Origin of the sequence: Nonomuraea sp. N2-4H, from assembly GCF_045291505.1 — a bacterium.
GTDB lineage: Bacteria > Actinomycetota > Actinomycetes > Streptosporangiales > Streptosporangiaceae > Nonomuraea > Nonomuraea fastidiosa.
Genome location: NZ_CP147987.1, coordinates 2,796,538 through 2,850,983, shown reverse-complemented (window position 1 = coordinate 2,850,983; position 54,446 = coordinate 2,796,538). Strand labels below are relative to the sequence as shown.

Sequence of the window (54,446 nt, the reverse complement as noted above, 5' to 3'; positions counted from 1 at the left end):
GGCGAAGGTGGTGCCGGTCCGGCGGACTTCCAGGGCGCCGGGGCCGCCGAAATGAGCGGGGATGAGGAGTTCGCGTTCGTCGGCGGCCCGCTCGAGGATCCGGATGCGGCTGGCCTTGGCCTGGGCGCGGTCCAGGCAGGCGGCGCTGTTGAGGCAGGGGTCGAGGATCTGCATCGGGCTGTGCAGCACGTCCCCGGCGAACACCGCACGGTCGCCGCCGGAGGCCAGCCGCAGCACCGCCGAGCCGGGGGTGTGGCCGGGCGCGGACTCGAGCGTGAGATGGTCGTCGATGCGGTGGTGGCCGTCCCACAGCACGGCCTGTCCCGCCCGGTGGATGGGGGCGATACTGTCCTCGTAGATGAAGCGGGCCGCCTCCTGCACGCCCCCGCCGTACGCGTTGTCCGGCCCGAAGTGGAAGTCGTCGGCGGCCGGGATGAGGTAGCGGGCGTTGGGGAAGGCCGGGACCCACTGCCCGTCCGCGTCCACGGTGTTCCAGCCGACGTGATCGGCGTGCAGGTGGGTGTTGACCACGACGTCCACGTCCTGGGGGCGCACGCCGGCCCGCGCCAGGAGGTCGAGGAAATCGCTGGGGGCCCGGTGGAACATCCCCAGGCCGGGCCGCTCGCGGTCGTGCCCCACGCCGGTGTCGACCAGCACAGTACGCCCGCCGCTGCGCAGCACCCAGCTCTGCAGGGCGCACACCATGTGGCCGGTGCCGGGCTCCCAGTGGTCGGGCGCCAGCCAGTCCTGGTTGGCCTTCCATGCCTCGGTGTCGGGTCCGGCGAAGAAGTCGGAGATGGGCCGGAACGGCCCGTGATATTCGACGATCCTGAGGACCTCGACGTCCCCGAGGATCATGCGCTGTGCGTTCTCGTTCGTCATGGTCAACGACCCTAGGAAGCGGCAGGTGATCCGCTCAATGCCCGTTCAGCTCAGGAAAATACGAATTCGTATCACGGGAGATATCGTGGGCGCATGGACGTGGTCAGTGACGCGATCTCCGCCGTTCATCTCGGACACCCGCTATTCGACCGGGTGGGCATCGACGGGAGCTGGAGCGTGCGGCTGGACCCGTACGACGGCGCGGGTTTCCACGTCGTCCTCAAGGGCGCCTGCCGGCTCCGCACCGACAACGGCACCGACGTGTCCCTCAACGTGGGCGACGCGGTGCTGCTCCCCCACGGCACCGGCCACGTGCTCGCCGACTCCCTCGGTGGCCTGGAGCATGCGGTGCCGTTCGAGCAGTGGCCGGCCACGGCGGAGCCGCGCCGGCGCGGCGCGACGGAGCTGCTCTGCGGCAAATACCGGCTCGACTGCAGCCGCATGCACCCGCTGATGACCGAGCTGCCCGAGGTCGTCCACCTCCCAAGCCGGGTGGGCACCCACCTGGAGCTGCGCGCCGCGATCGACCTGCTCGCCGTCGAGCTGGACGAGGTGCGGCCCGGCTCGTCCATCGCACTGCCGCACCTGCTCGACCTGCTCCTCGTCTACATGATCCGGGCCTGGATGTCCCAGACCACCAGCGGAGCCTGGCCCAGCGCGCTGGGCGATCCAGTGACGGCCGCCGCGCTGCGGGCGATGCACGCACGACCGGCCGCACCGTGGACCATCGACCGCCTGGCCGCCGAGGCGGGCGTCTCCCGTCCGACGCTGGCACGCCGCTTCACCGCCCTGGTCGGGCGGCCGCCGATGGCGTACCTCACCTGGTGGCGGGTGATCAAAGCCGCGTCCCTGCTGCGCGACACCAAGGACACGCTGGCGGCCATCGCCGAGCGCGTCGGATACAGCAGCCCGTACGCGCTGTCGCACGCCTTCGAGCGGGAGTTCGGCACCACGCCGGGACGGTACCGGGAACTCGTGCGGTCGGGCGGCTCCCCCACGCCTGCTGAAACACGGTCCCGACCGATGCCGCGGAAAGCGGCGCCTCGACCGTGATGCACGGGCTGTCCGGCTGAAGCCGCTCCAGCCCCCGCCCGGCCGTCGGCGTACGCGACGCCGGAGATCTCATCGGGGAACTCCGCGCGCACCTTAGCGATCACGTCACCGGCACCGGAAAATTGCCTTGATCGACACTGTTGGGCAGGCCCTAGGCTTCCGTCCATGTCTGAACTGCAGCGGCTCCGTTGGCAACTGGACGTCTCCTGGTCACTGCTGACCTTTCAGCTCAACGGCCTGACCGACGAGGAAGCCCTACGGGAGCCCTCGTCGAACTGCTGGAGTGTCCGCCGGAAGCCCGACGGAACATGGGCCGCCGACTGGTCCATGCCGGAGCCCGATCCTGCGCCGGCGACGTCCATCGCCTGGGTGATGTGGCACATCGGTTTCTGGTGGACCCACGCGTATACGCGATGCTTCGACAAGCCCGATGCGGCGCCCGAGCCGGACGACTGGTCCGCGGCCGCACAGGCGACCCCCTGGCCGGGCGACGTGGCATCGGCGGTCACGTGGCTCAACGAGTGCCGTGATCGGTGGAGCCACGCGCTGGACTCTCTGAGCGGGACGGACCTGGACTCCACCGATCGGAGCGGCTGGTTCGCCGACGGAACGCTCACCCTGGGACACGTGGTCGCCTGGGTGAACATCGAGCTCGCCAAGAACGCCGCGGAGATCGGCCTGCTGCGCAGGCAGTGAACCAGTAGCGGTGAGCCGCCGTCCTCCAGCCCGCCGGGACCGGCAGCCCCACGTCGGCCGGTCGCCGGACGGTCCGGTCGCCAGGCGGCTCAAGCCCCGGCGACCAGACGCGCGCCCTCCCGGGGATCACTCACCCGTACGAGACATCAGCCGGGCCCCGATCACCTGATCCAGATCGAGGCGTACACACCGTCCTCGATGTTCACCTGCACCGGCCGCAGGCCGCGCGCCACCATGCTGTCGAACCTGCGCTGGTAGGCGGCCGGGGAGTTGTCGATGTAGTGGTACCACGGCCGGACCCCGTCCTTGCGATACACCGCGGAGAACCGCTTCCCGCCCGGCCCCACCGCAACAGTCGTCGGGCGGTACCCCTCGGCCGCGCGCTGGTCGAAGAACTTCTTGTGCCCGGCGAACGTCTTGCCGTACGAGTAGTACCAACCGCCCTGGCCCTTCCTCCAGACCGCGACGTACCGGGGATCTGACGGCGTACCGTACACATCAATCGATACCGGCACGTACCCGTCCGCGAACGCCTTCCGGTTGAGAGCGGCGAACTGGGACCCGGTGAGCCCCATGCGGGAGAAGAACCGTTCGGAGCGCTTCTCCCACAGCGCGGCGAACGTCGCGCTGCCCGCCGGCCCGTCGCCGACACCGATATCGGCTGATACCCCTGCGCCAGGTACTCGTCGAACCGCGCCTTGAACGAAGCCTCCGACAACCCGCTCCGGGAGATCCACGCCGGCCCTCCGCTCTTGACCCAGATGGCCGCGTACTTCGGCCCCCTCGAGACGCTCACCGAGATCGGCCGGTAACCCTGGCTGCGCAGGCGCTCGAAGTTCGCCTGGTGGGCGCTCGGGCTCGCGCCGGAGTACGAACGGAAGGCCACCCCCGTAGCGGCCTGCGCGGGCGCCGCGACCCCGCAACACGCCATGGCGACCGCGACCGCCGCCGCGAACATCGTCTTCACTCATGCCTCCTCAGATGGCCGACTTGTTCAGCACGGCCCATCCTTGCCACGCTTTGATTGATCACCACCGATCAACGACTTTGATCAACAAGGCAGGGTGAATGGGCAGGCCAGAGCGGAAACTCGATCCCGAGGGCGGGTTGATCGAACGCTTCGCGCACGACCTGCGTCAGCTGCGCGTGGCGGCCGGGCAACCGACGTACCGGACCATGGGCTCCCGGGTCGGCTGCTCCCCCAGCAGGCTCTCCGAAGCCGCGAAAGGCCTCCGGCTGCCCAGCCTGTCGGCGACCCTCGATTACGTACGCGCCTGCGGCGTGACGGACACCGCCGAATGGGAACGGCGCTGGCACGAGATCAACGACCAGGTCAAGCAGCACACCCAGCCCGCCGCAGGCGAACCCGCGCGCCCCGAACCGGACACGACCACCGAGACGAACCCGGCCGGCGCAGCGGACCACGAGCACCGCCCACCCGTCATCGGGAAACGCCCCCGCGCTCTCTGGAAGGCCGCGGCGATCATCGGCACGGCGCTGGCCCTCCTCGCCACCGCGGCGTTCGTCTGGGCATCGGGCCAGACCATCCCGGACGTCCCCACCCGGTGCCGCACACCCCTCGCCTCACCACGCGTACCGATATCGGTGCAGCCGTGCATCGCCGTGACCGACGGCGAGGTGGTCGCCTCCCTCGACCTGCGCGCCACCGGCACAGCCGAAGGCGCCGTCGCCTACGTCTGGCTCCACAACGCCCTATCACGCACACCCCTGGCGAAAACCCTCCGTACGTGCGAGCTGGGCGCGCTCGCCGCAGGCCAGACGCGCACCTGCGGCCCGTTCTCGTACGACGTGCCGCCCGGCCACTACACCACCGCGGTCACCGTCGAACCCGGCCCACGCCAGAACGAACCACCACACTGGCGCCGCGGCGCCACAGGAACACAGAGCCCCCGAATCGACTACGCCCCCTGAACCACCTGCGAAACGCGGCCCTGGGAGCGTTCCAGCGGCTCCACCACGATCGCGCAACGCCTCGTGCGGGGAGTGCAACGGCCGGCGGTGCACTGAACCGGGATGAGCGGCGAGGACACGGCGGCCGGGCACACGCCCACCCTCGCCGCCGCCCCCTCACTCCACGCTCGCGCCTATCGTCTCCGCCGGCTCACACGACAACGGGTACGGCCGCTCGACCGGCAGCAGCTCACGAGCGTCCACACCGCCCTGCACCGCCGCACGCACCTCACCGACCAAGTCCGTGATATCGGTGAACCCCAGCGTCCACTCCTCCACGTACCGCCGCACCGCCACCCCGCTCAGCCCCACCTGGATCGACCGGTACGGCAAAGCCTCATGCCGCAGCCCGCGCTCGGGATCCCACTGGATGCGCACCGGGCTCCGGCGCAGCCGCTCCGCCCACCCCGGCCGCCCGTCGTCGTGGCTGAGGCAGGAGTCGGCCAGCGCCCACTCGAAGCCCTCACGGCTCACCTCGATCGCCGGCACCCGCTCCTGACCGGGCTTCGTGACGTAACCACAGCGGTACATCATCCAGGAACGACGGCTTGATCCACGTCATCCGCTCCCGCTTGAACGGCGCCACAAAGCGCTGCGCGGCGACGGCGGGGGTGGCGATGGACGCGTTGCAGGCCTGGTAGACGGTGATGGATCGCTCGGTGAAAACGGGCCGGATCTGCCGGTGCGGAACGTTCACAGCGCGCACCAGCCTGCCCAACGCGATGATCGCCTGGCAACGCATCAAACGCTCGCCGAGCCGACGCCACAGCCTGAGTGCGACCGCCGCCCATGCCTCCAGCCGGGCAGCCCTACCCCTACGCCCGCCGAGGACCGCAGCGAACGCAACCTGCCACCGGAACGTTCACACCACGCCGACTCCAATGCGGCAGCAACGGTGCCCTACCGCCGGCAGCCGGGCCGTAGGTCGGGACACAGGCTCCCGACAACCGCCGCCTGGACCAATCCGAACTCGGTGCCCCCGGCAACTCCCGAGGTCAGCCGCACCCCGACCTCGCTCGTTCCGGCCACTCATCGGCGTCCGGCCCGAACAGCCAGGACACCCGCACCAGACGCGGCAGCTCGCACCGCAGGATCTCCCGTGCTCACCGATCGTCGGTCGCATCCGCCCCACCCCAGCAGCACAACTGTCCCCGACCCCATAAAGGCAATCGCTCCAGGTGATGAGCGACCTCGACGGCTGGTACGGCTACATCAACGGCGGCGACTACTCGTTGCGATCCCTCCAGGGTGATGAGCGACCGCCCGCCCGCGACCAAGACGACTCGGAATTCAGCGCCGTTGCGATCCCTCCAGGGTGATGAGCGACCCCCAGGGTAAAGCTGCAGGTCAGATGGTCCGACTGACACGCTTTGAGGATGGATTCTGCAGCAATCCGCCGGTAGTGCAGACGCGCAGGTCAGAAGGGCCCACGCGGTGTTCCTCCCCGCCACGGACAGCACTTTGGTCTTGGGCAGCACTCGAGACGAGGACCAGTGGCAGTGTAGCCACCAGCCTTCCGTAACCCCATCCAACTGCCGCCCAAGCCTTATCGTCCCGCCTTTTCTCGCCCGTTCAGCGCCCAAGCAATCTGCGGTGAAGAGTCAACACGGTTCTGAAACGTGCGGGCAGGCGATGACGACCTTCGGTGAGAAGATGCTTCCCTGCCCCCTGGCACACCAACTGGAACCCGCATTGGGCGCCGCCGGCGAACTCGTCCAGCTCGTACCAGAACGCTCGGGGCAGCGGCCTGGAGCAGGATCTTCAGCTCGGGGTCAGGCCAGAGCGGTGAGCACTCCGGAGCTGCCCGTACCGGTTGTCGACCCGTTGGTGGACCACCGCGTGCAACGCCTCTCCGCCAGCCACACCGAGGAACTGCTCTCCCATCTCGGTGAGCAGTGGCACGCCCTCGTCAGGACGGACGACCTCCTTGGGCCGAGGCATGCTCGCGGCGGCGTGTGTACGCAACTCACCATTTCGACGACGTTGCTCCGCTACGTCCGTCCTCCACTTCGCGATGAGGCTCTTCGTCTCGCTGCGTTGTACGCCGAGTCCGCGGCGTGGCTGTACGAAGACGCGGGAAATCTGGCGGCGAGCCGTCTATGGACGGGACACGCGATGGAGTGGGCCCTGAGGCCGATGATCGTCCAATGGTGACGTGGACCTTGTTCCGGCGCAGCCAGCAGGCGCAGTCAGAGGGCAACGGCGCCAAAGTGGTCAGCCTCGCCGAGGCGGTCTGGCACATGCCGGGCTGTCGGTCGCGCTGACCGCAGAGAACGAACCCGAAGCAGCAGCGCACGCGGCCATCCAAGCGCTGACTGTTGCTCAAGACAGCGGATCGACCAGAATTCTCTCCATGGTCACTTCGGTCGCGCCTCAGCTTGCACGCCACGCTCACCTGGAGCCGGTCGCGGAGTCCCTGACTGAGCTCAACGCTACGACTGCGGTCTGATGGCCTCCGAAACAGAGGTCGCTTCCATGCGACGTGCGATCGCCCTGGCGGCGCTGGGCCTCGGCACCACGAGCCCCAATCCACCGGTGGGCTGCGTGATCCTCGACGCAGGCGGCCATGTGGCCGGCGAAGGCTTTCACCGTCGCAAGGGCGAGGCACACGCAGAGGGCAATGCCTTGGCCGCAGCGGGGCCGGCGGCGGGTGGCGGTACGGCGGTTGTGACGCTGGAACCCTGCAACCATGTTGGTCTCGCCCCTGCCTGCCGAGCGCTGCTGATCGAGGCCGGGATCGCCCGGGTGGTGGTCGCCTTGATCGATCCGACTTCGCGGGGCGCAGGTGGCGTGGCCGAACTGCGCCGAGCCGGAGTGGACGTGGAAGTGGGGGTTCTGCAGGACGAGGCCGAGCTGGTGCTGCGCCCCTGGCTCACCGCGCTGAGACGAGGCACTCCGTACGTGACATGGGCGTATAGCGCCGATACCGAGGACGGCCGCGAGGAGTCGCCCGTTGAGGTGCGCTGTTACGACGCCGTGCTCGGTGAGGATGGGCGGTTGCGGGAGGGTGTTCCGGGCGGGCACGGCGACACCTTCGTACTGCCTGACAAGCTGCCGCAGGACGAACCCGAGAAGACGCTCCGGATTCTCTACTCCTCGGGGGTCCGATCCCTGCTCGTGCTCGGTGAACGAGGAGCCGCCGAACGGTACTCGTCTGCCGGCCTAGTTGATGAACTGCTTGTTCGACTGTCCGACCGAGCCGCCTCCTCGCAAGGTGGGCCGCTGCCTCCAGCAGGATTCCGCATTGCGAACGTTCGACGTTTGCAAGACCACATGCTGATCCAAGCTCGGCGAGAATAACGGCGGCGGTTGGCATTCGACTTAGGGATGCGTTCGTTTCCGACCGAGAGTAGATCGCCGTTCAGTAGAACGTGAACGCCAGCAAGCCGCTCACCGGCTCTGGTTAGGATGCGCTGTTACTTGGCTGACCACCATCGTTTCGCTCATCCCTCCAGGGGTGATGAGCGACTCGTCGTCGACGTCGCAGAACACGCCGGGCACCTGGATGTTGCGATCCCTCCAGGGGTGATGAGCGACCCGAGGGTAAAGTCCCAGGTCAGAGGCATGTTGGGTGGATTCTTTGGCGACCATTCTGCAGCAGTCCGGCGGTAGTGCAAGAGCCCAGGTCAGAAGGGTGGTCACAGGACGGGGTCGGTGTTGCCGAGGGCTTGCCGATGAGGTCGGTCTGGATGTTGTGGGGTCCCTGGGTGCGGTAGATGAGGATGCTGTCGTAGCCAGAGTCGATCTGGGATTTGAGCGCGCTGACGAATTTGCGATGTTGGGCGTTGGACAGCTCGCCTTGGAAGACGCTGCGTTGTACCCAGTGCAGGTACTGGCGGCAGGTACGCAGCACGGCGGGGTTGCGTTCGGCGAGGGTGTCGTAGACGACGATGACGAACATCATCACCACCAGGGCCGGAAGGGCTTGTAGGGGGCGTCTTCGAGGCAGAGGCGTACGAGTTTGAGGGCTTCGAGGTGGATGAGCTCTTCGTAGGAGACTTTGCGGCGCAGGGCTCGGTGGTGGACGGTTGTGGCCAGCTCGGCGCGGATGAGTTCGGAGACTTTCTTGCGGCCGTCTCGGCTGAGTGAGGCGTTGCCGACGTCGGTTTCGAAGTCGCCGGGGCGCAGTGTCTTCTGGGCGGCGGCGCGTTTGAGCAGGCGCTCGGCGAAGAGCGGTTTGAAGGGTTCTGCGAGGTCGAGTGCGAGGGTGTTGCGGCGTCGGTCGGTGTCGGCGTGGAGGAAGCCGATGGCGGGGTGCAGGGGTGTGCATCGGAGTGCGGTGAGGACGCGGGCGTAGGTGATGGCGTTGGCGTAGCTGATGAAGGCGTTGCCGGCGTTGGCGGGCGGGCGGCGGCTGCGTCCTTCCAGGCGGAGCCAGGCGGGCAGCAGGGTGTCGAGGACGCCCCAGGCGGTGCGGCGGAAGTTGCCTTCGGCGCCCATGAGCTGGTCTGCGGTCTGACAGGTGGCGAGTTGTTCCGTCAGGCGGGTGAGCGGGGCGTCGAGGAGGTCGGTGTCCAGGGCCCAGCGGACGTTCGCTGCGGTGGCTGCGATGAGGGCTCGGCCGATCTCCAGGCGTGTGGCGTCCGTGCCGGTGAGGGCGATCTGGCGGCGCAGGACGTGGGCTGAACTGGTGTCTTCTGCGGGGGCGATGGCGCCGGCGTAGTTTCCGTAGTGGTCGAGGATGTGCACCATGACGCCGTGGCGGCTGAGCAGTGAGATCGCCGAGGTGTTGATGTCCACGTGGTCGAAGGCCACCAGGTCGCGGATGTCGGTGATGGGGACGCGTACGGGGGTCTGGTCGGCGCGTTCGATGCGGACGCTGTTGTCTTCGCGGCGGATGCGGCAGGGCTGGGTGAGCCAGTAGGTGCGGGAGGCGGCGGTCATGAGTCTCCCCAGCAGTAGTCGGTGTAGGAGCAGCCGCGGCAGCGGGAACGCTCCAGCCTGGGCGGGGCCGTCGGCTGCGCGATCACGGTCTGTGCCTCGCGTTCGGTGTCTTCGGCGAGGGCGCGGGCCTGCGGGGTCCAGGCGACGGTGACGGTGCGGCGGATGAGCGGGTAATGGATGAGGCCGTGCTGGACGGTGACGCCTCGTCGTTCCAGCAGCAGGCAGTAGTGGCGGACTTGGGCCTCGTGTTGCTCCGCGGGGGCGCGGGATGACTTGGTCTCGTGGATGACGGCGCCGGTGGTGACCCAGTCGACTTTCGCCTCGCCGAGGTCGATGTCGCGGCGGCGCGTGTAGGTGGTGTCGTCGACGGCTTCGCCGTAGGCGACCGCGTCGCTGCGTCGTTCCGGCCGGTAGCCGCGCATGTAGAGCCAGAGCTGGCGGGGGCAGTGCAGCAGGTACTTGATGTGGACGCCGCCGATGTCGTTCACAGGATGGTCTCCGGGGCGGCGGCGGGCTGAGGGTTCAGGATCAGCCCCAGGGTCGGGTCGTAGTCGGCGTCGACGACCCATAGGCGGTGGATGTACTCGGCTCGTCCTGCGGTGCGGAGGGCCGCCAGTTGGCTGTGGTGGATGGGGATGAGGAGACCGGCCGCGAGGAGGGGGTCCTTGTCGGCTTCTGCCTGGTAGGTGTCGAGGTCTTGCCGGAGGAGGACTTCGACGGTGTCGAAGGCTTCGTCGAGCCGGTCGGCGAACTCGCGGCGGTCGTGGAAGGGGTCGGGGAAGGTGAGGAAGTCCCGGTGGAACTCGTCGCGGTGGCGTCGGGCTTCGGCGGCCCAGTTCTGGCCCCATTCGGTGGCGTAGGCGATGCCGAGCCAGGTGTCGATGGTCTCTTCGGACAGCTCGGGGCCTGGAGCGGTTCGCAGGGCGGTCAGTGCCGCGTCCAGTGCGCCTTCTTCGTACGGGCGGTTGGGAGTGACGTGGGTGTGGACGCGGAACTCGACCGGGCTGTCCGGGTGGCGTCCGCGCCGGTTGATACGGCCGGCGCGTTGGGCGATTGCTTCGATCGGGGCCAGTTCGGTGATGCCGCGGTCGAAGTCCAGGCAGAGTGAGACCTCCACGGCTTGGGTGGCCACGACCAGTCCGCCGCGGGGCGTGGTCTCTCCCGGTTTGCGTTCCGGATGCCGCCAGAGGAGGCGGCGTTCGATCTCGGCGCGGTCACGGGCGCGGAAGCGTGAGTGCAGCAGCATCTTGTCGGGGTGGTGGAGCCGATCGAAGACCTGCTGGGCGGCGTTGACGGTGTTGGTGATCACTAGGACGCTGTGGCCCTCGTCGAGCCATTGGCCGACGCGCCGCAAGCTGGTCTGAGAGTCGATGGGGTCGTCGTCGAGGACGAGGCGGTGCCGGGTGGGCGCGGTGCCTGAGGGTGCGCGGCGGATCTCGACGGAGCCGAGGGTGTCCTCAATCAAGTTGATCATGGGTTGGGCGAGGGTGGCGGACAGGACCGCCACCCGGCTGCCGAGCTGCTGCCATAGCCGCATGCAGGCGCAGATGCGGCCGAAGGTCTTCGGGTCGTAGGCGTGCAGTTCGTCCAGCACCATGAGGGCGTTGGCCTGTTCGAGCAGGACGCTCGCGTAGCGGGGTCCGGCGATGGCGGCACGCAGGAGCTGGTGGGGTGTGGCGACTCGGACGCGCTGGCTGAACAGCCGCATCGCTCCGGCGCGGGCGCGGGCCCGGCGGGCGTCGTGGGCTCCTGGTGTGCAGTCCTCTGCGACGGCTCGGGCCAGCAGCGTGCGTGCTGCGGTGGCGTGCAGCACGCCGATGTCCGGCTGCTTCTGGCCGGGGGCCGGGTCGAGGTGGTGGATGAAGCGGTCGCGGGCGGCGTCGATGGAGGCCCGGTACGGCAGGAGCCAGACCAGGCGTGGCCGGCCGGGCATGTCGCCGAGCTGGCGGGAGGCCCATGCCAGGCCGGCCTCCGTTTTTCCGCTGCCGGTGGGTGAGACGAGGATGAGGTGCTGTGCGACGTCGGCGGCCTGTTCCTGGTGTGGGTAGGGCGTGGGCAGCCGGTTCAGGTAGTCGCGTGGCAGGGGCATGTGCGTCTGCAGGGGGACGTGCGCGGAGCCGGAGTGGTCGGCGAGAGTGACGGCGCCTTGCAGCAGTACGGCGACCAGGCCGTCCTCGTCGCTGACCGGGTTGGTCCAGTCGGTGGTGAGGCGGGCGAAGGCGTCGCGGGCGAGCTCCCACAGGCGACGGTCGTCGTCCGGCGCCGGTGTGGCGAGCTGTCGTGCCAGCCAGGCCAGCCAGGCTCGGTGGCGAGGGACCGGGATCTGGATGCGGGGACGGCCCGGCACGGGGGCGGGGTCGCGGCCGAACTTGCGCTCCCAATCGGCCACCGGCGGGTACATCGAGCGCAGGTCGCTACCGCGGTGCGAGGTCAGCGGCCGGTGGTGGAAGGCGACCCCGGCGGCGATCATCTTGCGGTCGTGCGGGTCCAGGTGGCGGGTGAGCAGGTCTGCGTAGGCGAGGGAGAGCACTTCGTGGCGTTCGCCCCACTTTTCTCCTCCGGGGCGGACCTGGCGTTGGAAGCCTTCGGCCACCTTGCCGGCGTCGTGCAGCAGCGCGGCGGTCTCCACCCAGGACCAGAAGCTCGGCTGGGCGGCCAGGACGCCGGGTGAGCCGATGCGGTCGGCGATGGTCCGTGCGGCGTCGCGTACGGTGCTGCTGTGCTCGGTCAGCAGTTCCGGTCTGCCGAGTCCTGATCCGCTGGCGGACTTGGCCAGGACCTGGGACAGCTGCTGGTTCTGCTCGTCGGAGGCGGTCGGTGAGTGCAGCCAGACCGCCTGGTCGCCGTCCCGGTAGGCCCCGTGTACGGCGTGTTCTCCGGCCGGCTCAAGGGTGACGTCGCGGATCGTGATGACGTGGACGAGGTCCTGGGATCGTCTCAGTCACAGGCCCCAAACCGGGCGGCGCAGGGCCGCGGCGATCCTCTCGCCGTCGGGGACGGGGATCCCGAGGGTCAGGTGTACGCCGAGCAGGAACGGCCGGTTTCTGATGGTCATGCCGCCCTTGCGTGCCGCCACCCGTCCCGCGATGGCCGGGTTGGAGCCATCGGCAGCGATGGGGTGGTAGGTCTCGGTGTCCACGCCGCTGCCGTCGGCTGAGGCCGCTATGCCGAGTGTGACCGGTTCGCCTTCTATGCCCTCGGTATCGGGCGGCGGCTTGTCAGCAATTTTCTGGTGTGCCTCATGCACTCAGGCCGCGGGTTCGTTCGTTTCCATGCCCTCGGTATCGGGCGGCGGCTTGTCAGGTCGTGGTTTCCTCCCATGTATGGGAGAAAATCAAGCCGTTCTATGCCCTCGGTATCGGGCGGCGGCTTGTCAGAACAGCCACCCAGGTTATGTTCGCTCTGGGCCAGAGCAGCAACTGTTTCTATGCCCTCGGTATCGGGCGGCGGCTTGTCAGTTCGCCGCCGCCCCAAGCACCACCAATACTTGGTCAGCGTCAGGTTTCTATGCCCTCGGTATCGGGCGGCGGCTTGTCAGCTCCCCAGGTTGGAACATTACTTCAGTGAACTCGCCGAGAGGTTTCTATGCCCTCGGTATCGGGCGGCGGCTTGTCAGGTCAAGAAGTCGATCTTCTGGTGATTCAATTGCCAAAGGGTTTCTATGCCCTCGGTATCGGGCGGCGGCTTGTCAGACAAAGATGTTCAGTTCCTATCAGAGCAGATAAAAGCGTTTCTATGCCCTCGGTATCGGGCGGCGGCTTGTCAGTGAGACTTCTTACCTGATCAAATCCATTGATCAGGGGAGTTTCTATGCCCTCGGTATCGGGCGGCGGCTTGTCAGGGTTCGGATTAGTTAGGGGTGGTGACCTGGGCATATGAAGATCAATGCGCGGACCTCGTCCGCGCGATCCTCTGCGTGCCCCCTTGTAGGGCACCTTAAGAGAACTAAGGGCTGTGAGCTGGGAGTTTGTGATGCGCCAACCGAGCCCTCCTGGCGCGCTTTTTGCGGGCCCTGTACCGCTCATGTGATGATCCAGAAGTCTTGGCGTTCCTCTATCGTACGGGCGCCGATCACCAAGAGGCCGCGGGCTGAGCGATCTCCGAGGGGATACATGCGGATCTGGTCTTCGGCGGGATCGATCAAGGCGCCTAGTTTGCTGCGGAGTTCAGCCATGACCGCTTTGGAGCCTGCCTCGCACTCAAAGACGCTCAGCTGGACGCGTGGTCCGTATCCCGATAGGAGCGTCGCGACATCATCGCGGCGGCTGTCGTCAGCTATGTCATAGCAGATCAGGTAGTGCAATTCATTTCCATCTCAAGGGCCGGTACGGCCTCTTGGAGTCCAAGATGGTGCGGGCAAGAGCTTTCGCCTGTAAGCTCAGGCCTACGCGGTAGGAAACCCGTCGTGCCGTGGCCTCGTGGGTGAACAACGTCAGCATCCGCCGTTCATAAGCCGCTAGGAACGCGCGCCGGGCGCGATCGTTCATCCGGCAACCGGCATCCGGGGCAACGTCGAAATCCTCAGGCTTGACGATGCCTGTATTCAGACAGCGTAGCGTTACCGCGTCCACCACCACCGGACGAAACTCCTCGATGAGATCAAGAGCCAGGTTGGGCCTGCCCCAGCGAGACTGATGCAGAAACCCTACCGCCGGGTCGAGTCGGGCCATCTCCAACGCGGCGATTGCCTCATTGACGAGCAGAGTGTAGCCAAAGGATAGCATTGCATTCACTGGATCAGGCGGTGGTCTGCGCTGCCGACTCTCGAAATCCCATATTTCGCCGAAGAGATGGCGCCAGGCCCGGAAATACTCTCGGCTGGCCGCTCCTTCGTATCCCATGACCTTCTCAAGGGAGTCGGCATCAGAGAGGAGCAGGCGCATCGCCGCCAACCTTTCGGCCACTTCCCCGAGCAATGGATCCAATTGTCGGCGTGCAGCACGAAGTAGCGCTGTCCGCATATTAGCGATCTTCCCATCGACGAACGCCCTGGCTAAGCGATGGTCACCAGCGAGGCGGTACTGGGCACGGCGGACGGTCGGATCCGTAACGTCTAGTGAAGTGAGCCGTCCGGACGGCCCGGCCTGATCCGAGATGATGACCAGGTCGATTCCCAACCGCAGAGCCCTGCGCAGGAACGGCGTGGTCATCCCAACCCTGCCAGTGCAAACCACCTGCCGTACTCTACGGAAGTTGAGCCGAAACAGGACTTTACCACGATGCTCCACGAGCATTCTGTCGCCCCTGCTTCGCAGCAGCGCACCATCCTTATCGACGTATACAACCGTTTCGAGGGGATGCGACAGTGCGTCCACTCCAGGACTGGTCGTTGAGGTGACAGTCGAGCCTAGAAAAGAAACTCCTGTGTCAAAAGAAACCACCTGACTCTTTTCCGGATTCAACTCCAGGCGAAGATCCGCAAGGTTATCACTTGCCGCCGTCAGCGCCCGCTCCGCCTCTACCCGATTTTTTGCCGGTATCGCGAAATCATCAGCATACCGAATCACTCGAAAGCCCGCGGAGAGCATCGCCTGGTCGAATCTATTCAGATAAACGTTGCAGAGCAACGGGGAGAGCACACTGCCTTGATGCAGACCCAGACCCCGGTTGCTCCGCCTGTTCCGTTCACCGATAACCGGGCGATCCATCATCTTGCCGACAAGATGAACAGCTTCCGGATCAGTCACAATTTCTCGCAGGTGACGTAGCACCTCCCATCGCGGGATCCTATCGAAGCAGTCCTTGACATCGGCCCGAGCAACCCATGTGGCACCGGCGTCCCGCGCTTCGATCAGGCATGCGAGAGCATCTTTTACTCCCATGCCGCGCCGATAAGCAAAACTCCACGGCAGCAGAAGTGGATCGATGAGCGCACTCAACTCAGGGAGGAGCGCACGTTCTACGATCCTGTCGATCAGGTTTGGCACACCGAGGGCTCTCACCCCACCCCCCGGTTTGGCGATCTCAATCCTCACGACGGGACTCGGTTCGAACGTCCCTGCAGCGAGTTGTTCGGCGAGGCCACTGATCTTTCTGGCTGCGGATGCCTCGAACCTTTCGACCTCCGCTCCAGCCTCCCCGTCCTGAAGAGCCGACTCCCGCACTTCATGCCACGCATTCAAAAGATTCTGCTCGGTAAACGCCCTGGCGGTAATTTCACCCATCCCGACCCCCGAGGAACGTCACCGTCGTGGCGCCGAAGCCGTACGTGGTGCGGGCCCCTGTTCCGCAGTAGGACGCGAAACGCACAAGCCTGCCGAAGGTCTCCTTGACCTCGTCCGACAACACACGAAGACGAACCATCCCCACAAAACCTGACACTTCGTGGCCATGCCCGCCATCACGCTTGACTGTCCGCAAATCGTACGAGTGCAACTCCGTCGCCCGGTGAGTGGCCATCCACAGCTCATCCTCGATCCAGTACGGCGAATCCGGGGGAAGCGCCTCATTCCAGCGCCGCCGGTATCCCCCGAGGATGAGTCGCGGATCCGGAAGGATACTCCGCCGACCGTTCGCGGCAAAGAACACCGGCGACAGGAACGTCAAGACTGCGTCAGCCACCGCCGGCCTCTTGGCCAACGAGTCGAATGACTCCTCGTGGCATTCGTATCCGACCACAGAGCACATCCGCGCTCCCAAGCGAACCGTCGACAGTGCCGCGGGGTCGAACGGAAGCGCACTGTCACGCAGCCAAGTGCATCGAAGGGTCATCGTCTCATCACGGTCCTTCGCCTCCCGGCTCAACGGCCAAACGGCAAAAGGCTTCACCTGAGACCGATGACCACCATTTCCCTCGAAGAGGTTACATGCAAGGCCATGCAATTTGCGAGCATCTATCGCACAACCTTCTTCACTTCTTAGCCGGAACACCAACACCTTCACTTGATATTCCACCCCTCAAACTGTACATGAGGCCCATCGTGTCGCCCCTGAAAGCGGGCGGAAACTGCGACACTCATAACTTACGTGTATGCACACCGCTGCGCGATCACACTGCCATGCCCTCGGAGTCGGGCGGGGGTTTGCGATGGCAGCCAGATTCTAAGGTCGGCGACCTGCCAGTTTGTAGATCATCGCGCGGGCCGAGCCATCGGAATGATCGGAAGGGGTGGCGGATGGCGACCCTGCGTTACATGTAGCCTGTGACCTGCGGGTATGCGATGCGCCATCCGAGCCCTTTTCGGCGGTTGGCGATAGCTTCTGTACGAAGGTCGTTGCATGCGGCTCACTGAACCTTGTCAGACTTCTGTAGGTGCTCTGCGGTGAAGGCGAACCAGTCATCAAGTTCGGCTTTGACAGCGTCCTCATCTGGTCTCTCAACGTGAGCAGGTCGACGGCCGACGCCTCCGCTCCCCTTTTTGACCCGAAGCTTCATGTCCTCCGGAAGCCATTCGGCGTGGAAGGCGAGGGAGCGCAGCAGCCAGCCACCGCGGCCGTTGGTGACTCGGAGCCAGAGGGGTGAGGCACGGCGTGCCGGGGTTCCATCGGCGGTGACGGGTTCGACGGTGACCGACTCGGAGTGGCCGTGGACGGTGTAGACGACAGGCAGACCGAGCGCGCCGGCGTTGAACACCCCTGTTGGAGCAGTCCCATTCGCATACGGCCTGGCTACCTCTCGGTATCCGGCGGTATTCGGGAGCTTTCCGTTGCCGCGAGGGTCTGTTTGATGGCGGAAGGCTTTGAGCAGCTCTCCGAGGGACGCAAGGGCGTCCGTGTCCTGCCCGCGGATGTTCATCGGATGGTCTTCGACGCGATACCACCCTTCGGCGAAGCACGGATAATGCGGCTGGCCGGAGAAGGTTCCTTTGCGTATTCCCAGCTCCTTCAGTGCCTCGGCGACGCACGCGAGCACGTGCGGAAGGTCGGTATGGCTGTTCCGGATCAGCCACTGTCGATCGAAAGCGGACGCCTGCAGCTCGAGTCTGGTCGACTGATTGAACGCCAGGGTTCCGAATCCGCGCCGAGCGCGGGCGCCTATGCCGCCGAACGTGCGCAGCGCCCACAGTGCGCTCAGGAACAGGTCGGTGTGCAGGGCGGAGCCATCGTTTTTGACCTTGAGCGGCAGGCTGCATGGGGGCAGTTGGCGGGGTTTGGGGTCGGTGGTGAGGCCAGGGCCCATCAGGTAGGCGAGATCTCCTTTGGCTTCCGGCGCGCCGACGTTGATCCTGTTGCCGCGGAGCAGGATTCGCGAGGGACGCGACGAACCGTCCGAGGCCGCTCCGAAGAGTTCGGCCTCGGCGCGCAAGAGCTCGGTGATGTCGTCTCCGACGTAGGGGCCGGCCAGGGCGCGCAGCCAGTACGCGAGGGTGCCGCGCAAGCTGGGGATCGGGAACATCATCTGCCCTGATCGCATGCCGACGCGGGGATAGCGGCCCAGGAAGGCCCTGGTCACCGTGGACAACGGCAAGGAGTGCCAGGTCATCAGACGGCCTTTCGCCAGGAGACATGGGCAAGGGGCGCGGTGATGGGCCGGTCGTCCCAGAGGATCTGCAGGAAGACGCCTGAGACGAAGCTCCATGCTGTGGCGGTCAGCACCATCACCCATGGATTCACGGGGTCGAGCAGGGGGGCGCACTTTTCCGGTGTCCACCAGCATGCGATGCTCACCGTCGTGCCGCCGGCCCCTTCCGCGTGCTCGTTGAAGGCCGGTACCACGAAGCGGAGGCCGATGATGCTCACCAGCGCGGCGTGACCGAACCCGAAGGCGCTGACGGCTCCGACCCGGCTGGCGAGGGAACGGCGCGGAACACCATGATTTCCGGCCTCGATGAGGAGGTATCCGAAGCCGATCGCCAGGAGGATGCTCGCGGTGATGATCGTCGCGTTGGAGGACTTGGACCACCAGTCGGGATGGAGTGCGGACAGTCCGAGCAGGCCCACGGCGGAGCTGGCCGGTTGCCGGAGCAGCCATAGCCAGCTGAAGGCAGGTTCGAACGCCGACCAGACGGCAATGAGGCCGTATGCACACAGGCCCAGCAGGGCGCCGGCGGTGTACCCGTCCATCCAGACACCGAAGCCAGCGGTCAGTACGGCCCCGGTGGCGAGCAGGAGGATGAATGCCGCGGCGCACATGCCGAGGGCAAGACGTTTTCCGTGCAGCCGGTACAGGACGCGCAGTGCGGCGTGCCAGGCGAATCGGGGCAGGAGGATGCGGGTGACGACCGTGCCGGCGATGCCGGCGCGCGGAGGGTCTTCGGGTGAGCGGCCAGTGCCGAGTGCGGCTTGACTGATCTCCACAGCGGTGAGATCGATGGCCTCGTCCTCGACGTTGAGGCGGCTCTCAAGGCTGGGGTGCTCGTGGATGTTCTCCAGCACCGTCAGCCATTCTTCGCGCGCCTGCCGAGCTCGTTCGATGCCCGAGTCGAGCAGTTGCTCGCCCATCAGCTTCTGACGGAATGGAGCTGAGAGGAGAAGCCATCGGGTCCGTATAAGGAAGGCCGCGCCGAGTTTCGCGTCCCGCTCGACGAGAACGGGTACTTCCTTGTTGATCGCGAGCGCGTACCAGGCCTCGTATATTTCGACGTACGTACGCCAGCGGAGCAGATGAGGTTCCTCCTCGACCATGATCTGCCACGGTTCGTCGCGGACACGGAACGCACGTGCCGCGTGACCGGGGTGAAAGGCGAAGAACCTCCACAGAGCGCCGCCTGTCTGGCCGGCGAACACCTTCCGCCAGGCCTCGATCCGCTGATCGGACGAAGGGCCCAGCAAGGCGTCACTGAGATCCGTGCCGCTGGCGAGTTCCGGTACGGGCTCGTGATCGTCCCAGGTCTCGCCCGGCAGGCGAATCAGGTCGGCGAGCGCGCTCATCGCGCACCGTCGTTGTTACCGGACACTCCCTCTTCGCCGAGGACGGCCAGGTAACCACGTCCGAAGTCGTTGAGCCTCCAGCCGGAGCTGTCCTGTTCCCAGGCGACGCCGGTATGGAAGGGATTCAGGTCGTTGCTCGGGGGGTGGCCTTTCTTGACCCGCAGCAGTTCGGCTCGCATGAGCTTCGGGAAGGGCTCGGGGAAGTGACGCAGGTTGATCCTGGTCGCACCGCCGTTGTGGTCTTCGAAGGTGTACCAGGCGGACGTTGTTTTCGGGGCCATCGAGTGCACGATCTCGGTCATGGCCAGGGTGTGCAGCAGCGTTACTTTGAACCCGCCGGTCAGGTGCACTTCCAAGGGCTCATTGAGCAGGTGCGCTGCTCGCAGGACATGGCCGATGGCTCCCACCGCCTGATCGAGGTCATGCGGAAGCCCCGGCAGCCGGACGATCGTGACCGTTCCTGGATGGATCACGCCTCGGAACTCGCTGGCTTCGATCTCGGACGTGGGCCCGGAGAGGTATCGGATCCGTTTGCCGTCGCCTGCTGCGATCATGTAGGCCACGCAGAACGCGGCCGAGATCCCCTTGCGGGTGTCGGAGGCGAGCAGTATGACGCGCTGGTCACGACTGGTCAGGCGGACCAGTCCTCGCTGGCTCAGCGTACTGGTCTCCGCGCAGATCTCCGCGGGCCAGTCGTGGAGTTTCGCGTCCCTGGCCGCACGGTCGCACATGGCCATGGCGGAGCTGATGACGTCCGCGTCCGGGATCCGGTCCCTCTCATGGCTCGTGAGCGGAGTCTCGGTGGCCCACCGTTCCAGCGCATCGGTGATTTTCCGGAGTTTCGCACCGACAGGAGGGGCAGGGCTGTCTCTCCTGTCCCATGCCCCGAGAACGGATATCCCGCAGGGCACAACGTATACCGTCACGTGACGACCTCCAGATAGCCGTATCCTGACGCGGTCTTCGCCCCGACGCCCAGGTCGTTGACCGCTTCTCGGAGCAGGCAGGCCGCATCCGACAGGTGTGGCTCCGGACCGGCCAGGTAGGCGATGAAAGAGCCTCGTTCGACGGCAAGAAAGGGGACGGGGACGGGGTTGATGTGTTCCCCAGGAGCAACGGGCCCGTCCGCGGGAGCGTTACTGCGATACCCCCGCGTGTGCGGGGTGAGGACGTGTTCGACCACCTCTACCCCCGCAGGGCCGGGAAGCGCGTCGAAGAACGTCACCCGGCCTGGCTGAGGCTTGTCGGCGTCCGGGTCGGTACCGAAGATGTCCGTCATGGGTTTCCCGTGCCGGCGGGCGTACTCCCGGGTCACGCCTTTGAGGGAGCTTCCGGGCAGGATGGGCCAGCCATAGGTGCTGTCCAGCTCGATTCCCACGTCATGGACGCCGCCTGAGCCCGTACCTGTCACCAAAGCGCCCTGCACGCGTAGTTCGATCGACACGTACCGGCCTTGTGAGGCCGAAGCCACGGCGTCGGCCCGGCGGCGGGCCACGGCGGCGACGAGCTCGCATGCCTTGATACCCGCTTCTTCTCCCTGGCCGAGGTTGTAGGCCGCAGCGACCTTGTACAGCGGGTCATCGACCAGTTCGGGAGCATCACCAGTCTTGATCACCGCTGATCGGTGCAGGATCAGCCGCCCGTTCGCCGACGACAGTGCGGGCAGCCTGCCGGGCGCGTCAACGGGGAAGAACTCCCGCAACGGGCCGAAAAGCTCAAGCATCTTGCGGCTCCTGCGCTGCGGCCGCCTCCTGCTCTCGTTCGAGAGCCTCGGCCAGGCGGCTCAGCCAGACGGCGAACTGCTCCAACCGCGCTGACAGCAGGGCTGTGTCCGCTGGGTGCCCTCTCAGGTGCTGCGTGAGCCGATCGAGAAAGTCAAGGTCGAGGGACGGACGCCCGGCCTCGTCCCAGCCGAGTACGGCACAGATTCGAGCGCGCAGCTCCGTGCCCACGACGTCGTACGCCTTCTCGAGCGGATTCTCGGTCCCTCGCTTGGCCGTGTAGTAGGCGAGTGACGGGAGCACTCCGCTGGTACGGAGCATTGCGGGCAGGCTCGCCAATCTCGTCAGCACCTCTGGCGAGACGTTGCCGTTCGCGTCCTTTCTGATCTTGTTCAATGCCCGCATCGCGTCAGCGGCAAGATCGTGGTCAACTCGCTGCAGCGCCATCAGCCCTCCACAGCCGGCACCACATCAGTCCTTTGCCGATGCTCTCGTCCCCGCCGACCCGCAGCACCTGGCCGTCCAGCCTGGCCAGCACTTCCATGTGCTCGGACCTGCCTTCCACCAGCGCCGCCAGCAGGCTCTCGCCTGGCAGGTACTCGCTGTAGAAGGGTCCATGGCGTACGGTCTTCGTCGGTTCTTCGGCTGCGCCGTTCAGCTGGACCCTGGCCACCACGGGCGCGCATTCCCGGCTGACTGCGGCCAGCAGTTCGTCACCGCCGTTGATCATGTCGCCGGCGAACTTCTTCCGGAAGAAGTCATGGTCAGGCAGCGCCCGCTCGGCGATCTGCTCCGCCCACGTTCCGAGCTCTTCGCTGTGCTGGCTGTCGACCACGTATGGGCCCACCACCAGCTTGGCCGTGCGCTTCTGGGTCACCAGGCACCTCGGGCCGGGTACCTGGGGAGCCTCCGGCAGCGACAGTCCCGCCAGGGCCGCTTTGCGGTTGAGCCTGGCCTGCGCCACGGGTGATGTCACCCAGGCGAACGTGCCCTTGATCGTCGGCGCCGGGAAGGCGACCAGCTGCGCCTCGTGCACCCGTACCGCACCAGGCCGTGTCTGTTCACGGGACTGCGTCACGTCGGACCCGAACATCTCCGTGCACAACTCGTCGTCGCGGAAACGTTCGCGCAATGCGCCTTTGAGGCTTTCCCCCTTGATGATCGGCAGTCCGGTAGCCACCTCGCGCTGGATCGGCAGGTCCACCACGCCCGATCCTGTGTCGGCTCCCGCGTGCACCGGCGTTTCCGCGTAGAGGAACAGCAGTGCCCTCACCACGACCACCGCCCGGCGAACGCGAAACCGAATCCCGCTGTCCTCAACCAGTCCTCCGCCTGTTCCAGGGGTTCGTCATAAAGCTGCTCTGCCGCCCGTTTCGCGGCGTTTTCGTCAGCGAACTGCAGGTAATAGACGCTGCCGGCCGGGACCGCCCACATCAGCCGCCCGCCGTGCATTTTCCCGCCCGAGGCGGTGACCGTGGTGATCACCTGCGCCGGTCCGACCGCCGCCGTCACCAGTTCCGCGCCCGGAAGCACCGGTTTCCAATCACCGCCCGGGAAGATCGCGGGTGCGGCCAGGTACAACACCATGCGTCCGTCGGGGAACGTGTCGGCGGATTCGGGCATGAGCACCTGCTTCGGTTCGTGAACCTGGGCGCGATGTCCGCGCCCGCCGAAGTTGACCACGTCCACGATGTGCCGGTCCTGCGGTCCGCCGATGCAGCGCGCGGCCAGCCCGTGCCCGTCGGCCAGGCGCAGATGCTCAGCGGTGTACAGCATCCCCTCTGCGGCCGTTCTCTCCTTGGTACGTGCCAGGCCGACCCGGCGTTCCACCCTCCACGGCGTGTGGCGCTCGCTGTCCGTCCAGAAGATGCTGGGCTCCCAGTCCACCTCGCCGTGGCGCAGGTAGGACGTGAGCGACTCGCGGTCCCACCAGCCCTGCCCGGGCTCGCTGTCCTCTTCGTCGGCCAGGTACGCACTGATCTCGTCGTCCAGATCGGTGCAGGCTTGCGAGTGGCGGGGTTTCAGGCGCTGGAGCCGATTTCTGACTTTGACGACGTCCAGCGGAAGCGGCCAGTGCGTCTCCCAGCAACTGTCGCCGGCCGGGGACACGACGAACGGCCCCTGCACCCGATCGGGCAGCACGCTTCCTCGCGCCTTGGGATCGCGGCCGGCTCCGGGAGAAGCCCCGTAGGCTGCGCCGACCGCCCCCGCGATGGTGGTCGGGCTGGGCAGGACGGCTCGTGCCTGGGTGTTCACTCCCGCGTCGAAGGCGCGGCCGTCGCGGATGATGATGGTGTCCAGCGGTTCGATGACCAGCCAGCGTTCGCCGCTCACCGGTTTCCCCCGCGCAGGAAGTGTGCCACCAGCAGCGCGTCGACCGGGAGCTCGACGCGGTCCCCGCGTCGCACACACAGGGCGTGCAACGCCGGGCCGACCTCCTCCGGCATGCCCTGCCGTATTGCACGACGTCGCAGCTCCCGCTCCAGCCAGTCAGGCGTCAACGTGGCCAGTTCGGCGGCATCCCGCTCCATCCCGATCGCCAGGCCAGGCGACAGCGTCCCGGCGCTGCCCATCGCCTGGACGAGGGCGTCCACGTGGGCGAGCGCCGTATCGTCTTTCAGCCGCCACGGCGCTACCCACCGCACCCGCTCACCGCTGCGACGCTGAACCGCCACCGCAAGCCCGGGACGGGCACGATCCTTGGCCTCCTCCAGCAACTGATGGGCTGCAGCAACCGCCGACTGCAAGGGGAAGGAGACGTGGAAGAACACCAGCGCCGTACTCACGGTCGGCGTCTGTCCGGTCACCACACCCTGCAGCGTGGTCCCGAACACCTCCGCTGAACGCTGGGCCGCCTTGAGTGCTGTGGCCATGGGCACCAGTGCGAGCAGGTCGTCGCCTCCGGCGTAGACGACGCTTCCGCGGCAGTCTTCGATCGCCGTTCGCTGCTGCTTGCCCGCTTCGCCCAAGGCAGCCGACACCTTCTGGTGCCAGTCACGGAAGGAGCCGATCGCGCGGTCGCGGTCGCCGAGGGTCTTGCCCATTTCGTCGGCGTCTTGCGCCAGCACGGCGAGATAGGGGCTGAGAGGCGGCAGCTTGTGCGTTTCCGCTCGCCTTTTCAGGGCATTCGCAGCGTCTTGTCCGAGCTCACACCAGGTCTCGTCAGGGCGCACCGCCAAGTCGTAGTCGCGTCTTAACCTGCCAGGGTTCCACGTCTCGGGCGCACACCAGGCGCCTTCCACCGACCGCAGCCACTCCGCGTTGTTCTCACCGGCGAGCCGGGCAATACCCGGCAAGCCCTTGTGGCCTCGGCTTCCCTGCTGGGCCTGGCGTACCACTTCGTCCAGGTGTCCCAGCACCTCACGCAGTTCCGCGATCTCCTTCGAACACTCAGCGTCGGTCTCGGCGAGCTCACTCAGCGCATGCCGGTACGGCGCAGATGCGATCGACCATGTGGACGGGAACTTCTCCTGGCCGCCGCTGAAGCGTTTGATCAAGCCGATGCTCGAGAGGTACTCCCCCGGCTTCGCATGACCGTCGGCGTGGATGCGGTCGGCCGGCCAGCGTCCGCTGAGTGAGCAGATCCGCTCGGCCGTTACGGGGGCGAAGGTGAAGTTCCTGATGCGCTTACGCCGTCCAAGGAGGTCCTGCGCACAACGCCACTGCGCGTCGTAACCCTCCTCCATCGGTGGCACCACGACCCACTGCACATCGGGAAAGCCCACGACAGGCGCGGCTTGAGCCCTCTTTCGGAGACGTTCCCAGCGCTCATGAGCGGCATCTGCCATTTTCTGCGCGACCGTCCTGCCGCTGCCGGCGGGCGTGAGGACGACCACTCGGTTCGGGGTGCCGGCGGCTTCGCCCGTAACACCTGGCAGCACCACCTCGCCGGCCTCGCGCGCCGAGTTCACCATCGTCGCCGCCAACGTCGACATGATCTCGCTGGACGCGAACAGGTCTGCAGTTCGCCGCGATTCGGCCACGAACCGCTGGACACCTGGAATCGTGACGATCACCAGGTCCTGTCCCTCTTCACCTGTGCACGCCACAGACGCATCTCCCACAAAACGCAGACTCGCAGAACTGGACAAAACACCACGAAGACTGCCGATTGCAGCCCAATATGAACCATCATGGCCACGCCGAGAGAGCCAGCCGCCGCAATCGAGTGAAGACCATTAACTCCATGAATTACCGTTAGCGCAAGCGGAACGACGGAATCGGACAGCCCTCCTTCATCCATGCGGCAACACAGAAGCCCGTAAGAGGGATAAGTGGAAGACCGTTATAACGACACGACATCCGCAACCATGCCAAGACGCGTGAAACTACGTGAACAACTCATAAGGGATGCCAAAGCGGTGGCTCGGGAGCACATCGCCACCCATGGGGTCGACGGTCTCACCCTTACCGGTGTAGCGCGACGCCTCGGTGTCAGCCCTCCAGCGCTGTACAGATACTTCGACGGCAGGCAGGGGCTCATACGTGCCGTCTACGACGACCTCACCGCCGACCTGGCCGACACGATCGAAGCAGCCGTGCAGCGCCAGGATCGCGATGACGTCGCCGCGCAGATGCACGCGGCCACCCGGGCCGTACTGACCTGGACCCTCGCCAACGCCGCCGGCTTCAGCCTCCTTATGGGTGCCCACTACCCCGCCATAGCCGAAGCCGAGGCAGGCATGCCCACGGTGATCTTGCAGTCCCTGGGCGATCTGTTCGGCGAGTTCTTCGTCCGCTTCGCTCAGAGCGGTCAGCTGAGATACCCCGCTGACGACGAGATCCCTCCAGCCCTCATCCCCCAGTTGAAGATCTATCGGGAGTCGGTCAAACCCGGCCTGCCGCTCGGAGTCGCCTACATGATGATCTACTGCTGGCGGCAGATCTACGGCATCCTCTGCATGGCCACCCATAGGCACCTCGCCTTCGCCTTCGACGATCCCGAGCCTCTGTACGAGGCGATGATCGTCGACCTCCTCGCCCACCTCGGCGTCAAACCGAGCGCCAACCTGCGGTGAACAAACGAAGGCTGCCGACGCTGCGCATCCGGCCGCAGCCGCGCAGCCCCTGGCCACGCTCCGGTCCGCCTACTCCTTCACCGCTCAGCTCACCAGCCGTAACCGGCGCCGGCTTCGTTTTATCCGGACATAGGGTCGTTACCGGGATCAGATCACTCGAATCGCGTTCACAGACGCGACCACCATGGCGAGGGGCCTGCCACCTCGCCAACCTGTGCCGTGAGACCTTCTCCCGGCCCCTGACCTGCGCTCGTAGCGCCCTCAGCAGACGATCCGGCTGCTCCCGCTCGCGGAAGATCACCCGGCCGACAGCCGCCGCCCCGTCGACCGCCGTCCTCCGACGCTCCATAGCCCGTCGCAGATCTCTCCAACCCCGCCTCAGTCGGCAACCCCTTGAACCCGGTCTGACGGATGCGGGCTGCGCACCGTACGTTCTGGCTGGTGAAGTGGCGCTCAACCTGCGGGTTGTCGCACATGAGCACCGTCGCCGAGCCCGCCGTGACCCACGCGCCGTACGGGAGCGCCCAGAGCGCCACGCGGCAGCCCCGGCACACGGGCCAGCCTGCCGTCCCGGGTGGCAATGTGTTCAGCGACCGGTTCGAGTCGAACAACGGCAGGGTCATCTTCGACCACAACGTGGTGCACCGCTGCCCACAGAACGTGCAGGCCCGGCCGGGTCCTTCGGCGTCGTCGGGAAGGAACAGCTGGTTGGCCTCGCGGCTCAAGACCGCGCGGTCCTTTGAGCGCTTGTTGTGGGTGAGCTTGGAATTCGGGTAGAGCGCGAACAGGATCTTCCACCAGTCGTACGCGCCGATGCCCGGGCTCGCGGTCGCTGACTCGACCGCGTCGTCCACGATCCGCTTGATGACGCCTTCGAGTTGTTCGTCCGTGACGTCCTCGACCCGTTCACGACCGGCGAGCGTCGCCACCGCCCATGCTCCGCAGCGCTGCAGGGGGTGCTCGGTGAGGCGTAACGGCGATGCCGGGGACCGGACGACGCTTACCTGATCCACCCGAATCCTTCCACGGTGGACAGGCCGAGCCCCCACTCGTATATCGCATCCAGCAACTGGGGTGACGCGGTCACACGAATGCGCGCCGTGGCGCCAATGCGAAACCCTTTCGCGACATCAAAGCGACGGCGCGGGCCGGACTCCAGGACTTCAACTTCTACGTCGGACGGGAGACCGAGGAGATCCGCCTTGTGCCGGATGTTGTGCGCCAGCCCTTTCTGAAAATTCTCGTCGTCCGGGAGAATGTACATGCCATCATGTTTCACCAAAACCGGCGAAACCGCATCGAAGACCGCAACTCCGTCCGAATGGTTCGCGCTGCTTTCCAGCTGGACGCCGACCACCGACAGGACGACTGAGCCCCAGCGGATCTCGCGTCGCCCCGCCACCGCTGCCAGCAGGCATGCCGCGATGCGAGGTACTGGAGAGCCCATCGAGATCGCGCCCTTCGGGGCGGTCGCATAGATGCCTCGACCTGGTCGCGCATCAGGGAACAGCGGCGGAGAAATGCCCACCGGCCGCAAGGAGCCGCCCTTCCAGCCGACATTGTGCAGCTCCTCAGCGATCTCGGGATCCTGGCTCCGGATCAAATCATAGATGACCGCTCGAGCCGGGCCATGAACGTCTTTCCATGGAATAACGGTCGCATCGGTCGCAATATCCACCCGAAACCGCATTCAACCCCTCCTAGGTGTCCATGCCGAACGTGGCCCAGTATTACCTGCGAGCCCCGAATATTTCTGGAGAATCCTCAAACTGCCGCCTATATGCCGAAGACGGCCAAGATCGCCGCATCGCTGGTTGGTCTGGCAGACCACACTGCTCTGACGACTGGCCAACGCCGCAGCGACATCACCGTCCTTCCTCGAGGGGAGCGGCGCGGTCCCTCTCCCCCTCGCCAGGTACAGATGGACGAGTCGTCACTGACGGAGGAGCAGCAGCGTGATGGGGTTCGACGGCAGCGGCCTGCCGATCATGTGCCCTCTTCACGGACCGCTGAATGGCTCTGTGACTCTGCCGGCGCGCTCCCGCTGAGCTTTCTCCGTTGTGGCGGACACCGTCGTTGGGGTGGTCAAGCAGTGGCGGTGGTCTCGTAGTCGGCGGGGCTGCGGTAGCCCAGGCTGCTGTGGAGGCGGTGGAGGTTGTACCAGCCTTCGATGTACTCGAAGATCGCGTGGTGGGCAGCGGCGCGGGTGGGCCAGGAGCAAAGGTCGAGCAGTTCGCCTTTGAGGGTGGCGAAGAACGATTCGGCCAGCGCGTTGTCCCAGCATTGGCCGGTGCGCCCGACCGACAGCCGCACGCCGAGTTGTGCGGCCAGGCGGGCGTAGCCGGCGCTGGTGTATTGGCAGCCGCGGTCGGAGTGGAAGATCACCGGTCCGGCCGGGTGGCGGCGGGCGCAGGCCTGCTGCAGGGCCTCGGCGACCAGGCCGGTGCGCAGGTGATCGGCGGTCGCCCAGCCGACCACGCGGCGGGAGGCGATGTCGATGACGGTGGCCAGATACAGCCAGCCTTCCCCGGTGGGGATGTAGGTGATGTCGCCGCACCAGCGCTCATCGAGCCCGGCCGGGTCGGGGGTGAAGTCGCGCTCGATCAAATCCGGTCGCGCGCCGGCGTGTAAGTCGGGGATGGTGGTGGTCTGCCGGCGGGGCCTGTAGCGGCCGGCCAGGCCGAGCGCGCGCTATCAGCCGGGCCACCCGTCTGCGCCCGCACCGCTGACCGTCCTGCCGCAGCTGCGCGTGCACGCGGGGCGCGCCGTAGCTGCCCCGGGAGCGGGCGTGCACCCGGGCGATCTGCTCGGCCAGCTCGGCGTCGCGGGTTGCGCGCGGGCCGGGGGTGGCATTGCGGCGGGCGTAGAAGGCGGCACGGGAGACTCCCAGCAGCTCACAGGCGCGTTTGACGCTGTGGCCGCCTTGCTCTTCCGCCTCGATGAACGGGTGCACGCTCACCGGGTCTGTTTGGCGAAGAAAGCCGTCGCTCGCTTGAGGATGTCGACGTCCTCGTGCAGGCGCCGGTTCTCGCGCCGCAACGCCGCCAGTTCCTCCCACTCGCTGCTGGTCACCGTGATGAGCGGATCAGTGTCTGGTAGGTGTCGCCGAGCTGGTGGCGCTGCGATCCCTCCAGGGTAATGAGCGGACGAGGGCGGCGGGGTTCAAGCCGTTCGGCAAGCCGGCGTTGCGATCCCTCCAGGGTGATGAGCGGACCCCAGGGTAAAGCCGCAGGTCACAGGGGTGGGTCGACGGGCTTGAAGCGCGGATTTTGCAGCAGTCCGGCGGTAGTGCAGATACGCAGGTCAGGAGGGGTGCCCGCCCGGCGATCCGCACTGCCATGGATGGCACTCTAGCCTCGGGACACCGCCGAGGCGAGGGTCGGCTCGCGCTGCCCGGAAGCGACGAGGGTAGGGGCATGAGCCCGGTCGACATGCGTCCTAGGAAGTGCGGAGGCGGTTGCGCATTGCGCCTCGCACCAGTCCAGACCTGCGGCGACGACAAGTGGGGTCAAGGTCAGGAACACGTGCCGCGCATCGGCTGGTGTGAGGCGGCGGGGATGTCACGTTCCGGTGTGCCTCGCCGTGCGCGGAAGACGGCGAAGATGAGCAGATCGAGGGCTACCGGGTCGGTGCGGAGGGGTGCCGCCCAGGCGGATTGGCGGAGGTCTCGGATGGGCCGGGCTGCGGCGCCGCGGCGGCGTCGTGGCGCGTATCCGGAGCGGTTGAAGCGCGGCACGATCGCCGGGATGATCAGCGAGACCCGGCCGGTGTGCCCGCAGCAGGAGCACCTCGAGCTGTTCGTCGACACGTGTCTGTACGTGGCGCAGCAGGCGGGCCGCCCGCTGCCCGCCGCGCTGGGCGATCGCGAGGCGTGGCGGGCGGCGTACCGGGAGCTGCTGCTGGGCATGGCCGGTGCGCGCAGCGCCGACCGGCAGGCGGCGGAGGCGGTCAAGCGGCTTCAGGCGCTGGACAGCGGCTCAGATGAGCCGCGGGTATCGGGCCCCCGGCGAGGCAGGCCGACGGCGTCAGGCGGTGGAGGAGGACCGTACGCCTCGCCGGAGGCCCTCGAAGCGGACCTACGTCAAGGTCCTCAGCGCCCTCGCGCTGGTGGCCGCCGTCGGGACGCTGTCGGCCGGCCCGACGTCGAGCGCGCAGGTGGGCGGCGACGGGGTGTTCCGGGTGGGGGCGCTGGTGCCCAAGACCGGCGGGCTGCAGTTCTTCAACCGTCCCATGGCCGCGGGCGTGCGTCTCGCCGTCGCCGACATCAACGCGGCGGGCGGCGTGTACGGCCGGCCGGTCGCGGCGATCGAGACCGACTCGGGCGACTCGGACCGCCACGTCATCCCGGCGCTGACGCGGCTTCTCGCGCAGCGGGCGAACGTGGTCGTCGGTCCCGTCACGTCCTCGATGTCCCTGGCCATAGCGGATCACGTCAAGCACGCCGGCGTCGTGCAGATCTCCCCCACCGCCGCCTCCGACCGGCTCACCGGCCTCGACGACGACGGCCTGATCTTCCGCATGGCCGGCCCCGACGCCAACCAGGGCAGGCTCCTGGCCCACCTCATCGAGGCCGACGGCGCCCGCCGGGTCGGCATCCTCGCCCGCGGCGACGCCTACGGCGCCGCGCTGAGCGGGCACGTCCGCGACGCGCTACAGGTTCCGGCGCGGGTGGAGACGTACGACGCCGCCGCCAAGACGTACGCCGAGGACGTGAAGAAGATCAAGGCGTGGGAGCCGGACGCGATCGTCATCGCCGGCTTCACCGAGACCGCCGATCTCGCCCGCGAGCTGGTACGGCAGGGCCTGGGCAGCGGCGACCACCGGTGGTACTTCGGCGACGGATACCTCGCCAACGGCGGGGACACCGCGGCCTCGCTTCCGCCCGGCATCCTCGACGGGGCCAAGGCGGCGCAGGCGGGGCGGAGGTGTCCGCGCCGTTCGAGCAGCGGCTGAGGTCCGTCGACTCGACGCCGGTGAACTTCACGTACGCGCCCGAGGCGTACGACGCGACGGTGGTCGCCGCGCTGGCCGCGATCGCCGCCCCCGCCACGGCCAGAGCGAGCCGGCGGCTCGATCGGGTCATGCGCATCACCTGTATTCAGGAGTCGACGAGGCCGGGGTCAGCAGTGCCGGCTCAGCCTGATCCAGCCGACCAGGTCGAACAGGTCGCGGTCGAACTGTCCCTTGGCGCGCCACCGGTAGGTCCAGTAGGCGTTGGGCAGGTTCTTGACGAACTTGGTGCTGCTGCCGCCCGCCACCCGGATCTGGCCGAGGACCGCGCCGTCCTCGTCCAGGAGGTACGTCCACATCAGCCATGCGTCATCACCCGAGGTGCTGGACACCTTGGCGTCGAGCCGCGCGGTGCCGTCCGGATCCAGCGTCCAGGTGGCGCCCGGGCTGATGCGGCAGTCGCCCGCCGTCATGGCGCGCTTCCGGGTGAACACGCTGGGGTCGGTGTCGGCGGCGGCCGGCGCCGCGGCGGCCGGGCTCACGATCAGCCCTGCGGCCAGGACGGCGGTGCCGAGCACAGCTTTGCATCGACTGGCAGAGGCCACGCCATAGCCCGCCGCGTCCGCCCGGACGCCGCTGCCCGCCGTGCCCGTCCTGGTGATGGCGGGCGAGCTGGACATGAACAGCCCCACCGAAGTGGCCCGCTCTCTGCGAGCCTTTCCGAACGTGACCGTCGTGCGCGTCCCGTTCGGGCCGCACGCACTGACGTCCCCCGCCTCCCCGATGGGTGATTGCGTACGCGGCATGCTGCGCACCTTCCTGGCCACCAAGCAGGTGACCGACCAGAAGTGCACCGGCGAGACCTACCGTGCCCTCGGCGCCTTCCCCCAGACCGTAGAGGACGTGCCGCCGTACCCCACCCGCGGGCTCAGCACCACCCAGCGGCGGGTGCTCGCGGCCACCTTCCCCACCGCCGCGGACGCCACCGCCCGCCGCAACCCCGACAGCACGGTCTATGCGCGGGTACCGAACGAGCCAGGGCTGCGGGGCGGCCAGGTCACCTTCGGCGAGGACGTCCTGCTTCACGAGGTGCGGTTCGTACGCGACCTGCAGGTCAGCGGACACATCAAGCTGTCAGCGGACGGCCACGCCACCGCCGCACTCCACGCCAAGACCGGCGGACGCACCCACGAGGTGACGCTGACGTGGGCGGCGTTCTCCACCCACCAATCCGTGTCCGGCACCTTCGACGGCATCCCCTTCGACAGCCGCCCCTGCCGCCGTCAGCGGGACGGACGGCTGCACGTGCGGGGTGCTAACAAGGCTGCCTGCCCGGGTTGCAATCCCTCCAGGGTGATGAGCGACCCCCAGGGTAAAGCTGCAGGTCCGACAAGGAATTCGACAAGCTCACGGTACGGATTCTGCAGCAGTCCGCCTGTAGTGCAGATGCGCAGGTCAGAAGGGGTGCTCGGCGCGGCGCTTTCGAGCTCCCCGAACGAGCGGTACCCCTTCCCACATGCGACCTTGCGGCTGGCAGGCCACCGTTTGACTTCGCTTTCCGCCCTTCGGGGTCAAGGGTAGATCTTCTACTGCTCTCGCAGCATGGTGACGTACTTATCGATCCGCGCTGCCCGCGTCTCAGGCTTTTTCGCACTTGCTCTTGGCCCTGCGTAGTGTGAAGCGCTGCAACCAGTACTCGTCGTCGAGTTTGCTCTTCTGCCCGTCGATCCAGCCGAAGCACAGTGCCACCTCAAGGGCCTCGGCGTAGGTGATGGACGCGATGCCGGATTCCTTCTTGGTCCGGGGCATGCGGGCGCGGGCGTCCGCAGGGTCGAAGTGGCGCCGCATGCTCTCGTCTGCATGTCCACGACTCGGCAGCCGTGGCCGCTGTTCGGCCGAGCTCTAGTCGGATCACAGCGCGGGATGAGACATATGCGGCCGATCGACGATCTTGTTCAGGTGCCTGTCGCGGGCAGGTTCACGCCTCATCACCGTCGATGAAAAGGGGCGAGTGCGAAGCGATGCGTCGGTGCGCCGCCGCCGCCCGAACTCGCCCTTTTCCTTGATCCTCCCGATACGCAACGCACAATGCTGGTTACGCACTGCGCTGATACTAGCGTGGGCTGCTGGGATCGGTAGGGCGTTCTGGATAAGTGAAGGGAGAGCCCCGATCTCCTGCAGGAGCCCCGCACCGGCCAGGAAGGCCGCCTGCCATGGCCGAGAGGCCCCGGCGCGGACTCGCGATCCGCCTAACAGGAGCGTCAAGCGTCAAGTGGATCAGACTCTCGCTTGAGCAGCCTCGTGAAGGTGCCGTGCCACGCAGCGCATACGAGGTGATGCGATCAATCAGGCAGGAGACCATGTGCAAGCGACCCGGCGGCGTGGGGTTGAAAGGGCCCCCTGCGGCCAGGCGACGCGCGGAAGCGTCGGTTGTACCTGGTCGTGCGAAGCATAGAAGCGTAAGAACGGCGGACACGCGTCGCGGCGCGATGGGTCAAGACTCTTAGATCACGACGTTCTCTTATACCGCTCAGGTGTAGCTGTCCGATTTCCTTGATCTTGAAGACCTTGTCATGGACGCCGGTTGTAATCCCTCCAGGGTGATGAGCCGACCGGTGGCAGCCTCAAGGAGGCCCACTACCTGCACGAGTTGCGATCCCTCCAGGGTGATGAGCCGACCCCCAGGGTAAAGCTGCAGGTCAGGCAGGTGGTCCGACAGGCTTGCGGCGCGGATTTTGCAGCAGTCCGCCGGTAGTGCAGATGCGCAGGTCGGAAAGGGTGTTCTGCGCGGTCGTCATCCCCGCCATGAACAGCACTCTAGTCTTTTCGCTGGCCGACGACAGTTCGGCGGCCGTCCCTGCTCCCCCACTTGGAGGCGGCGCTGCGCCGCTCCGTCTCGCCGCTCTTCGAGTGCTCGATTTCCGGGCTGGTAGAGCCAGCCTTCGTCCGAACGCCTTGGACAAGCAGCGCGTCCGTCCTCTATGCCCGCCGACCATCGTGAGCCTCACCCACCGGCTCCACGGTGACTCAGGGATAGATCTTCTTCTGCTCGCCCAGCATGGTGACGTACTCCTCCTTGTCGGGGGCGAACAGCGAGAGGGCCGGCGCCACACCCGACCCAGCATCCCGTCTCAGAAGCCGCCGCCCGTCTTTCCAGGCGTCCGCGACACCAGGGGCTCAACGAATCCTCAACACCTCCTCAACACCGCCCGGCGCAAGCTCGGAAAAGGTCAGAACCTCTGCGCGATCTCAGCAGTCCAACCGATCAAGACGCTCTCTTCCCTGGAGGATCCACGGTGTATCGGCCCAGGCGCATCCTCGTGGCGGTCCTGGCCGCCGGTCTGCTCAGCTCCTGCGGACAAAACGCGGGGAGCACCGGCGCGGCAAGCCCGCGCCCGCTGCCGTCCGGCACGCCGACGCCGTCCGCTTCCGCCTCGCCTCTGCCGGTCGCGCCGAAGACGCAGCTACCGGTGCCCAGCCTGTACGACACCTCCCGGGGCTGGGAGTCGAATCTGCCGGGGGACCAGTTCCCGCTGCCGCATTCCGGGGCGGTCGCCGTCGTCCAGGGCGGCGAGCTGACCGTGCTCGATGTGACCAACGGTCAGGTCCTGGGGAAGAGCACCGTGACGGGGCCCGGCTCGGTGTCGGCGTTCGCGATCACCGTGCAGGGCAAGGACTACCTGGTCGCCTCCTCGTCCGGCACCGTGGGCGGCGATGTGGTCCGCAAGGGCCGGGAGGTCACGACCATCGACATCTTCCATGCCCGTCCCACGGGGAACACCGTCAAGCCGGCGCACCACCTTGAGCTGGACGGCGACGGCTCGGTCACCAACGGCGGCGGCGGGCTGCTGGTGACGTTCGAGGACGACATCTTCATGACCGTGGATCCGGCCACGGGCGAGACGAAGAAGTACGACCTCAGGCGGCAGCGCCCGCCGGCCAGGGAGTGCAAGATCTGCATCGGCGTGAACGAGGTCCTGGCGGTCACGCCGCGCGGGCCGCTGCTCGCCATGAGCCCCCGGCCGTTCGATCATCACTGGATTCCGGGTTCCTGGTCGGCGAAGGACATCTCAGACAGCCGGGTCTTCATCACGTGGGTCAAGGACCACTTCATCGCGAAGTGGTACGACGACGCCGCCAAGCGCGAGACCTGGGCCGTCCTGGACGGAGCCACGGGAAAGGTCCGCGCCGAGGTCACCTGCGTACCCGATCGTCGCGACGACGATTCCGACGGGGCGGCCGTGTCCGCCGGCGGCCGCTACCTCGTCTACAGCCAGACGGCCTTCGACCTGGAGAAGGGCACCGGCCACTGCTTCGAGGAAACCGACCAGGACAAGCCGATCCACCTCAACGGGGTGACCGATGACGGCATCGCCTTCGGCGTCGCCCCGCCGACCGACGAGGTGGAGGACCCGCGCGTCATCGTCGACCTCGCCACGGGCCAGGTCGAGCCCGCCGACTACAGGGTGCGGCCGTTCGCCGACTACTCCGGATACGGCCTGTTCTGGGACGACTCCACGAAGACCATGGTCGCCTATCCCCACCGCACGTGACCTCACGAGAATCGCAGGACTGGGTGACCGGACGCGGTTGACGGCTTCCCTGTGGAGGAGGACACGTGTTCGCCCGCCGGGCAGAGAGCCGTCCGATCGGGTCACAGCGCTGATGGAGGCGTACGCGTCGCACCCGGATCGCCGTGATCAGCAGGCCGGCCGCAGGCACGTAACGCTGGGGCGGAAACGCGTGCCAGGGAGTGTTCACGAGTACCCATGGGCCAGACCGCTACGGGCGGCCAACTGACGAGTGCTCCGAGCCTCACCCGAGATGGTCTCCCGCCGTCTCGGCTCGTGAGGCCCGCCGCCGTAGGCGTAGGAAACGGGCGATCACGAGGCTGACAGCCACAGTGGCCGCCGTCCCCACGACCCGCTGCCCGATGCTCCTGACCGCATCGTTCCTCCCTGGCGGCAGCACCACCATCTGGACGGCCGCGCCGACCGGCACGGTCAGCCGGGCGAGGACACCGATCGCTCCCGGGTGCCCGGCGAGGGCACCGAGTACCGGACCGAACATGGCGCTCGCCACCCCCCAGTAGACCGTGTCGTAGAGGTAGGAGCCGGATGGGACGTCGTGGACGATCGTGTCGGCGACGCAGTAGGCGGCGGGCAAGGCCATCACGCCGGCGACGGCGCCCCGTGCCAGGCGACGGCCCGTGAGGGCGCCCCCTTGGCCACGGGTGGCCCACCATCCCGCCAGCACCCCCAGTCCTGCCCGCGCCCAGCCGGCGTCCAGCAGGATGCTGACGATCTCCATGATCGACCACCCTCGGATGGTGGCCTCGACGCTCTCCAGATCCACGGTCAGGGTGGCTGCGGCGTTGGCCGACGATGTGGCGGCGCCGAATACCGCGCCGACGGCCAGGGCGCTCGGCGGGGGGATGACGCTGCGCCGCAGGATGGTGGCCATGGGCGGCTTTCCACCAGATCGGAGCGGCTTTGCGTTCGCCCGAGGCGGCCCACCCGAACACTGTCGATCGTGGGCGTGAGGCGGCGAACCTGTCCTGTCGTGGAGGCGTTCGGTGGGAATTCCGGCGTTTTCACCGGTTGCACGGTAGGGCGCGTGCGCGAGGCTGTGCGGCCGTGAGCTGCGGGTGGCGATGAGAAGTGACCTGACCTGCATATTCGTCGCATGTGCTGTTGCGCAGGAGTGGCACCTGATTCGTTGTCGCGTGCGTACATGAATACATATACTCCCTTCACACTCACTGTCCGGTTCGGTGGGGAGGGCGGAGATGTCGGGCCAGCACGGACATGGGCATGGGCACGGTCACGGACAGCGGCATGCGGGTGGGATCCGGCGGGTCCTCAGCGGGATCAAGCATCTGCTCACTCCGCACGGTCACGACAGCGCGGACAGGACGGACGCCGCCCTGGAGTCCAGTGCGCGCGGGATGCGGGTGCTGGCCGTCTCGTTCGCCGCGCTCATGGTCACCGCTGTGGCCCAGGCGGTCATCGTCGCGTTCTCCGGCTCGGTGGCATTGCTGGGTGACACTCTGCACAATTTCGCCGACGCGCTGACCGCCGTTCCGCTGGGGATCGCGTTCTGGATCGGGCGGCGGGCGGCCACTCGCCGCTTCACCTACGGGTACGGCCGGGCCGAGGACCTGGCGGGTGTCGTCATCGTGCTGCTCATCGCCGCCTCGGCCGGGCTCGCCGGGTACGAGGCGGCCACCCGTCTCGTCCATCCTCAGGACGTCGAAGCGCTCGGCTGGGTGGCCGGCGCGGGGTTCGTCGGGTTCCTGGGCAACGAGCTCGTCGCCCGGTACCGGATCAAGGTCGGGCGGGAGATCGGCTCGGCGGCCCTGGTGGCCGATGGGCTGCATGCCCGTACCGATGGCTTCACCTCGCTGGCCGTGCTGCTCGGTGCGGGCGGGACCGCGCTCGGATTCCCCGTCGCCGACCCGATCGTGGGGCTGCTGATCACCGTCGCGATTCTGTTCGTGCTGCGGGACGCGGCGCGCGAGATCTACCACCGGCTCATGGACGCGGTGGACCCGGCGCTGGTCGAGCAGGCCGAGCGGATCCTCGCCGCCGTGCCCGGTGTCCGGCATGTGGGGGCGGTACGGCTGCGCTGGATCGGCCATGCGCTGCGCGCCGAGGTCGAGATCCAGGTGGATCACGAGTTGTCGCTGGTGGAGGCGCACGCGGTGGCGGTGGAGGCCGAGCACCGGCTGATCCACGAGCTGCCCCGGCTGAAGGCGGCCACCGTGCACGCCGACCCCGACGGCCCGGACGGGATCGACCACCACGCGCCCCTGCTCACCCACCGGTAGCGGGCGCGTCGTCCTTGCCCAGGACTGGGCGGCGGGAGAGCATACGTTGTCATGTACGCACCTGACGACCACTCCCCCGCCGGCGGCGCCCCCGAGCAGCCCACCGACGAACAGGTCAGTGCGGCGGTGGACGCGTTCCGGCTGCTGAGCGACGGTACGCGGCTGCGGTTGATGTGGTTGCTGTCCCACGGTGAGTACGACGTCGGCAGCCTCGCCGCGACCCTCGGCGTGGCACGCCCCTCGGTCTCCCAGCACCTGGCGAAGCTCCGGCTGGGCGGGTTGGTGCAGACGCGGCGGGAGGGGCGGCGCGTGGTGTACCGGGCCAGGGACGCTCATGTCCGCTCGCTGATCCAGGAGATGCTGTTCCACGCTGATCACGAGGTGTCGGGCATCCCCCGCCACGACTGACCGGCCTCCGCTTTTCGACGGTTCATCGGCGGGCGGTGCCGGTGCGGCGTCTCGACGTGTAGGTCTGTGCCACGCGGGCGGCGTCCTCCCCCACCCAGCCGAGGAGGGCGGAGCCGCGGCTGGTCTGGTACGGCAGGCCGACGTAGGTGAGGCCGGGGACGGGGCTGATGCCGCCGGCGTGGCGGGGCATGCCGGCGTCCAGGGCGCCGAGGATGCGCATCCAGCTGTAGTCGGGGCGGTAGCCGGTCGCCCAGATGACGGTGGACGGTGTCACGGTCCGTCCGTCGGCCGTTCGGAAGCGGACTCCCTCGGCGGAGACGATGCGATCGACGACGCGGACGCCCAGACGGCGCAGCCGCCTCGGGCCGGCGCCGATCAGCGGGTCGCGCTTGTGTACGAGGCGGCCGAGGCGGCTGGTGATCGGGGCTCGGACGATCCCGGCCCCATCGAGCCAGGCGAAGAGGTCGCGGCCGAGTACGCGCTGGGGCATCACGGGTTTGCGGGTGCCGAGGGCGAGGGTGACGTGCCGGTCCTGGGCCAGCTCGGCGGCGATCTGGATGCCGGAGTTGCCGCCGCCGACCACGAGTGCGGGGCCGTCGGGCAGGTGGCGGGGGTTGCGGTAGTGGGCGCTGTGCAGGGCGACGATGTCCGGTGCAAGGGGCAGGTCGGGGATGTGCGGGCGCTGGAAGGGGCCGGTCGCGACCACGACGCCGTCGGCGGTGAAGGTGTCGTGGTCGGTGACCGCTTCGAAGGTTCCGTCTTCCCAGCGGTGCAGGCGGCGTACGGGGGTGCCGAGGCGGATGGGCAGGTCGAAGTGCGCCGCGTACGTCTCCAGGTAGTCGGCCACCTCGTCCTTGCCGGGGTATCGGCGGCCGTCGCCGGGCAGTGGCAGGCCGGGCAGGGAGCTGTGGCGGGCGGAGGTGAACAGGCGCAGCGAGTCCCAGCGCCGCCGCCACGACTCCCCTATGCGCGTGTGGGCTTCGAGGAGCAGTACGTCATGTCCGGCCAGACGGAGTTCGCGGCCTGCGGCGAGTCCCGCCTGGCCGGCGCCGATCACGAGAATCATGCGTCCCAGCCTGGCCCGCCGCCCGCAATGGAGGCTTGAACGAACCTGCTATCCCCGCAGCCATCGCACCCCGGCCGACAGGACCGAGGGCGCGTCGCCCATCATGCGGCGGATCGTCCTGGACAGGTGTGCGGAGTCGGAGAACCCGGCGGTGTGCGCGGCGTCGGTGAGGGTGCCGCCGTCGGCAAGCGCGTACAGGGCGAGCCGGAGCCGCATCCACAGCACGTACGGCCGGAACGGCAGCCCGGCCTGCTCCCGGAACAGGTGGGCCAGCCGGCTCTCCGACAGGTGCACGGCGTCGGCGAGCGCGGAGAGCCGCACCTGCCCCGGCAGGGTCTCGTCGATGAGCCGCATCGCCTGCGCCAGCCCCGGGTGGAGATGCGCCGCCGGGACCGTTCCCGTGATCTCGTCGGCCAGGGCGATCAGGGTGGGCAGGTCGTGGCGGGGCGGCGGTGAGAGGTCGATGGCCCAGGCGGCGGCCGAGCCGGTGCCGGGCGGGTGGGCGAGGTCGCCGGCCTGGGCCGGGTCGATGAGGGCGAGCAGGCCGGCGTCGGTTCCGCGGACGATCGCATGCCGGGTGTTGGCCGGGATCAGCGCGGCCGTCAGCTCGTGCGCGGTCCCGTCGCCGCCGCGCAGGATCAGGCCGTCGCCGATGAGGAGTTGCACGGCGTAGTGGGCGTGCATGGCGGCGGCGCCGATGTGCCCGCCGTAGTAGAAGCGGCCGGGGGTGATCGCCGCCCAGCCTCGCCGTCCGTTCACCGGTCGGCGGGGCCGCAGCAGCCGTCGGAGCATGCGTCCGAGGAGGCGGCGGGTACGGCGCAGCAGGCGTCCCCGCGCCAGGCCGCGCGACCCTCCTTGACCGCGCCTGCGGCGTCGGCGGTGACGTACGCGGCCAGGGCGAAGAAGCCGACGGCGATCACGCGGAGCGCGGTGCGTTCGCGGCGTTCGTGGTCGGCGGCGGAGAACTGCCAGGCCACCGCGGCGGCCGAGGCGACCTCCCCGATCGAGTCGAGGCCGAAGCCGATGAGCGCGGCGGAGGAGGCGACGGCGCCCGCGGTGATGGAGACCACGGCCTCGATCACGTTGTACGTGATGGTCGCGGCCACCAGCAGCCGGATACGCCGCCGCAGAGCCGCCCGCCGGGCCGGGGCGGGCCCGATGCCGGGCAGGTCCAGCGCGCTCACGTCACCGCCTCCCCACCCGCGATCCCTCCCGGGCACAGCGCGACGGTGTGGCCGGTGGCGGCGAGCAGCTGCTGCGCCGACGCGAGCAGGTCCATCAGCTCCGGCCGGGTCAGGGAGTAGAACGACTGGCGTCCTTCGGCCCGGTAGGTGACCAGGCCGCAGTCGCGCAGGCAGGCCAGGTGCTTGGAGACGGTGGACTGGGCGAGGCCGAGCTCGGCGGTCAGGTCGAACACGCGGGCCTCGCCCCTGGTCAGGCGCTGCACGATGCGCAGCCGCGTCTCGTCCGCCAGGGAACGGAACAGCGCCGCCGCGGGAGACACCCCGGCTGCGATGCCGGCGCTCACGCACCGTCCACCGCCATCATCCATCGCTATGTGGCGATGATATGCGGCGAACGCTATGAGAAGGCAAGGCGGCTCCGGGTCCCGTGCCGCGGTAGGGAGCATCCGCCGCACGGCGAACATGACACTCTGCTGAACTCGCCTTGATGTCCACCGGCGTAGCGTCGGTGTCATGAGGGGTCGCCGGCGGTGAGGAGGAACCATGGCAGGCAAGACCCAGGTCAAGGTTCAGGTGCGCCGGGTCTATGACGAGCCGCGGGACGACGACGGCATCAGGGTGCTGGTGGACCGGCTCTGGCCGCGCGGGCTGACCAAGGACAAAGCCGCCCTCGACGAGTGGTGCAAGCAGGTCGCCCCCTCGGCGGAGCTGCGCACCTGGTATCGCCACGACCCGGAGCTGTTCGCCGAGTTCGCCCGCCGCTACCGCCACGAGCTGGAGGAGCCCGAGCGGGCGGAGGCGGTCGCGCATTTGCGTGAGCTCGCCCGAGGTGGCGTGCTGACGCTGCTCACCGCGACCAGGCAGGCGGAGATCAGCGAGGCGGCCGTGCTCGCCGAGGTGCTCCAGGAATGATCATCATGCGGCGAGGAGGTCCGGCATGGGGTACAACGTCGCGCAGAAACTGATCGCATCGCACCTCGTGTCCGGCGACATGACCGCCGGGCAGGAGATCGCGCTGCGGATCGACCAGACGCTCACGCAGGATGCGACGGGCACCCTGGTGATGCTGGAGCTGGAGGCGATGGATCTGGACCGGGCCCGGGCCGAGGTGTCGGTGCAGTACGTCGATCACAACCTGTTGCAGGCCGACGGCAAGAACGCCGAGGACCACGCCTTCCTGCGTTCGGCCTGTCACCGTTTCGGCCTGTGGTACTCCAAGCCGGGCAACGGCGTCTCCCACCCGACGCACATGCAGCGGTTCGGCGTTCCCGGCAAGACGCTGGCCGGCTCGGACAGTCACACGCCGGCGGCGGGTTCGCTGGGCATGCTGGCGATCGGTCTGGGCGGTATCGAGGTGGCGATGGCGATCGCCGGTGAACCGGTGTATCTGCGCATGCCGGAGATCTGGGGGGTGCGGCTGACCGGCGAGCTGCCGGCCTGGGTGAGCGCCAAGGACGTCATCCTCGAGATGCTGCGCCTGCACGGCGTCAAGGGCGGCGTGAACCGGATCATCGAGTACCACGGTCCCGGGCTGGCGCATCTGACGGCGATGGACCGGCATGTGATCGCGAACATGGGTGCCGAGCTCGGCGCGACCACCACGGTGTTCCCCGCCGACGATCAGGTCAGGGCGTTCCTGCGGGCCGAGCGGCGCGAGCAGGACTTCGCCGAGCTGCTCGCCGACACCGACGCCGCCTACGACGTCACCGACGAGATCGACTTGTCGGGCCTGGAGCCGCTGATCGCGCTGCCCAGCTCGCCGGGGAACGTGGTCCCGGTGCGGGAGGCGGCCGGTCGGCCGGTGGATCAGGTGGTGGTCGGCTCTTCGGCCAACCCGGGGTTGCGCGATTTCGCCGTCGTCGCGGCCATCGTGTCGGGGCGGCAGGCGCATCCGGGGGTGTCGTTCGACGTCAATCCGAGCTCGCGGCAGATCCTTCAGGATCTGACGAAGATGGGCGCCACGTTCACGCTGATCTCGGCGGGGGCGCGGCTGCACCAGTCCGGGTGCATGGGCTGCATCGGCATGGGCCAGGCGCCGGCCGCCGGGCACAACAGCCTGCGCACGTTCCCGCGTAACTTCCCCGGCCGGTCCGGGACACGTGAGGACGCGGTGTTCCTCTGCTCCCCCGAGACCGCCGCCGCGGCCGCGCTGACCGGCCGGATCACCGACCCGCGCGACCTGCCACGGCTGCTCGGCATCGGCTACCCGGATCTGGAGTTGCCGGCCGAGTCCAGCGTGAACACCGCCATGCTCGAACCGCCGCCTCCGGCGCAAGACTCCAGAGCGGAGCTGGTCAAGGGGGCGAACATCTCCTCGCTCCCCGACTTGCCGCCGCTGCCCGGCAGGGTGGAGGCGCCGGTCGTGCTCAAGGTCGGCGATGACGTCTCCACCGACGAGATCCTGCCCGCCGGGGCGCGGGTGCTGCCGTACCGGAGCAACATCCCCAAGCTGGCGGAGTTCACCTTCGCGCAGATCGATGAGACCTACGCCGGCCGGGCGCACGCCTCCCGCGACAGCGGGCACATCGTCGTCGGCGGCGCCAACTACGGTCAGGGCTCCTCGCGCGAACACGCCGTCATCGCGCCCCGCCATCTCGGCCTGCGCGTGGTCCTGGCGGTGTCGTTCGCGCGCATCCACTGGCAGAACCTCGCCAACTTCGGCGTGCTCGCGCTGGAGTTCGCCGACCCGCACGACTACGACCGCATCCAGCAGGGCGACACGCTCGTGCTGGACGACCTGAGGCGGGCGATCGGCGCGGACGGCGGCGAGATCACGGTCCGCAACGCCACCCGGGACCAGCACTACACCGCCCGGCACCGGCTGTCCGAGCGGCAGATCGCGATGGTGCTGGCCGGTGGGCTGATCCCCTGGCTGCGCGAGCGGCAGCAGCCGTCCGCCTCCCGCGAGGCCAGGTGAGGCCGCCGGATCAGGGCAGCTTGGCGACGGTCAGCAGGATCTGGGAGTCCTCCAGCGCTTCGAGGCTGTGGCGGGCGTCGGGCACGATGAGCAGGTCCCCGGTGCGGGCCTCCCACTGCTGCGTACCGGCGATCATGCGGACCCGGCCGTGCAGCACCTGCAGCGTGGCCTCGCCGGGGTTCTCGTGCTCGGCGAGGTGCGCGCCTTGGCGCAGGGCGATGACCGTCTGGCGGAGCACCTTCTCGTGGCCGCCGTACACGGTGCCGGCGGCGTGACCGCCACCGGCCGTGGCCGCCCGGTCGGCCTGTTGCCGGGCCAGAGCCGTGAGCGAGATCTTCTGCATGCCGTCTTCCTTCCGGTTGCGAGTCCTCAGCGCACCAGGTGCCCGAGCGGGACGTCCGGGTCGGTGAGGGCTTTGCGGTCCACCGGGGCGCCGGAGAGAACGAGGGCCTTGAGGTGGTCGCCCTGGTCCCAGATGTTGACGTTCATCGCGGCGAGCACCCTGTCGTCCTCCCCCAGCCAGAAGGCGATGAACTCGCGCCGGCCCACATCTCCCCTGATGGCGACCTCGTACGTGGTGCCGGGCGGGACGTGGCCGAGGTACTCCATGCCGAGGTCGTACTGGTCGGTGTAGAAGTACGGCGGTTCCTCGTAGGAGGCGTCGCGGCCGAGCATGGCGCGGGCGGCCACGGCGGGCTGGTTGAGCGCGTTGGCCCAGTGTTCGACGCGGATGTGGTGGCGGTGGCGGGGGTGGTAGGCGTTGGCGACGTCGCCGGCGGCGTAGATGTCGGGGTCGCTGGTACGCAGGTCGGCGGTGACCTTGACGCCGTTGTCGATCTCCAGGCCCGCGGCGGCGGCGAGCGCGGTGTCGGGGACGGCGCCGACGCCGGCGATCACGGCGTCGGCGTCGGCGTGGGTGCCATCCGCCAGCCGCACACCGGTATCGGTCACCTCGGCGAGTCGGGCGCCCAGGCGCAGGTCCACGCCGTTGTCGCGGTGCAGGTCGGCGAAGACGGCGCCGAGCTCGGGTCCGAGGGCGCCGAGCAGCGGCTGGTGCTCCTGTTCGATGACGGTGACGTCGGCTCCGGCGTTGCGGGCCGCGGCGGCGGCCTCCAGGCCGATCCAGCCGGCGCCGATGACGGCGACCTTGCGGGCGGAGGACAGCGTGGCGCGCAGCCGGTCGGAGTCGTCGACGGTGCGCAGGTAGAGCACGCGCTCGCCGCCGGGCACGTTCAGGCGGCGCGGGACGGCGCCGGTGGCGAGCAGGAGCTTGTCGTAGCGCAGACGTTCGCCGCTGGAGAGGGTCACCTCGTGCGCGGCGGGGTCGAGTGCGGTGGCCTCGGCACCGGTGCGCACGTCGATCGCGTGGTCGCGGTACCAGTCCGCGTCGTGCACGAAGATCGTGTCGCGTTCGTCGTCGCCCTGCAGGTAGCCCTTCGACAGCGGCGGGCGCTCGTAGGGCAGGTGGGGTTCGCGGCCGATGAGGACGATCGTGCCGTCGAACCCCTCCTGGCGCAGGGCCTCGGCCCCCTTGGCCGCGGCGAGGCCGCCTCCGACGATCACGAACGTGGCCGGTTCCGTCATCGTGGGTCTCCTGTCTGCGCGTGCGGACTCTTCGTACGGGCTGCTAGGCGTGCACTCCGGAGAGCGCGAAGAACTCCTGCCGGGAACGCGCGTCCTCGCGCAGCACCCCCTGCAGGGCCGAGGTCACCGTGCGGGACCCGGGCACCCGGACGCCGCGCATCGACATGCACATGTGCTCGGCCTCGATCACCACGCCGACCCCCTTAGGCGCCAGGTGCTGCTGGAGCCAGTCGGCCACCTGCTTGGTGAGGCGTTCCTGCACCTGCAGATCGCGGGCGAACAGCTCGACGACCCGGGCGAGCTTCGACAGGCCAAGAATACGATCACCGGGCAGGTAGCCCACGTGCGCCACGCCATGGAAGGGCAGCAGATGGTGCTCGCACAGCGACTGCACGGGGATGTCGCGGGCCAGCACGAGCTCGTCGTAGCCCTCCTCGTTGGGGAAGGTCGTCAGGTCGAACTCGCGCGGGGTCAGCATCTCGGCGTACGCGTGGGCGACCCGCTTGGGGGTGTCGGCCAGGTGCGGCGAGTGCGCGTCGCGGCCGAGCGCGGTCAGCAGGTCGGTCACCGCCCGCCGCGCGGCCTCCAGGTCGACGCCGCCGCCGCGGACCACCCGCAGGTGCCGCTGCTCCACATCATCGGCGGGCTGCATCACGGACTCGCTCATACCGGCCGTCCGCGATCATTGCATGCGTTCATCATCATGATCACCCTTCTTCTAATGACAAGATTGGTTAACATTAGAAGGGGTGCGGTAATTCCGTCAACAAGGGTGGGTTTTAGAAGCATGGGCGATGCCATCGGTGTGCGGCCGGCGTACATCTCCGCCATCGCGGCGCTGGACGAGCCGACCCGGCGTCGTCTGTACGAGTACGTGGTACGCCAGTCCTCGCCGGTGAGCCGCGACGAGGCGGCCGACGCGATCCAGGCCCCGCGCACCACCGTCTCCTTCCACCTGGAGAAGCTGGTGACCGAGGGGCTGCTGGAGGCCGTGTACGAGCGCCGCACCGGCAGGTCCGGTCCCGGGCCGGCCGTCCGGCGAAGCTGTATCGGCGGGCGCGCGCTCAGATCGCGGTGTCGCTGCCGGATCGGCGCTACGAGACCGCCGCGCTCCTGCTCGCGGACGCCCTCCAGGAGGCCGAGGAGTCAGGTGAGCCGCCGCGTACGGTGCTGGACCGGCGCGCCCGCGAGCTGGGCCGGGAACTCGGCCGCCACGAGCCGGGCGCGGACACCCGCGCCGCCCATCCCGACGTCGCGCCACCCCTGGAGGAGCCCGGCCGGGAAGCCCGCACCTCGCACACCGGCATCGTCCAGACCCTGGAAGTGCTCGGTTTCGAGCCGCGCCCGTCCGACGGCACGATCGCGCTCGGCAACTGCCCGTTCCAGAGCCTCGCCGAGCGGCACGCCGCGCTGGTCTGCGGCATGAACCTGAGCCTGCTCACGGGCCTGCTCGAAGGTCTGAACGCCACGGACGTCACGGCCCGCCTCGCCCCCGCCCCCGGTCAGTGCTGCGTCCGCCTCGACCTGCCGCCAGTGCTTTGACGTAGCGGCGGGCCGGGACGGCGATCGGGCCGTTCTCGCCGGCCGCCCGGTAGTGGAACGGCCCTTCATCGGCCCAGCCGTTGCGCTCGTAGAAGCGGCGGGCGCGGGTGTTGCCCGCGACGACCGCCAGCCAGGCCCGCCCGTGACCGCCGGCCGCGACGAGGCGTTCGGCTTCGGCGAGCAGGGCGGTGGCCACGGGGGTGCCGCGGCGCCCCCTGGCGACGTAGACCTGCTCCACCTCGTCCCCGACCACCATGACGAACCCGGCCACGGCGCCTTCGACGACGGCGACGACCGTGTCCGCGATGCGCTGCGCGGCGCGTTCGCGGAACGACTCCGGAGTGCGGGCCGCCGCGAGAGCGCCGGGAACGTTTCCGCGATGCCCGTCGCCCCAGCCTTCGTGCCAGATCCGCGCGATCTGCTGCGCGTCTTCATCTCTCGCGGGACGTAACCGCACGCTCTCGCTCCTTCACGATCATTCACCGAATGTTCGTACTATACCCCCCTACCGTATTGACGAGCCTCGGGTCGCGGAGGCGAGGAAGAGCGGCAGCGCGAGGAACAGCCGATCCTGTTCGGCACGCCGGGTCTGCTCGGCGGTCCAGGCGTCGCACTGCTCCCGGGTGATGACCCCGGCCGCGTGTGCGGCCTGTGCGAGGCCGGTCAGCATGCGGAGCATCGTCGTGCCGGTGAAGACTTCGGTGTGCACCTCCACCTCCACGTCGCCGAACCCGGCGTCCAGCAGCAGGTTGCGGTAGGCGCGGGCGGCGCGCGGGTTGGTGATGAGGTCGGCGCGGGCGTGCACGATGGTCCGGGTGAGGCCGGGCTGGTCGGAGTCGATGACGAACGCGTCCCAGTCCTGTCCGACGAGCACGATCCGGCCGCCGGGGGCCAGCACGCGACGGGCTTCGGCCAGCGCCGTGGCCGGGTCGGCGAGCTCGTGGAACACCTTGTCCGCCCGATATCCGGCCACTTCGTGATCGCCCAGAGGCAGGCGGTAGGCGTCGCCGACGCGGAAGTCGGCCTCGGGCCGGCGTCGCCGGGCAACACCGATCATCTCTTCATTGACGTCCACGCCGATCGCCGTGATCTTCTGGTCGTTCAGCTCGGCCACCGCCCGGCCCGCACCGCAGCCCACATCGACGGCGGGGTCTCCGGGGCGGAGTCTGAGCAGTTCGTACGAGCGGGCGCGCAGCGCGGCGGCACCCGGCATGGCGTCGGCGATATCGAGCAGCCTGATGAGGTCGGTCTCGTTCGACATGCACGCCACCATGCGACTTAATGTCGGCATGAAGTCAACTCCGATGATGGCCATCGGCGAGGTCGCCGCCCGCTTCGGGCTCGCACCGCACGTCCTGCGCCACTGGGAGGCGATGGGGCTGCTCTCCCCGCGCGCGTCGAGGGTGACCGCCGCCGCTACGGCCGCGACGACCTCTACCGGATCGCGCTGATCCTCCGCGCCAAGGAGGCCGGCATCGGACTGGCGGACATCCGCCGGATGCTCACCACCACCGATCCGGCCGCCCGCCGGGAGATCCTCCACCGCCACCGCGAGGACCTCATACGTCGCATCGCCGCCGCCCAAGCCTCGCTCGCCCTCCTCGATTGCGCGCTGACCTGCGAACACGAAGATTTCGCGAAATGCCGGCATTTCCAGGCGATCCTTACCGAACGCGTCGAACAGGCCACCGCCACCGCCGCCCGGCCGGCCCGAGGGTGACGCTTTTGCTCTCTTTGGAAACGCTGCCAATATAGCGATCGGCCATGCCGATCGAGAGAAGAGAAAGGCGGAGTTTCATGCGGAAGCAGTGGGTGACGGCGACGGCTCTTGCCCTTTCTCTTATCGCCGGTGGTTGCGCGCGGCAGCCGGAGGCGGTCGAACCCGGAGTGCTGCAAGAAGTCGGGAAAATCGGCACGATCATCTGGAGAGAACGCGATACCGGCTTATCAGGGGTCGAGACCGTAGTAACCGACATTTTCCTTATCGATGTCGGGGGCGAAACCGAGGAGGCGTCGCTCAGAAAGGCTGTCGCCTTTCTCCGCAGCCGGGGCTGGGTCACCTCGGTGGACGATTCACCGCGCAATGTCTGGCTGCAATCGCCTAAGTGGAAAGGCGCCAACCTCGGCGTGTCTTCGCTGCGCGCCAGCCCGGAATACGAGCAACCCGCGGTGAAGCAGACCATCGAACGGCAAGGCGTCGACCCCGACGCGCTCGTCACCGTGTCCGCGTACGTGGGCTGGTGAGCGCTCCGCGGCGGCGGCTATCCCACCTCAGGGACGTCCGGTGTGTCCCGATCCGGCCCGCGGCAGCTCTGGCCGGACGCGTAACCGCTAGGTTACGCTTTCTGGCGTGGACGAGGTGGCAGGAGCGATCGCGGATCCGGTGCGGCGGCAGATCCTGGTGATGCTCAAAGGCAGGCGGCTCTCGGCCGGCGAGATCGCCGAACGCTTCTCCATCAGCCGTCCCGCCGTGAGCCGCCACCTACGCGTGCTCCGGCAGAGCGGGCTGGTCAGGGCGGAGCTTGTCGGCCGGCAGCGCCTCTACACGCTCAACGCGGAGCGGTTCACCGAGCTGGCCGCCTGGCTGGCCTGGTTTCTCCGGCCTTCCGGCTGGGAGCACCGCTTCGACGCCCTGGAGACTGAGGTGTACCGGACGCGCCGGGAACGCCGTACGGACAAGCCCAGGGCGAGCAGCGACACCCACGGAAAGGGAGAAACCGCATGAAACGCTTCCCCACTGGCACGCTGTTCCAGTCGGACGACGGCCTCGACCTGGTCCTCACCCGGACGTTCCGTGCGCCCGCCGCGGACGTGTGGGCCAGCGTCACCGAGCCGGAGCGCACGGCGCGCTGGTTCGGCCCGTGGGAGGGCGAGGCGGGACCCGGCCGGACGATCAGCGTCCAGCTCGCGTTCGAGGAACAGACCCCCTGGACCGAGATGCGCATCGAAGCCTGCGAGCCGCCCCGCCGGCTGGAGCTCACCGCCGAGGACGCGGCCGGCTCCTGGCACCTGGAGCTGCTGCTGTCGGAGGCGGACGGCGGCACCGAGCTGCGCTTCATCCAGCACCTGGCCACTGCCGAGGGCATCGGCGAGATCGGCCCCGGCTGGGAGTACTACCTCGACCTGCTGGCGGCCTCCCGCGACGGCTCCGCCAAGCCGGAGTTCGACGAGTACTACCCCGCGATGAAGGCGTACTACGAGGACTTGACCCCCACAAAGCCCGAGGCGTAAGCAAGCGAACCGCGCTACTGGTCGGCGTAGGGCATGAAGAGCGTGTCGTACTCCAGCCACGACTCGTTGAGCAGCTCGCCGCGCACCTCACCCTTGACGATTCTCAGGAGCAGGTCGGTGGTGCGCAGGTCGTACCTCTCCCAGACGTCGCCGTTCCGGTCCGAGATCCGGATCGGGTACGCACCGGAGGCCGCCGCGCGTGAGATCTGCCAGTAGAGCGTGACCCCTGCGCCGATGGAGGCCCAGGGCAGCAGCCCAGCGTCCGGGTCGAGATCGTCGGGCGGTGCCACGACCTCGTCCTCGAACAGATCCTGAAGCTGTTCGGACTCCAGGCGTGACCGTTCGAGATCGACGTGCCTGAGACCGGGGCCGGGCTCGGGTACGTGGAGTCGCAGGCAGCCGAGCCAGAGCCCGCCGCCCCCTGCGTCGAGCAGCTCGCGGTAGTCCTGCGGCACGGACGCCCCGAGGCGGCGCTCGACCCGCCCCCAGTCGAACGGTTCCGCCGGTGGCGCGGGACGCGCCGCCTCGATCAGCTGCTGTACGGCGGTGGTCATACGGGTGCGCTCCTCGACGCTGTCTCAAGCACCGTTCCGGTCGTCCACCGGCGGCGGGGTGGTCGAGGCGAGGATCGAGGTCAGCACGCCCGGGAAGCGCTCCTCCAGATCGTCGCGGCGCAAGCTCATGAAGCGGGCCTTGCCCTCCGCGCGGGTGGACGTCAGGCCCGCTTCCCGCAGGATGCGCCAGTGGTTGGAGAGCGTGGAGCGCGGCACGTCCATGTGCGGCGGGCTGCACGGCACCTCGCCGCCGGCCGCCATCAGGCGTACCAGCTCGAGGCGGACCGGATCCCCGAGCGCGTGGAGCACGGCGGCCAGATCCAGGTCCGCCGTCTTCGGCTGAGGTTGCGATCGCATCCGGCTCTCCTGCTCGGCGACGAGTTTGACGCTTCGGAACGGCCCCAGTGTAGGGTTCGCTTCGTCAATTCGGGAAAAACGAAATGATCAAGAGGTGCACCGATGGCGGTACGCGCTACCTACGCCCGCATCTACGTTGACGATCTGGACACCGCACTGCCCACCTTCACGGCCCTGACCGGCACGCAGCCGGACCTGCGCTTCACGTACGGAGATGTCGAGCTGGCGAGCATCGGTGGTTGCCTCCTGGTCGCGGGCACCCCGCAGGCGCTGGCTCCGTACCGTGATGTGCAGGCCACCGCCATCGTCGACAGCATCGACGACGTCTTCGCGATCGTCGCGAAGGAAGGCGGCGAGACGCTCGACGGCCCCAACGACGTCCCCACCGGCCGCAACCTGACGGTCCGCCATCCCGGCGGCGCGATCGTCGAGTACGTCGAGATCGACGCCGCCAAGCTTCAGGCACTGCCGGGACAGTGACCCGGCCGTGACCGGCCGGCCCCGGAAGGGCTCGCGGGAAGGCGGCCACCGACCGCGATCCGGCCGGTCCACGCTCCGGAGGCTTCCCCATTCCTCCTTCATCGAATATCGTCGATTGTCGATGAAGGAGGAGAAAGGGCCGTTGCCCCGTGCGGCGGCTGAGGAGTACGCGAGCTGGTTCAAGGCGCTGGCCGACGCGACGCGGATCCAGATCGTGTCGTTGCTGGCACGGCGGCGCGAACCGATGAGCGTGGGCGAGATCGTGGCCGCGTCCGGGGTGGGGCAGTCCACGGTGTCGCATCACCTGAAGATCCTGTCCGAGGTGCGGTTCGTGCTGGTGGAGCGGCAGGGGACGTCCAGCCTTTACCGGATCAACGAGAACTGCGTGAGCTGCTTCCCCACCGCGGCGGACGTGGTGATGGGCAAGCCGGTGCCGCCCGCGCCGGTCTGTGAGTGAGGAGATCTCCATGACGGACGACATCACCGCGCTTCCCGCCGATCTCGCGTGCGGCGATCCGGGTGCCGTCGCGGAGCTGCGTACCGGCCAGGCTCGCATGGGGCCGGGCATGGAGATCCGGCCGATGCGCGACGGCGACGCGGCTGAGGTGCTGGCGATCTACCAGGCCGGGCTGGACACCGGCGACGCGAGCTTCGAGACCGTCGCGCCGAGCTGGGAGGTCTTCACCGCGAGCCGGCTGCCGCATCTGCGGTACGTGGCGGCCGACGCCGATTCGGGCGAGGTGCTCGGCTGGGTGGCGGCCTCGCGGGTCTCGGCGCGGAGCGTCTATGCCGGGGTGGTCGAGCACAGCGTTTACGTCCACCCCGGCTGCCAGGCTCACGGCATCGGCCGCGCCCTGATGACGGCGTTCATCGCCGCATGCGAGAACGCCGGCGTGTGGACGATCCAGTCCGGCATCTTCCCTGAGAACGCCGCCAGCCTGGCCCTGCACAAGGCGCTCGGGTTCCGCGTCGTCGGGACCCGCGAGCGCATCGGCCGCCATCACGGCGTGTGGCGGGACGTGCTGATGGTGGAGCGGCGCAGTCCGGTGGTCGGAACCTGATTTCGTTCCTTTCGGGAACATCGTGCGGCCTGTTGTGGTTACATGGATCGTGGCCGGTGTGCCCAGTGTCCCCGGGCCTCACCTATTGCCTTCGCGGACTACCGTTCGGCTGGAGCCGCGTTGAGCCTTTCGCCGAGAGGCGACACGCACACCGGTACGCATACGTGGAAAGGCCCCGCTTCCGAGCGGGGCCTTTTGTGTGCCGTTCGCCTCGTACGGGGCTTCGCCGTCGTGATTCCCCTGTCCTGGCAGGTCTGTGCGAGCCTGTGCGGGCCGCCGCCTGTTGTCATCCGAGGAGCCCGCCGGTGCCTGGCGAGGCTTCCATCCTGTTCGTCTGCGTTTACAACGCCGGTCGCTCCCAGATGGCCGCCGGCTGACTGACGCACCTGGCCGGTGATCGCGCCGATGTCCGTTCGGCGGGGTCGGAACCGGCCGAGCAGGTCAACCCGGTCGCGGTGGCCGAGCAGGTCAACCCGGTCGCGGTGGAAGCGAAACGCTAGGTCGGTATCGACATCACCACCGCTCACCCCGAGGTCCTCACAGCCGACGCGGTCGAGTCCTCCGACGTAATCATCACCATGGGCTGCGGCGACGCCTGCCCGGTCTTGCCTGGCAAACGCTACGAGGAGGATTGGAAGCTCGACGACCCGGCCGGGCAGGGCATCGAGGCCGTCCGTGTCATTCGTGACGATATCCGGGCCAGGGTCGAAGAGTTCATCCTGCGGCTGTAGGCAGACGACCTCACGCGTCAGGCGTCCGAACGCGTTGCGGCGATCAGCGACCAGACACAGGCCACCAGCAGCCGGGTCGCTGCCAGCAGCGTGTCCGGCTATACGGGTTCGGGTGTCTCGGCGGGCGTCTGGTAGCCGAGCATGCCCATGCCGATGCCGATCGCGGCCAGTCCGGCAGCGGCGTAGCGGCGGTTGTTAGAGGCTCCTCGGCTCGTTCGCAGCCCACGTCCAGTCTCAAGCCCCGACCAGCACCCACCGGCCGCGCAAATCGGCGTCGGAGGCTGCGGCCAGCGGAGCGGTGCGGGGATACGGCAGGGCGGCGGAGCTTGGCCGCGTCGGCGAACAGCGACGATTTCTCGTAGACCTCCGGCGGTTCATCGGGGTGGCCGAGGTAGCGCTGGCCCATATGCGCCATCATCGCCAATAACTGCGTGGATAGGCAGCAGCATCGTCGCCATCGTCGTGAAGGCAGCAACTTACGGAGCTTGACCAGGCGATGGCTGACACCAAGCTGGAGCAATCGAAAGCTGCCCAATACAGGCGGATTCTCGACCATCCGCATCCGCGAGGTTCGACTCTACTCGGAAGCACTAAAAGGGCTACGACGAATCTTCGCCGAAGTCTTTCCAAAGATTACAGAGCTCTGCGATGGACCTCCACGTGCGAGTCGCACCGATTGACATCGCTTCCCTGTAGTTCCTCAGAGCATAAACTGATCGCCAGTTCCCTGTTCGATAAGCTATCGTGACGGCTCCATCAAAGAGACATGAGAGTATAGTCATGCGACTATCTCTAACTGCCGCAATCCTGGAGAACCACGTCACCGTTGGCCGGCCGGACTGCTCGAGGATATCAAACAAAGGCTGCACTTCCGATCTTGTAAGCGACCGCACCTCGCCATTAGATATTCTATCGGACTCCATCGGCCTACCAGATGCAAGAATAGCCGCACACAGGATTCCGCACACGAAGGTCGTGTGGTAGCATGACGAAAAAATAGTGGGATCGAAAGGCGAAACAGCGCCTTTGTGGGATATTTTGGCGTAAGGGCCACGAACGACCGGCCTACAGAAGTCATCCCAGAGTACTGCTATTGCAATGGATGCATATTTGCTCGGAAGTCGGCACATGTAAGCCGCGGCCAGCAACTCACCGACGAGGTCAAGGTCGCCTTCCCACATTTGCCAAGCCAGGAACGAGTCTATACATTCAGCAGTTCGGTCGAGCTTGACAGAGTCAGGCATTGGGTACGCGCCGAAGTCTGAAGCATAAAAAAGTGTATGAGTAAGTGCGTATACACTTTCTCGAAGAGCTAGCGGTGCAGGCAGAGTATCGTTCGTAGGCGCTAGCGCCAGAAGATCGGCCACTTCTGGATGATGATTCTTGTAGACGGCCAATGCCCAGCGCGTTTCGAGAGTGCGGTAGATGGAGCGATCCACGAAGCCGTTCCAGCCCAAGTCAATGCAGCGCTCCAAAAGTTTTTCGAAGGATGGGTTCACCACAGCGTGCCGACTCAG

General features: G+C 67.8%; 58 protein-coding genes, 5 pseudogenes and 1 CRISPR repeat array (2 of these 64 only partly in view). Of the genes and pseudogenes, 24 read left to right on the top strand and 39 right to left on the bottom strand.

Going from position 1 to position 54,446, the window contains the following annotated elements; all coding sequences use genetic code 11:
- Positions 1–882: the 5' portion of an MBL fold metallo-hydrolase gene (locus WBK31_RS12970; protein ID WP_406674902.1), read on the bottom strand. The gene continues 24 nt to the left of window position 1, outside the view; 882 of the gene's 906 nt are visible here — the first part of the coding sequence; its start codon is at positions 880–882; the stop codon falls past the left edge of the window.
- 93 nt (positions 883–975) lie between these two features.
- Between WBK31_RS12970 and WBK31_RS12965 the strand changes: the two genes are divergently transcribed.
- On the top strand, positions 976–1,935 hold the full coding sequence (locus WBK31_RS12965) for a cupin domain-containing protein (protein WP_406674901.1): 960 nt from the start codon (positions 976–978) through the stop codon (positions 1,933–1,935).
- Between the two features lie 165 nt (positions 1,936–2,100).
- Entirely contained in the window at positions 2,101–2,631 is a 531-nt protein-coding gene (locus WBK31_RS12960) for a DinB family protein (protein WP_364070477.1), read from the top strand.
- 161 nt (positions 2,632–2,792) lie between these two features.
- Here the strand turns inward: WBK31_RS12960 and WBK31_RS12955 are convergent, their stop codons facing one another.
- Together WBK31_RS12955 and WBK31_RS12950 are read right to left on the bottom strand one after the other, a co-directional pair.
- Entirely contained in the window at positions 2,793–3,206 is a 414-nt protein-coding gene (locus tag WBK31_RS12955; protein ID WP_406675487.1) for a hypothetical protein, read from the bottom strand.
- A gap of 113 nt (positions 3,207–3,319) precedes the next feature.
- Positions 3,320–3,562: pseudogene (locus tag WBK31_RS12950) on the bottom strand (hypothetical protein); the annotation flags it as partial.
- Between the two features lie 137 nt (positions 3,563–3,699).
- Here WBK31_RS12950 and WBK31_RS12945 point away from each other — a divergent pair.
- Positions 3,700–4,563 carry a helix-turn-helix transcriptional regulator gene (locus WBK31_RS12945; protein ID WP_364070475.1) on the top strand — a complete coding sequence of 288 codons (864 nt, stop codon included), beginning with the start codon at positions 3,700–3,702 and terminating at the stop codon, positions 4,561–4,563.
- 156 nt (positions 4,564–4,719) lie between these two features.
- Here WBK31_RS12945 and WBK31_RS12940 read toward each other — a convergent pair.
- Positions 4,720–5,344, bottom strand: a pseudogene (locus WBK31_RS12940) (DUF4291 domain-containing protein).
- Positions 5,345–5,783: 439 nt separating this feature from the next.
- Here WBK31_RS12940 and WBK31_RS12935 point away from each other — a divergent pair.
- Complete coding sequence (locus tag WBK31_RS12935; RefSeq protein ID WP_406674900.1) at positions 5,784–5,921, top strand: hypothetical protein; 138 nt, start codon at positions 5,784–5,786, stop codon at positions 5,919–5,921.
- Positions 5,922–7,077: 1,156 nt separating this feature from the next.
- Positions 7,078–7,902, top strand: coding sequence for a bifunctional diaminohydroxyphosphoribosylaminopyrimidine deaminase/5-amino-6-(5-phosphoribosylamino)uracil reductase RibD (gene ribD, locus WBK31_RS12930; RefSeq protein WP_406674899.1), 825 nt, complete (start codon positions 7,078–7,080; stop codon positions 7,900–7,902).
- 256 nt (positions 7,903–8,158) lie between these two features.
- Here the strand turns inward: ribD and cas2 (WBK31_RS12925) are convergent, their stop codons facing one another.
- The 16 genes from cas2 (WBK31_RS12925) to cas10 form a co-directional block, all read right to left on the bottom strand.
- Positions 8,159–8,506: a CRISPR-associated endonuclease Cas2 gene (cas2, locus tag WBK31_RS12925; protein ID WP_406674898.1), complete on the bottom strand. Its 348-nt coding sequence runs from the start codon at positions 8,504–8,506 to the stop codon at positions 8,159–8,161.
- Entirely contained in the window at positions 8,506–9,486 is a 981-nt protein-coding gene (cas1b, locus tag WBK31_RS12920; RefSeq protein ID WP_378789439.1) for a type I-B CRISPR-associated endonuclease Cas1b, read from the bottom strand. The genes cas2 (WBK31_RS12925) and cas1b overlap by 1 nt, the downstream gene beginning before the upstream one ends.
- Positions 9,483–9,974, bottom strand: coding sequence for a CRISPR-associated protein Cas4 (locus WBK31_RS12915; RefSeq protein ID WP_378789441.1), 492 nt, complete (start codon positions 9,972–9,974; stop codon positions 9,483–9,485). The genes cas1b and WBK31_RS12915 overlap by 4 nt, the downstream gene beginning before the upstream one ends.
- On the bottom strand, positions 9,971–12,262 hold the full coding sequence (gene cas3 / locus WBK31_RS12910) for a CRISPR-associated helicase Cas3' (RefSeq protein ID WP_406675486.1): 2,292 nt from the start codon (positions 12,260–12,262) through the stop codon (positions 9,971–9,973). Before cas3 ends, WBK31_RS12915 begins: the two co-directional genes overlap by 4 nt.
- Positions 12,263–12,427: 165 nt before the next feature.
- On the bottom strand, positions 12,428–12,625 hold the full coding sequence (locus tag WBK31_RS12905) for a hypothetical protein (protein WP_364070466.1): 198 nt from the start codon (positions 12,623–12,625) through the stop codon (positions 12,428–12,430).
- Positions 12,626–12,671: 46 nt separating this feature from the next.
- Positions 12,672–13,327: direct repeats of the CRISPR family, unit length 37 nt; unit sequence GTTTCTATGCCCTCGGTATCGGGCGGCGGCTTGTCAG.
- Positions 13,328–13,507: 180 nt separating this feature from the next.
- On the bottom strand, positions 13,508–13,789 hold the full coding sequence (gene cas2 / locus WBK31_RS12900; RefSeq protein ID WP_364070463.1) for a CRISPR-associated endonuclease Cas2: 282 nt from the start codon (positions 13,787–13,789) through the stop codon (positions 13,508–13,510).
- A gap of 1 nt (position 13,790) precedes the next feature.
- A complete protein-coding gene (gene cas1, locus WBK31_RS12895) occupies positions 13,791–15,650 on the bottom strand; it encodes a CRISPR-associated endonuclease Cas1 (protein ID WP_364070461.1) in 1,860 nt (619 codons plus the stop codon).
- A complete protein-coding gene (cas6, locus tag WBK31_RS12890; protein WP_406674897.1) occupies positions 15,643–16,380 on the bottom strand; it encodes a CRISPR system precrRNA processing endoribonuclease RAMP protein Cas6 in 738 nt (245 codons plus the stop codon). Before cas6 (WBK31_RS12890) ends, cas1 begins: the two co-directional genes overlap by 8 nt.
- Positions 16,381–16,711: 331 nt before the next feature.
- Positions 16,712–17,908, bottom strand: a complete 1,197-nt coding sequence (locus tag WBK31_RS12885) for an RAMP superfamily CRISPR-associated protein (protein ID WP_364070456.1) — start codon at positions 17,906–17,908, stop codon at positions 16,712–16,714.
- Positions 17,908–19,296, bottom strand: coding sequence for a hypothetical protein (locus tag WBK31_RS12880; RefSeq protein WP_378789446.1), 1,389 nt, complete (start codon positions 19,294–19,296; stop codon positions 17,908–17,910). Before WBK31_RS12880 ends, WBK31_RS12885 begins: the two co-directional genes overlap by 1 nt.
- Positions 19,293–20,033, bottom strand: a complete 741-nt coding sequence (locus WBK31_RS12875) for a hypothetical protein (RefSeq protein ID WP_378789447.1) — start codon at positions 20,031–20,033, stop codon at positions 19,293–19,295. Before WBK31_RS12875 ends, WBK31_RS12880 begins: the two co-directional genes overlap by 4 nt.
- A gap of 185 nt (positions 20,034–20,218) precedes the next feature.
- Complete coding sequence (gene cmr6 / locus WBK31_RS12870; RefSeq protein ID WP_406674896.1) at positions 20,219–21,019, bottom strand: type III-B CRISPR module RAMP protein Cmr6; 801 nt, start codon at positions 21,017–21,019, stop codon at positions 20,219–20,221.
- Positions 21,012–21,464 (bottom strand): type III-B CRISPR module-associated protein Cmr5, encoded by a 453-nt coding sequence (locus WBK31_RS12865; protein WP_378789451.1) that lies wholly within the window; start codon positions 21,462–21,464, stop codon positions 21,012–21,014. The genes cmr6 and WBK31_RS12865 overlap by 8 nt, the downstream gene beginning before the upstream one ends.
- The gene (cmr4, locus tag WBK31_RS12860; protein WP_364070443.1) at positions 21,445–22,290 is read right to left on the bottom strand and encodes a type III-B CRISPR module RAMP protein Cmr4; all 846 of its coding nucleotides are present in this window, start codon (positions 22,288–22,290) and stop codon (positions 21,445–21,447) included. Before cmr4 ends, WBK31_RS12865 begins: the two co-directional genes overlap by 20 nt.
- On the bottom strand, positions 22,287–23,351 hold the full coding sequence (locus tag WBK31_RS12855) for a type III-B CRISPR module-associated Cmr3 family protein (protein WP_406674895.1): 1,065 nt from the start codon (positions 23,349–23,351) through the stop codon (positions 22,287–22,289). Before WBK31_RS12855 ends, cmr4 begins: the two co-directional genes overlap by 4 nt.
- A complete protein-coding gene (gene cas10 / locus WBK31_RS12850; protein WP_364070438.1) occupies positions 23,348–25,033 on the bottom strand; it encodes a type III-B CRISPR-associated protein Cas10/Cmr2 in 1,686 nt (561 codons plus the stop codon). The genes WBK31_RS12855 and cas10 overlap by 4 nt, the downstream gene beginning before the upstream one ends.
- A 306-nt stretch (positions 25,034–25,339) precedes the next feature.
- Between cas10 and WBK31_RS12845 the strand changes: the two genes are divergently transcribed.
- The gene (locus WBK31_RS12845) at positions 25,340–26,035 is read left to right on the top strand and encodes a TetR/AcrR family transcriptional regulator (RefSeq protein ID WP_364070436.1); all 696 of its coding nucleotides are present in this window, start codon (positions 25,340–25,342) and stop codon (positions 26,033–26,035) included.
- 167 nt (positions 26,036–26,202) lie between these two features.
- On the opposite strand, the gene WBK31_RS12840 is transcribed toward WBK31_RS12845, so the two are convergent.
- From WBK31_RS12840 to WBK31_RS12825, 4 genes are all read right to left on the bottom strand, one after another.
- A complete protein-coding gene (locus WBK31_RS12840; protein ID WP_406674894.1) occupies positions 26,203–26,964 on the bottom strand; it encodes a hypothetical protein in 762 nt (253 codons plus the stop codon).
- A gap of 71 nt (positions 26,965–27,035) precedes the next feature.
- A complete protein-coding gene (cas6, locus tag WBK31_RS12835) occupies positions 27,036–27,725 on the bottom strand; it encodes a CRISPR-associated endoribonuclease Cas6 (RefSeq protein ID WP_364070431.1) in 690 nt (229 codons plus the stop codon).
- Between the two features lie 395 nt (positions 27,726–28,120).
- Positions 28,121–28,714 (bottom strand): IS3 family transposase, encoded by a 594-nt coding sequence (locus tag WBK31_RS12830; RefSeq protein WP_406675485.1) that lies wholly within the window; start codon positions 28,712–28,714, stop codon positions 28,121–28,123.
- Positions 28,599–28,988, bottom strand: coding sequence for an IS3 family transposase (locus WBK31_RS12825; protein ID WP_364069500.1), 390 nt, complete (start codon positions 28,986–28,988; stop codon positions 28,599–28,601). The genes WBK31_RS12830 and WBK31_RS12825 overlap by 116 nt, the downstream gene beginning before the upstream one ends.
- 1,028 nt (positions 28,989–30,016) lie before the next feature.
- Here WBK31_RS12825 and WBK31_RS12820 point away from each other — a divergent pair.
- Positions 30,017–30,988 carry an ABC transporter substrate-binding protein gene (locus tag WBK31_RS12820; RefSeq protein WP_378789463.1) on the top strand — a complete coding sequence of 324 codons (972 nt, stop codon included), beginning with the start codon at positions 30,017–30,019 and terminating at the stop codon, positions 30,986–30,988.
- Positions 30,989–31,155: 167 nt separating this feature from the next.
- On the opposite strand, the gene WBK31_RS12815 is transcribed toward WBK31_RS12820, so the two are convergent.
- Complete coding sequence (locus WBK31_RS12815; protein ID WP_364069490.1) at positions 31,156–31,563, bottom strand: DUF6294 family protein; 408 nt, start codon at positions 31,561–31,563, stop codon at positions 31,156–31,158.
- Positions 31,564–31,630: 67 nt separating this feature from the next.
- Between WBK31_RS12815 and WBK31_RS12810 the strand changes: the two genes are divergently transcribed.
- Complete coding sequence (locus tag WBK31_RS12810) at positions 31,631–32,566, top strand: alpha/beta fold hydrolase (RefSeq protein WP_378789465.1); 936 nt, start codon at positions 31,631–31,633, stop codon at positions 32,564–32,566.
- Between the two features lie 57 nt (positions 32,567–32,623).
- On the opposite strand, the gene WBK31_RS12805 is transcribed toward WBK31_RS12810, so the two are convergent.
- A complete protein-coding gene (locus WBK31_RS12805; protein WP_364069486.1) occupies positions 32,624–32,833 on the bottom strand; it encodes a hypothetical protein in 210 nt (69 codons plus the stop codon).
- A gap of 1,448 nt (positions 32,834–34,281) precedes the next feature.
- Here WBK31_RS12805 and WBK31_RS12800 point away from each other — a divergent pair.
- Positions 34,282–35,538, top strand: a complete 1,257-nt coding sequence (locus tag WBK31_RS12800) for a hypothetical protein (RefSeq protein ID WP_406674893.1) — start codon at positions 34,282–34,284, stop codon at positions 35,536–35,538.
- A 262-nt stretch (positions 35,539–35,800) separates the two neighbouring features.
- Here WBK31_RS12800 and WBK31_RS12795 read toward each other — a convergent pair whose 3' ends face one another.
- Entirely contained in the window at positions 35,801–36,448 is a 648-nt protein-coding gene (locus WBK31_RS12795) for a hypothetical protein (RefSeq protein ID WP_406674892.1), read from the bottom strand.
- 484 nt (positions 36,449–36,932) lie between these two features.
- On the opposite strand from WBK31_RS12795, the gene WBK31_RS12790 reads away from it, so the two are divergent.
- Both WBK31_RS12790 and WBK31_RS12785 read left to right on the top strand, forming a co-directional pair.
- Positions 36,933–37,814: a cation diffusion facilitator family transporter gene (locus WBK31_RS12790; RefSeq protein ID WP_364069480.1), complete on the top strand. Its 882-nt coding sequence runs from the start codon at positions 36,933–36,935 to the stop codon at positions 37,812–37,814.
- Positions 37,815–37,865: 51 nt separating this feature from the next.
- Positions 37,866–38,222 carry a metalloregulator ArsR/SmtB family transcription factor gene (locus tag WBK31_RS12785; protein WP_364069478.1) on the top strand — a complete coding sequence of 119 codons (357 nt, stop codon included), beginning with the start codon at positions 37,866–37,868 and terminating at the stop codon, positions 38,220–38,222.
- Positions 38,223–38,244: 22 nt separating this feature from the next.
- Here the strand turns inward: WBK31_RS12785 and WBK31_RS12780 are convergent, their stop codons facing one another.
- The 4 genes from WBK31_RS12780 to WBK31_RS12765 are packed head-to-tail and all read right to left on the bottom strand — an operon-like array spanning position 38,245 to position 40,840.
- The gene (locus tag WBK31_RS12780; protein WP_406674891.1) at positions 38,245–39,288 is read right to left on the bottom strand and encodes a flavin-containing monooxygenase; all 1,044 of its coding nucleotides are present in this window, start codon (positions 39,286–39,288) and stop codon (positions 38,245–38,247) included.
- A gap of 48 nt (positions 39,289–39,336) precedes the next feature.
- On the bottom strand, positions 39,337–40,080 hold the full coding sequence (locus tag WBK31_RS12775; protein ID WP_406674890.1) for a helix-turn-helix transcriptional regulator: 744 nt from the start codon (positions 40,078–40,080) through the stop codon (positions 39,337–39,339).
- A complete protein-coding gene (locus WBK31_RS12770) occupies positions 40,044–40,472 on the bottom strand; it encodes a hypothetical protein (protein ID WP_406674889.1) in 429 nt (142 codons plus the stop codon). The genes WBK31_RS12775 and WBK31_RS12770 overlap by 37 nt, the downstream gene beginning before the upstream one ends.
- On the bottom strand, positions 40,469–40,840 hold the full coding sequence (locus WBK31_RS12765; protein ID WP_406674888.1) for an ArsR/SmtB family transcription factor: 372 nt from the start codon (positions 40,838–40,840) through the stop codon (positions 40,469–40,471). Before WBK31_RS12765 ends, WBK31_RS12770 begins: the two co-directional genes overlap by 4 nt.
- A gap of 175 nt (positions 40,841–41,015) precedes the next feature.
- Here WBK31_RS12765 and WBK31_RS12760 point away from each other — a divergent pair, with 175 nt between their 5' ends.
- Together WBK31_RS12760 and WBK31_RS12755 are read left to right on the top strand one after the other, a co-directional pair.
- Positions 41,016–41,384 carry a DUF488 domain-containing protein gene (locus WBK31_RS12760; RefSeq protein WP_406674887.1) on the top strand — a complete coding sequence of 123 codons (369 nt, stop codon included), beginning with the start codon at positions 41,016–41,018 and terminating at the stop codon, positions 41,382–41,384.
- 25 nt (positions 41,385–41,409) lie between these two features.
- The gene (locus WBK31_RS12755) at positions 41,410–43,389 is read left to right on the top strand and encodes an aconitate hydratase (protein ID WP_406674886.1); all 1,980 of its coding nucleotides are present in this window, start codon (positions 41,410–41,412) and stop codon (positions 43,387–43,389) included.
- A 10-nt stretch (positions 43,390–43,399) separates the two neighbouring features.
- Here the strand turns inward: WBK31_RS12755 and WBK31_RS12750 are convergent, their stop codons facing one another.
- The 3 genes from WBK31_RS12750 to folE are packed head-to-tail and all read right to left on the bottom strand — an operon-like array spanning position 43,400 to position 45,625.
- Complete coding sequence (locus WBK31_RS12750; protein WP_364069465.1) at positions 43,400–43,732, bottom strand: cupin domain-containing protein; 333 nt, start codon at positions 43,730–43,732, stop codon at positions 43,400–43,402.
- 26 nt (positions 43,733–43,758) lie between these two features.
- Entirely contained in the window at positions 43,759–44,973 is a 1,215-nt protein-coding gene (locus tag WBK31_RS12745) for an NAD(P)/FAD-dependent oxidoreductase (RefSeq protein WP_378789480.1), read from the bottom strand.
- A 43-nt stretch (positions 44,974–45,016) separates the two neighbouring features.
- Positions 45,017–45,625 (bottom strand): GTP cyclohydrolase I FolE, encoded by a 609-nt coding sequence (gene folE / locus WBK31_RS12740; protein ID WP_378790256.1) that lies wholly within the window; start codon positions 45,623–45,625, stop codon positions 45,017–45,019.
- 51 nt (positions 45,626–45,676) lie between these two features.
- On the opposite strand from folE, the pseudogene WBK31_RS12735 reads away from it, so the two are divergent.
- Positions 45,677–45,901, top strand: a pseudogene (locus WBK31_RS12735) (hypothetical protein); the annotation flags it as partial.
- 146 nt (positions 45,902–46,047) lie between these two features.
- Positions 46,048–46,515 (top strand): hypothetical protein, encoded by a 468-nt coding sequence (locus WBK31_RS12730; RefSeq protein WP_406675584.1) that lies wholly within the window; start codon positions 46,048–46,050, stop codon positions 46,513–46,515.
- Here the strand turns inward: WBK31_RS12730 and WBK31_RS12725 are convergent.
- Both WBK31_RS12725 and WBK31_RS12720 read right to left on the bottom strand, forming a co-directional pair.
- The gene (locus tag WBK31_RS12725; protein ID WP_406674885.1) at positions 46,448–46,972 is read right to left on the bottom strand and encodes an N-acetyltransferase family protein; all 525 of its coding nucleotides are present in this window, start codon (positions 46,970–46,972) and stop codon (positions 46,448–46,450) included. The genes WBK31_RS12730 and WBK31_RS12725 overlap by 68 nt on opposite strands.
- A gap of 48 nt (positions 46,973–47,020) precedes the next feature.
- Complete coding sequence (locus WBK31_RS12720) at positions 47,021–47,776, bottom strand: methyltransferase domain-containing protein (protein ID WP_406674884.1); 756 nt, start codon at positions 47,774–47,776, stop codon at positions 47,021–47,023.
- On the opposite strand from WBK31_RS12720, the pseudogene WBK31_RS12715 reads away from it, so the two are divergent.
- The 5 genes and pseudogenes from WBK31_RS12715 to WBK31_RS12695 all read left to right on the top strand — a co-directional run.
- A pseudogene (locus tag WBK31_RS12715) lies at positions 47,727–47,962 on the top strand (MerR family transcriptional regulator); the annotation flags it as partial. The gene WBK31_RS12720 and the pseudogene WBK31_RS12715 overlap by 50 nt on opposite strands.
- 51 nt (positions 47,963–48,013) lie before the next feature.
- A complete protein-coding gene (locus tag WBK31_RS12710; protein ID WP_406675484.1) occupies positions 48,014–48,235 on the top strand; it encodes a hypothetical protein in 222 nt (73 codons plus the stop codon).
- A 77-nt stretch (positions 48,236–48,312) separates the two neighbouring features.
- Entirely contained in the window at positions 48,313–48,759 is a 447-nt protein-coding gene (locus WBK31_RS12705; RefSeq protein WP_406674883.1) for a hypothetical protein, read from the top strand.
- A gap of 106 nt (positions 48,760–48,865) precedes the next feature.
- Positions 48,866–49,240, top strand: a complete 375-nt coding sequence (locus WBK31_RS12700) for a metalloregulator ArsR/SmtB family transcription factor (protein ID WP_406674882.1) — start codon at positions 48,866–48,868, stop codon at positions 49,238–49,240.
- Positions 49,237–49,746: an SRPBCC family protein gene (locus tag WBK31_RS12695; RefSeq protein WP_406674881.1), complete on the top strand. Its 510-nt coding sequence runs from the start codon at positions 49,237–49,239 to the stop codon at positions 49,744–49,746. The genes WBK31_RS12700 and WBK31_RS12695 overlap by 4 nt, the downstream gene beginning before the upstream one ends.
- A gap of 14 nt (positions 49,747–49,760) precedes the next feature.
- Here the strand turns inward: WBK31_RS12695 and WBK31_RS12690 are convergent, their stop codons facing one another.
- A complete protein-coding gene (locus WBK31_RS12690) occupies positions 49,761–50,300 on the bottom strand; it encodes a hypothetical protein (protein WP_406674880.1) in 540 nt (179 codons plus the stop codon).
- 24 nt (positions 50,301–50,324) lie between these two features.
- The gene (locus WBK31_RS12685; protein WP_364069342.1) at positions 50,325–50,657 is read right to left on the bottom strand and encodes a metalloregulator ArsR/SmtB family transcription factor; all 333 of its coding nucleotides are present in this window, start codon (positions 50,655–50,657) and stop codon (positions 50,325–50,327) included.
- Between the two features lie 102 nt (positions 50,658–50,759).
- Between WBK31_RS12685 and WBK31_RS12680 the strand changes: the two genes are divergently transcribed.
- The 4 genes and pseudogenes from WBK31_RS12680 to WBK31_RS12665 all read left to right on the top strand — a co-directional run bounded on the left by WBK31_RS12680 (position 50,760) and on the right by WBK31_RS12665 (position 52,929).
- Positions 50,760–51,137, top strand: a complete 378-nt coding sequence (locus WBK31_RS12680; protein ID WP_406674879.1) for a VOC family protein — start codon at positions 50,760–50,762, stop codon at positions 51,135–51,137.
- 121 nt (positions 51,138–51,258) lie between these two features.
- Positions 51,259–51,594 (top strand): ArsR/SmtB family transcription factor, encoded by a 336-nt coding sequence (locus WBK31_RS12675; protein ID WP_378789542.1) that lies wholly within the window; start codon positions 51,259–51,261, stop codon positions 51,592–51,594.
- A gap of 10 nt (positions 51,595–51,604) precedes the next feature.
- Positions 51,605–52,198, top strand: a complete 594-nt coding sequence (locus WBK31_RS12670; protein WP_378789543.1) for a GNAT family N-acetyltransferase — start codon at positions 51,605–51,607, stop codon at positions 52,196–52,198.
- A gap of 362 nt (positions 52,199–52,560) precedes the next feature.
- Positions 52,561–52,929: pseudogene (locus WBK31_RS12665) on the top strand (heat-shock protein HtpX).
- Positions 52,930–53,528: 599 nt separating this feature from the next.
- Here WBK31_RS12665 and WBK31_RS12660 read toward each other — a convergent pair.
- On the bottom strand, positions 53,529–54,446 hold the 3' portion of the coding sequence (locus WBK31_RS12660) for a DUF6895 family protein (RefSeq protein ID WP_406675483.1). It continues 270 nt past the right edge of the window; 918 of the gene's 1,188 nt are visible here — the last part of the coding sequence; the start codon falls outside the window, past its right edge; its stop codon occupies positions 53,529–53,531.

Excerpts from the sequence above, each read along its gene's own strand:
- WBK31_RS12965 (WP_406674901.1), top strand. The coding sequence starts at position 976 with ATGGACGTGGTCAGTGACGCGATCTCCGCCGTTCATCTCGGACACCCG.
- WBK31_RS12960 (WP_364070477.1), top strand. The coding sequence starts at position 2,101 with ATGTCTGAACTGCAGCGGCTCCGTTGGCAACTGGACGTCTCCTGGTCA.
- WBK31_RS12955 (WP_406675487.1), bottom strand. The coding sequence starts at position 3,206 with ATGGGGCTCACCGGGTCCCAGTTCGCCGCTCTCAACCGGAAGGCGTTC.
- WBK31_RS12945 (WP_364070475.1), top strand. The coding sequence starts at position 3,700 with ATGGGCAGGCCAGAGCGGAAACTCGATCCCGAGGGCGGGTTGATCGAA.
- WBK31_RS12935 (WP_406674900.1), top strand. The coding sequence starts at position 5,784 with ATGAGCGACCTCGACGGCTGGTACGGCTACATCAACGGCGGCGACTAC.
- ribD (WP_406674899.1), top strand. The coding sequence starts at position 7,078 with ATGCGACGTGCGATCGCCCTGGCGGCGCTGGGCCTCGGCACCACGAGC.
- cas2 (WP_406674898.1), bottom strand. The coding sequence starts at position 8,506 with ATGATGTTCGTCATCGTCGTCTACGACACCCTCGCCGAACGCAACCCC.
- cas1b (WP_378789439.1), bottom strand. The coding sequence starts at position 9,486 with ATGACCGCCGCCTCCCGCACCTACTGGCTCACCCAGCCCTGCCGCATC.
- cas1 (WP_364070461.1), bottom strand. The coding sequence starts at position 15,650 with ATGGGTGAAATTACCGCCAGGGCGTTTACCGAGCAGAATCTTTTGAAT.
- WBK31_RS12885 (WP_364070456.1), bottom strand. The coding sequence starts at position 17,908 with ATGACCTGGCACTCCTTGCCGTTGTCCACGGTGACCAGGGCCTTCCTG.
- WBK31_RS12880 (WP_378789446.1), bottom strand. The coding sequence starts at position 19,296 with ATGAGCGCGCTCGCCGACCTGATTCGCCTGCCGGGCGAGACCTGGGAC.
- WBK31_RS12875 (WP_378789447.1), bottom strand. The coding sequence starts at position 20,033 with ATGGCCATGTGCGACCGTGCGGCCAGGGACGCGAAACTCCACGACTGG.
- cmr6 (WP_406674896.1), bottom strand. The coding sequence starts at position 21,019 with ATGCTTGAGCTTTTCGGCCCGTTGCGGGAGTTCTTCCCCGTTGACGCG.
- WBK31_RS12865 (WP_378789451.1), bottom strand. The coding sequence starts at position 21,464 with ATGGCGCTGCAGCGAGTTGACCACGATCTTGCCGCTGACGCGATGCGG.
- cas6 (WP_364070431.1), bottom strand. The coding sequence starts at position 27,725 with ATGCGGTTTCGGGTGGATATTGCGACCGATGCGACCGTTATTCCATGG.
- WBK31_RS12820 (WP_378789463.1), top strand. The coding sequence starts at position 30,017 with ATGAGCCGCGGGTATCGGGCCCCCGGCGAGGCAGGCCGACGGCGTCAG.
- WBK31_RS12805 (WP_364069486.1), bottom strand. The coding sequence starts at position 32,833 with ATGCGGCGCCACTTCGACCCTGCGGACGCCCGCGCCCGCATGCCCCGG.
- WBK31_RS12795 (WP_406674892.1), bottom strand. The coding sequence starts at position 36,448 with ATGGCCACCATCCTGCGGCGCAGCGTCATCCCCCCGCCGAGCGCCCTG.
- WBK31_RS12790 (WP_364069480.1), top strand. The coding sequence starts at position 36,933 with ATGCGGGTGCTGGCCGTCTCGTTCGCCGCGCTCATGGTCACCGCTGTG.
- WBK31_RS12785 (WP_364069478.1), top strand. The coding sequence starts at position 37,866 with ATGTACGCACCTGACGACCACTCCCCCGCCGGCGGCGCCCCCGAGCAG.
- WBK31_RS12780 (WP_406674891.1), bottom strand. The coding sequence starts at position 39,288 with ATGATTCTCGTGATCGGCGCCGGCCAGGCGGGACTCGCCGCAGGCCGC.
- WBK31_RS12775 (WP_406674890.1), bottom strand. The coding sequence starts at position 40,080 with ATGCTCCGACGGCTGCTGCGGCCCCGCCGACCGGTGAACGGACGGCGA.
- WBK31_RS12765 (WP_406674888.1), bottom strand. The coding sequence starts at position 40,840 with ATGGATGATGGCGGTGGACGGTGCGTGAGCGCCGGCATCGCAGCCGGG.
- WBK31_RS12760 (WP_406674887.1), top strand. The coding sequence starts at position 41,016 with ATGGCAGGCAAGACCCAGGTCAAGGTTCAGGTGCGCCGGGTCTATGAC.
- WBK31_RS12755 (WP_406674886.1), top strand. The coding sequence starts at position 41,410 with ATGGGGTACAACGTCGCGCAGAAACTGATCGCATCGCACCTCGTGTCC.
- WBK31_RS12750 (WP_364069465.1), bottom strand. The coding sequence starts at position 43,732 with ATGCAGAAGATCTCGCTCACGGCTCTGGCCCGGCAACAGGCCGACCGG.
- WBK31_RS12745 (WP_378789480.1), bottom strand. The coding sequence starts at position 44,973 with ATGACGGAACCGGCCACGTTCGTGATCGTCGGAGGCGGCCTCGCCGCG.
- folE (WP_378790256.1), bottom strand. The coding sequence starts at position 45,625 with ATGCAGCCCGCCGATGATGTGGAGCAGCGGCACCTGCGGGTGGTCCGC.
- WBK31_RS12720 (WP_406674884.1), bottom strand. The coding sequence starts at position 47,776 with ATGTCGAACGAGACCGACCTCATCAGGCTGCTCGATATCGCCGACGCC.
- WBK31_RS12710 (WP_406675484.1), top strand. The coding sequence starts at position 48,014 with ATGCTCACCACCACCGATCCGGCCGCCCGCCGGGAGATCCTCCACCGC.
- WBK31_RS12705 (WP_406674883.1), top strand. The coding sequence starts at position 48,313 with ATGCGGAAGCAGTGGGTGACGGCGACGGCTCTTGCCCTTTCTCTTATC.
- WBK31_RS12695 (WP_406674881.1), top strand. The coding sequence starts at position 49,237 with ATGAAACGCTTCCCCACTGGCACGCTGTTCCAGTCGGACGACGGCCTC.
- WBK31_RS12690 (WP_406674880.1), bottom strand. The coding sequence starts at position 50,300 with ATGACCACCGCCGTACAGCAGCTGATCGAGGCGGCGCGTCCCGCGCCA.
- WBK31_RS12685 (WP_364069342.1), bottom strand. The coding sequence starts at position 50,657 with ATGCGATCGCAACCTCAGCCGAAGACGGCGGACCTGGATCTGGCCGCC.
- WBK31_RS12680 (WP_406674879.1), top strand. The coding sequence starts at position 50,760 with ATGGCGGTACGCGCTACCTACGCCCGCATCTACGTTGACGATCTGGAC.
- WBK31_RS12675 (WP_378789542.1), top strand. The coding sequence starts at position 51,259 with ATGAAGGAGGAGAAAGGGCCGTTGCCCCGTGCGGCGGCTGAGGAGTAC.
- WBK31_RS12670 (WP_378789543.1), top strand. The coding sequence starts at position 51,605 with ATGACGGACGACATCACCGCGCTTCCCGCCGATCTCGCGTGCGGCGAT.